This is a genomic window from Pseudobdellovibrionaceae bacterium (assembly GCA_019637875.1).
GTDB lineage: Bacteria > Bdellovibrionota > Bdellovibrionia > Bdellovibrionales > Bdellovibrionaceae > JAHBUW01.
Window position 1 is genome coordinate 114147 of sequence record JAHBUW010000009.1, and the last position, 56401, is coordinate 170547.

Sequence of the window (56401 nt, forward strand, 5' to 3'; positions counted from 1 at the left end):
CGGCGGCGTCGACAAAGAGGGCGATCATCTGCTCGCCTGGCAGAAACTTGGCGCGGGCTTCGTGGAAGTCGGTACCGTCACGCCCGTTCCGCAAGAGCCGAACCCCGGGAAAATCATGGACCGGGATTGGGAGCGCGGAAATCTGTGGAATAAGATGGGCTTTCCCAGCGCCGGCATGAAAGACGTCGCCGCGAATCTCGCGACGAAAAGAAATGATCTGAAAATTCCCGTTTTCGTGAACTTGGGCAAAAACCGCGCGACACCCGCCGAAGCGGCGAAAGAGGACTATTTGCGCGTGCAGAAGGAGTTCCTCCATCTGGCCGACGGTTTCGTCGTGAACGTGAGCAGTCCCAACACCCAAGGTCTGCGCGGACTGCAAAGCGCCGCTTATCTGAAACCTCTCGTCGAACCCGTGGTGCAAGCCGCGCGCGGAAAACCCGTGTGGGTCAAGCTGAGTCCCGATCAAACTCCGCAAGAGTTCCAAGAGTCGCTGACGGCTTCGGCCGAAGCGGGCGCTTCGGGCTTTGTGCTGACGAATACGACACTTCATCGGCCCGAGGGCTGCCCTTTCCCGCCGGAGGGCGGACTTTCGGGACGCGATCTCAAACCCCTCTCCGAAGCGCGTTTGCAAGACGCCGTGCGGATTCTCGGCTCATCGCGCCGGGATTTCGTCATCGTCTCGGTGGGCGGCATTGAATCGATGGACGATGTGAAGCGACGTTTGGATCTGGGCGCGGATCTGCTCGAGGTCTACTCCAGCCTCGTTTTCGAGGGGCCACGCTTCTTCCAGCGACTGGAAAAATCCTGGCGTTCGTAACGCTTCCAGCAAAATGTGGAAAGAGTGTTCGCCCCCGGGTCCCAACGGGGCTAAACTGTAACTTGTGAACGAATCCGATACGCTGGCGCGCGCACCCGCGCCGAAACGCACGAAGAAGCCTCTCTGGATCCCCGTCGTCGCGGGATTTCTGCGCAAAGGCAGCCAGGTCCTCGTAGGCCAACGCCCCGAGAACCACTCGCTCGCCGGCCTGTGGGAATTTCCCGGCGGCAAAATCGAACCGGGTGAGTCGCCCGAGATCGCGCTGAAACGTGAACTCAACGAAGAACTCGGCATCGAAGCCGAGGTCGGCACGCTTTTGCTCGCGGCCTCGCACTCTTACGGCGACGTGAATATCCTGATCCTGTTTTTCGATATCCGTTACTGGAAGGGCGAGCCCAAACCGAAGCATCACCTGATGCTCGAGTGGATCGAACCGCAGGACTTGGCCGCCAAAGCCATTCCCGAAGCGAACCGCAAGATGATGAACCGGTTGCTCGAGGCGCTGAGGTAACCGCCCATGAAGATCCTGATCGTCACTGAAGAACTCAATTCCGTGGTCTGGACCTTCGCGAAATCGCTGCAACAGCAAAAACAAGACGTCATGATCCTGACCACCCGCGGGCAAGAGTTCGAAACGCCCCCGAACATGACGGTCCTGACCCCTTTCCGCAAATGGTCGTTGATCGAAGGCGCACGTCTGGTCCCGCGCTTGATCCAGTGGAATCCCGACGTCTTTCACTTCTTCTACGCGCACGAGGAGCATCATCCGCGGGCCGCGCAGTGGGTGATCGCGACCTTCGTGGCGGGACTGCCGCAAAAAACTTTGGCGGCGAGTTTCTTCTCGGAAGGTAACGTCCGCACTTACCGCGATCGCGCTTTCCTGAAACTTTTCGACGTGAACACCTTCGGGACGCGCACGCAGCTCATGCGGCTGAAACGCAAAGGTCTTTTGCCCGGCGACGCGATCGCCGAAGTCTTGCCGCCCATCGAGGCCCCGGATTTGGCGGAGCACGCGCGCGTGCGGCCCGAGGTCGTGAAGCTCACCGAAACCTTGGGCCGTTTCATCCTCGTGCCCGAGCGCGCGCCGAAAAGCCTGGATCCCGAGTTCTTCCGCGAACGCGGACTGGAAGTTTTGGCGCTGAGTGAACGCTTCCGTCCGCGCTCTTGGCACTACTCGACGGGACCGCTCAACGCGGCGGAATTCAACTTCGTTTTCGGCAAGGCCCGTGCCCTGCTGACCGCGGACAGCGATCTGTCCGTGCTGGAACTTCGCCGCTACAAAGAGCTCTGCGAACGCAACGAATTGCCGATCGTCGTGACGACCTACCAGAACGAACTTTTGCCGGGACTGTGTTGGAACGGTCAATCGGGCTGGGTTCTGGACCAAGGACTGGCGGGACTGGGAGCGATTCTCGATGAATTTCCCGACTTCACGCTTCGCCGCGACTATGGCGGATTTTCGGGCCTGGAGCTCGTCGACAACACGATGAACGAGCTGCTGCGATTGTATCAAAGAGCCTTTCGCCTGCGCTGGACTTGACCCCGGTCCCTCTGGCCCCAATCCTGAAAGGGATGAAGACGTCCCGATTCGCAGTCACCCTCTCGTTGATGTTGAGCGGCGCTCCCTTCGCGAACGCGGACGAATCCCTTTACCTCGTGAATCAGAAATCCGGCGAAAGTCGCGTGAGCGCGGAACTTTCGATCGGCGACTCGCAGTACGCGGGCGGACGCAGTCGCCTGCAGGCACTGGGCGTTGAGTACCGACGCGCGCTCGACGAGCGACAAAGCGTTTGGGGCCGCACGCAGATGATGGGGCGCCAATTCACCACGAGCGGCCAAGGTCATACCGGCGGCACGGGTTTGTCGGACATCGAACTCGGATACAAAAACGGACGTATCTACGACGTCGTGACTTTGGTGTACGGCGGGACCTTGAATCTGAGTCCCGGCGCGACTCAAGATCCGCGCTTGGGGCGCGTCGACAGCAGCAATAGTTTCTCGGGTACGCAATCGGCCGCGGGGTATTTGGGTTTTGAATCCTATTCGGAAGCACTCGCCGTCGGTGGCCAAGCGGAAGTGCGTATGTACTCGGACATCCGCGCCCTGGACGGAACCGAAGTGATCACCGTGACCAATCGCAACCGCCTGGTGCCGCGTTTTTCCGGCTTCGTCGAGATCCCCGTGTCCCGTGACTTCGACCTCGGTTTCGAAGGCGCCCTCGCCCGCTCCGACCTGTCGGTGGACAAATACTTGCTCGGTGGCGCGGGCAATCAGTACGAGGCCGCCTTCTACGGCAACTACGATCTGGACCGCGACACGCGCGCGGTGGTCCGCATTTCCGCCAAAAGCCAAAAGTACCCGCTGGCCGAAGAAAGCTTCGACATCGGCGTCGGCCTTCAGCGCGGATTGTAATTCACCCAGGGCCGGGCTAGGATGGTCGCGATGGCTCGCGCGCAAGTTCCCGAAAAACTGAATATCTGCTTGGTCGGTCAGCGCTTCCCGGTGATGGGACGCGCGAGCGACGAAGGTTTTTTGTGGCCGATGACTCGCGGTCTGATCGAGAAGGGCCATCAGGTCACCGTCATCTCGACCCGCTCGCCCACGGGAAAACCCGAACTTCTGCGCGACGGCGTTCGGCTTTTGTACCTGCACGAAGGTTACCCGAACAAAGCCGGCATCCCGTTTCCGGAAGCCGCGCTCGAAAAGTTCACGGAACTTCACAAGGAAAAACCCTTCGACCTCGTGCACTCGTTCGACCGCTCCGGTTATTTGATCGGGCGCAAACGTCGACGTTTGAACTTCGCGATGACCTACGACGTCGAGGCGACGCAGATGTCGCAGCTCTTCTCAATTCTGGGCATGGCGCAGGACCGGGTCAGCTCGCTGCTCGCGACGGGCATCGCGCTGACTTACAAGTTTCTGACGACCTACTTCGGCGGCGATCGCGACCTTTTGGTCACGGCGGACGGCGTTTTCGTGACGAGCCCCCAGCAGCGCGTGTTCCTGGAGCGCTACTACATGTATCCCGACTTCAACATCTTCAGCGTTCCTTACGGCGTCGAGCTTTCGCAGTTCAAACCGCCGATGGGCGAAGAGAGTCCCCTCCGCGCGCGCTTCAAACTTCCCGAGAACACGCACGTCGTTCTGACCGTGACCGACATGACCGTACCGGAAGAAATCGTGACGCTCTTGCAGGCTTTCGAACGGGTCGCCGTGAAGAAACCGAACGCCTACATGGTGATCCTGGGTTCGGGTCCCGAGTGGAAACGCATCGAATACGAAATGCTGAACCTTGCGCTGGGTTCGCGGGTCATCATGCCCGGTGCGCTCAAAGAAGAAGAAGTCAGCGAGTGGATCCAGATCGCCGACGTCTTCGTGAATATGAGTTCACGCACGACCGGTTTTGAGCCCACGATGATCGAAGCGATGGCGCAAAAGAAAGTGATCATCGGCTCGGAGCTTTCCCCGATGGCGAATATCGTCGAAGATGGCCAGGACGGCTTCCTGCTTCGTCCCGCCGATACGGACTCGCTCGCGCAGCTTTTGGTGGAACTTTTCTCAGGAACCATGCCTTCTTTCGAAATCGGGCAAAAGGCGCGCGACAAGGTCACCAATCTCTTCGATCCACGTAAAATGGTAGAGGCCCTGCACGGCGCCTACCGTCAGGTGCTCAGCCACCGCAACTAAGGCGGCGTGACGCGCCCTCCATTAATTCTTGCAACGCGTCAATCGCGTAAGCACTGGATTTGATTGAAGGCTTGAGTCATCCTTGGAACTGAATTTCACCTCTTGAGGGAGCCATGACCAAAGCCGATCTCATCAACTTGATTGCGGAAAAAGCGGGTATCACTCGTGTCAAAGCCGAGACCGTGGTCAACACCATCTTCGACTCGATGATCGAAGCGCTGATGCGCGACGACCGCATCGAGATCCGCGGCTTCGGCTCGTTCGTGAACCGTCAGTACGGCTCGTACAAAGGCCGCAATCCCCGCACCGGCGAAGTCATCAACGTCGACGAGAAAAAACTCCCGTTCTTCAAAGTCGGCAAAGAACTCAAAGAAGAAATCAACGGCAAGGACTAAGTCCGCGCCACTTCCGAATCGGAAACGAAAAAAGCCGCGAAGTTCGCGGCTTTTTTTATTTCGTTTACCCCGAGAAACCAAGAGGGCCTTTTCGGCCCTCGACCAAACTAAGGTTGCGCGGGCTTGAAATAGACTTGTACGGTTGTGCCGTCGGGCTGCTCGGTCCACTGGATGCGACGTCCGAGGACGATCGCGTTGTCGGTCGCATCGTAGCTCCAGCCGGTGTCGGGATGGGGCTCGATCAGCTGCGCTCCGTAAGTGACCTCGACCGTATCGATGATCGGGCGACGATCCAGCAGGACGCGGCGACCGATGCGCTCCACCAAGTCCGAACCGATGCGGGCGAGCTTCGTTCCGTAATCGGGATCGCACAGACCGTAGAATTGTCCCTTGGTCAGACTGAAGAAGTCCTCGATCCGGCGCGGAGGCGCGTTGTATTCGTCACGCGAGCAGCCGGTCGAATCGTTCGTCGGGATGATGACCCCGTAGCTCAGGATCTTCGACGAATCGCCCTTTTTCATGTTCAACAGGAACTGGTGGATCTGATTCGCGTCGAACTTGTCGCTTTGATCCTCGGCGTCCGTGATGATCACGATCGCGAGGTAAGCCGAAGGCCGGTAGAAGCCGACATTCCGTCCCGACAGGTTCGGTTCGGTCAAAGCCAGATTGAGCGGATCGAAGACGCGCTCCCAGCCCGAACCCGAAGTTCCGACCATGATGTTCTGTTTCAGGATGTCCATGCCGTTCACGGTCGAACGATCGATGAACTTCGTCCGTCCCGACAAAACGCCGCCACCGTTGTTCAAGTGCGCGCTGTAGTTGTCCGAGGTCGTGATCACGCCGATGTGGTAGTCGACGAACTTGTTCGTCGCGATCCCGTTCGTGAACAGATCGACGTTGTCCTGCATGTTCTTCTGGTGCGTGTACATCGAACCCGAATCGTCGATGACGAAAAGGATGTCGACGGACGGATTGAAGGTCTGCAGCTCGGTGCCTTCGGACTTCCGCGTTTCACGCGGAGGTTCGCCGACCAACTTCGGGCTGGGGTTTTCGCAGGCCGCGAGTCCCAGAAGGACGGGCGCGGCGAGCAGAGCTTTCGCGAAAGATTTGAACATCATCCGGGCTCCTTATTGTTTGGTGCTGCGACCTTCGCAGCCACCTTTGACGTTCACGTTGTAGTGGGCGAGTTCGTCGAACCAGAGCTCTTTTTCGACCGGGAATTTCAACTGGAACTTCTCGGGCGTGTCTTTCGCGCCGGTCAGTGCCGTCTTCTTCTCGGGACGGGCCGCCGAAACCCGGTCCGCCAGCATCGACTGCTGCAGGACTTCGGCTTCCACGACGTGGAGCTTCGACAGGATCTCTTGGGTCTCTTTCACTTCCACGGCCGCCAGGGCCTGGACGCGCTTGAAGACCTGAACTTCCGCCGAACGGCGACGGGCTTCGATGTCGTTCTTCATTTCTTCCAGCGGGGCCGCGAAGCCCACGCGATCGGTCGCGCTGCTCAAAGAGCGAGCGTAGAGCTCTCCGGCTCTGCGTGCTTCGTTCTGAAGTGAACGCTCGAAAACGATCAAAGAACCCAACATCGAGTCGCGAGGCGCCCAGCGCGGGATCGACTTCATGGTCGCGCCCATCTCGACGAACTTGATTTTGCCGGCCGCGCGTTTCGCGACGAGGTCGCGCACCGCGGGCGTATCCGCGTTGTCCGCCAGCTTCACGAGTTCGCCCGTGCGCTCACGGAAATCTTTACGGAACTGCAAAAGCGACGCGTGCACGCCGGTGTAGTCGCAGACTTTCAGCTGCGCGAGCGTGCGCAAGAACGAAGCCTCGGGACCAACCATCACCGCGAAGTACGGCTGGGTCAGCGTGCGGGTCACCGCGAGCGTGTCTTGGGGTTGTCCTTTACGGATGAATGCCCAACCCGCCTCTTCCTGAGCTTCGAAGAAGTAGTCCGAAGATTTCGGGATCTTCTGGTAATACTTGATCGCCGCGTCCAGGTAGCCGTTCTGGTAGAGCATCCGCGCCGCGGTCATCTCCATCAAGTCGACGCCGACGGGATTCATCGGTTGCTTGATCAGATGCGCGAGCGCTTGCGCCGCTTGACCGCGGTCCTGTCCCACCAAAGCGAGCACCAGCTGCCATTGCAGCATCGCGCGCTCTTTGGTTCCGGGCTTCGATTTCACCATCAAGTCTTTGACCAGATCCATTTGGTCGAAGCCGTTGATCTGACGGCTGCGAACTTGAATCTCGGCGCCGACGCCGAAGATTTCGGTCCACTGGGGATTCCATTTTTCGATCCACACTTGAGTCCAAGCGGGGTGGGTTTCACCCGCCACTTGGCGCCACAGCTGGATCAGATCTTTGTCCACGCCTTTCGCGTCCTGGATCATCAACAGATTTTCCAGACCCGAAACGGGCATTTGGTTTTGGAACAAAAGGTAAGCTTTCAGCGCCTGACCGTTCGGCGTGCGGATGAACGAGGTCTTCTCGAAAGCCGGAGCCCACTGGAAGAGCGCCTTTTCCCAGTCATTCTTTTCGATGAACTGGAAGAAGATGTTCTGTTCCGCCGTCATGTTCGGCGTGAGTTTACGGAGCGGAGTTTTCGCCAGGGCCTGGACCACGCCCGCGCCCGAATTCGACTGACCGTCGAGAATCCGCAGCAGGTCGTCGTCTCCGGCGCTGTCTTGCGCGAAGGCCACCGGCGACACCAGCAGGGCCGTCGCCGCCAGAAGTCCCAGTTTCTTATTCAATGCCATCATAGCAGGTATCCCATCTGGAGGCTCGCGACGGTCAGGTCGATTTTCGACGTTCCGTTCGAGCGCTCGCTGTCATAGGTCTGGTAACGCATTTCGAAACGTGTGGTCAGATGCTGCGAAATCCAGAAACCGACGCCACCACCCGCGGTCAGGGTCTGCTTCGATCCCGACTTCAAGTTGATGGTTCCGCCGCCCGCGAGTGCGTAGACGTCGAAGTGCGCGATCCCTTTGTTGAAGATATTGAGCTTCCCGTAGATCGGATAGAACGCGACGGTCGCCAGCACTTGATCTTTCGGGTAGTCGAGCTCGGGCACGATGTTTTTGCCCAACAGACCGCTGTCGTTGATCAAGTTGTTACCTTCGGGGCTCAGATCCGAGCGCATGGTGTTGTACTTCACGCCCACCGACCAGTGCGGATTGATGTGGAAGTTCCCGTTCACGCCGAAGTTGCGCGTGTTCAGGTAGGAATCGCCACCCAGAACGCTCGCGAACTCGGGCGCGACTTCGAAACGACGGTGACGGTTGACCACGCGGTCTTGAACGACGGTGATCTGCGTGTCGGGCTCGAGCGCCTTCGCCTTTTCCATCAGGACGTCGTTACCGCCCAGTTTGTCGAAATCTTCCATGATGTCCGCGCGCGCGGCCGTCGCCGACAGAACGAGTCCAAAGATCAAAAGAGATTTCATCATTGTGCCACCACCTTAAATTTCAGAGCGAAGTCACGATTGACCGAGTAACGGTCCAAAGACACGGGGCTCGAGTTCGTCGCGCGGATGCGGACGGTGGACTCGGTTCCGATGGGCGTCGCGGGCATTTCGATCGGCGCCGCCGCCAGCTTCCAGGAAGCCCGGCAAACGTTCATCCAACGACGACCGGATTGCTGGACGCAGTTCAAAGTGAAGCCGTTCGGCAGTTCCGAAGGATTCAGAATCTCGACGGTCACGATGCCCTCTTGGCGGGGGTCCATCACGATCACGTCTTGATTCATATCGACGCCGACTTTCGCTTCGAACGAGTCCGAAGACAGGATCGGGTGCTGCACGTCGGTGTTGATCGCCACGCGGTATTCTTTGGTGGGCGACATTTTTCCGAAGCGGGTCACCGCGGTCACGCGGAAGTAGAAATCGCCGCTGTTCTTGGTCACGTCGACGTCCTGCAGGTTCACGTTGATCGTGAACTTCCACATGGTCGGATCCGAGAAGTCGCGATCGGGGTTATCCTCGCTCGCCACGCGGATGTAGGGAGTCAGGTCGCCCACGCGGGGCTCGTTGGTCGGTGATTGGATGAAGATGCGGGGTTTCTGACCGGCTTGGTTCACGCCGTCTTCGTCTTTCACCCAGATCGTCAAACGCAGAGTCTCGCCTTCACGCGCGGCACTTGCCGGGAAGCCGGTTTCTTTCACGATGGTCGGCTGGCGCTCCAGGCGCGAGATCGTCATTGGGAAATCTTCGGTGCGGGTCGCGGTGATGTTCGTTTGCGTCTGACGGCCGTTCAAACGGACACGCAGGAAGGTCGTGCGCGTCGATTCGCTACCGCTGACGTAACCGCGGGGCGGAACCCAGCTGAAGATGCCGGTCGCGGGATCGAAGGTCGCGCCATCGAAGTCCGCCAAGTTATCCACCATCAGATCGGTTTCGTAGTTATCAAGCAGGATACGTCCCGTGATCGACACTTGGCCTTCGACGTTTTCCGTGAAGAAAAAGTGCGACGCGTTCGAAGAGATGATCATGTTCTCTTTCGAGGCGACGGGCGGCGCCGGCTTTTGGAAACCGGGAGTCGCGTTCTTGATGTAGTCAGGCTGACCCGCGAGCGGATCTTGATTCCCGCAACCCGAAAACGCCAGGGCGCCGAGAGCGATCAAAGTCAGTTGGGTATATTGCTTCATCATATTTCCCCTCTCCTCAACCTTGTCCGGCGCGACGGAGCACGAACGGATAAGAGACCTTCACATCCACTCCGTTTTGCGGGAGCGGGAACTTCCAACTTTTCAGACGGAGGACGATGCAGTCCTCAACGATTTTCGAACCGAGCGACGTATTCGCGACGCTTGCGGTTTTAACCATGCCGTTGCCGCCGATGGTGAAATCGACCGCCACGCGGCCCGCCAGCGACGGCGTACCTTGCAGACCTTGCTCGTAACAGAAACGAACCTGACCGAGATTGCGATTGATCACGGCCGCGATCGCGTCACGATCCAAGCCGCCGTCGATTGTCGCTTCCGAGACCAGCGCCATCGAAGTTCCGCCCGTCGCGCCGAGGAGCGACGTCGTGCCGTAACCGGCCTGACCGCCGCCTTTACCCTTGGTGCCGTAGCCGCCCGCGCCTTTGATGTTGCCGCCGGCGCCCAAAGGAGCCGCGACCAAACCTTTGGCGTAGATGTTCGTCTGCACGCCGCCGGAACCTTCGGTGCCGCCCAGACCGGGACCCGCGGTCGTTTGCGCCGCGCCCAGATTCAATCCGCCCTGCTGGCGGCTGTTTTTCATGGAACCCAGAACGCCCAATGCGCCCATCCGTTTCACCGCACCGGTTTTCACGGGCTTCGCGGTTTCGCGCACTTGCGCATCGGGATTCGCGACCGTCGCGTCCATCTTCGGCTGCACCGGCTTGGGTTGCAGTCTTTGGATGATCTGGACGACCTCTTGTTTCAACTCTTCTTGGATCTCGGGCGTCTGGATCGTGAGGTTGCTCATGAACACCATCGAGGTGAAGAAGAACAGCGCCATGATGAAGAGGGCTCCCCACCACAGACGGTCGCTTTCTTCTTCCATCTCGGGATCGACCGCAACTTTCGCATCGACCGCGGCCGACTTGATCCGGCCGATGCCGGGAACGTCGAACTCGAAGTCCTCGGTGAACTGGATTTTGCCCAGCTCGCTGAACTTCACCCGTTTGTTTACCAGATCTTCCAGATTCGGTACGAGCTCCAGACGACGGGTGTCTTTACGTTGAATGACATGCGCTTCGTTCCCGCGAAGGACGAAGGTGCGGATCACTTCCCCGTTGTCTCTTTCCAGAACCAGTTTCTTAGCTGTTTCCATGTCTATCCCTGACCCCTCTTAAAAATTACTGGCGCGAAACGGATTGCTTGATGCGATCTTGGAAGTCCTTGCGAACGCCCAACAAAGAATCCAGAACTTTGTCCTCTTCCACCGTGGTCACCGCTTCATCCGAGAAGTGGTATTTACCTTGGACGAGAACATCTTCGAAGCTGACTTCGGTTGTTTTCTTCGCGCCCTTGGGCGCGGCTTGTCCTTCGCCTTTCGCCGCGGGAGCGGCCGGCGCGGGTGCGGCCGACGCCTGGTTCATCCACAGGAACGTGAGCACGCTGACGAAAGAAATCAGGAAGCCCAGTACGGGTCCCAGAGGGCTGCGCTTTTGACGTTTTGACTTTGCCATGATTCGCGACTCCTTAGTTCTTGCTCGAAGTTTCGGACTTGCCATCACCCAAACCGCTGCTGAGCGACTCGATACGGCCCTTCAGGTAGCTGACCATCGCGGGACGTCCCCACTTTTGTTCCAGCTCCAGCAGGTTGTTCAACGATTGACGGTTCATCGGATCCGCGCGGACGGCCGCTTTCGCGCCTTCCAAGACTTGCACCGAGGGTTTCTCGGCGACGATCGCGGTGGGCTTGTTCGCAACGGCCGCGAGTTGCGCTTTTTTGTCTTCGGGCGCGAGGCCCGACAGCAGCTCGATTTCGGATTTGATCAAGGGGCGAACTTCCGCCGCCGCCAGATCCAACGACTTCTCGAGCTGCGGAATCGCGTCCGCTTGGCCCCAGAATTCCGCGAGCTTCGCCTTCAGATCGTTCGCCTTGGTTTGGTGAGGTGCCGACTGCTGCGAAAGCGCCTGCATGTACTCGTTTTCTTCCTCGGGCGACAGGCCCTGGGGAAGCGGCAGTCCCATGATCTCTTGGTAGAAGCGCTCGTTCTCGTTCGCGAGCAACGTGAAGACCGCGACTTGCGAAGTCCAATCGCCGGCCGCGATGACTTGGTTCGCCAGCTTGTCGCCTTCGTTGAGCGTAGCGACGCGAGCTTTCAGGCCCGCCGCCATCTTTTTCATATTCGAAGCATCGATGCTTTGCGCGGCGATATTCTTTTTCAGAACCTCGTAGCGAGCCAAGAAATCTTGGCGCTGCAAAAGCGCACCCGATTTCGACTTCACCACCGCCGGGGTCGCGAGCGCCTTCTTCAAGATGCCGGCGTCACGCGTTTGTCCGAAGAGCTCCAGGTAGAGCTGTCCCAGAACCTCGGGGTTTTCCGCCAAGACCGCGCGCTGAACTTCGATCTCTTTCAAAGGAGTGCCCGACGACTTCACCAGCTGCGAAGCGATCGCCACGCGGCTCGCGGAATCCTTCGAGACTTTCAAATATTGAGTATAGAACGAACGCGCGTCTTTCGACGCCAGATCCGCGTACATCGCCAGCTTCAACAGTCGCTGGTCCGGGGGCAGATCGTTCGCTTTCATCTTCTGGGTCGCGGTCAAAGCACCGTCGAAATCCAGCACCAGTTCCGACAACCAAGCCTTACGCGACAGCGCGTACTGTTGGTCTTCGGCGTTCAAGTTCGGTTGCGCCAGAAGTTCATCCGAGATCAGACGCGCTTGGGGGTAGTGCCCGAGCTTCTCCGCCAGCACCAGCTTGTTCTTCAAGAGCAGAACGCGATCTTCCGCAGGAGCGTTGGCGAAGTTCTCTTTTTCCAACAAGGCCCAAGCGGCGGCCAGGTCTTTTTGCTCGGACAGCTTCGCCGATTGATTCAACAGTGCTTTGCGGGCGACCTGGCGTTTTTCGCCAGCGTGGGAAGGCATCGCCGACGCGAACTCTTCCGCCCAGCCGCGAATGCGGACGTCGTCTTTCAGGATCGCGAGGGCATCCAGCGACAAGTTCGCCGCTTGGTCGCGCAGCTTTTGGTCTTTCACGTTGTGATCGAGGGCGAACTCACGCAGCTGCGTGGCGCCGGTCTCGAGATCGCCGTTGTCGTAGTTCCACTTCGCCAGTTGGTAACGGACTTCGGTCAGGCGCTCTTTCTTCTTCGAGTGCTGAATATAGGTCTCGTACGCGGTCTTCAAGCGCAGCGCGTTTGCGGACGGCTGAGTCTCAGTGGGCGCCGCTTTTTCGGCCGTTGCCGCCGGTTTGGGGTCCGCCGCAACCGCCAGCTCGGCGGTCTCGATGGCCGCGATCAAAGCGGGTTCACTTTCCTCGACGCCCGAACGGCCCACGGCCATGTAGGTATTCAGCGCCAGGTTGTAGTCTTTGCGTTCACGCGCGACCTGCGCCAGGTACATGCGCATCGCCGTGTCTTCGGGGAAGGTCTGCGTGAAGGCTTGGTACGCCTTCACGAGCTGCTCCGAGGGATTTTTCTTTTCGACGCGGTTCCAGTCGACGAGCGTATTCTTCACGCGCGTGCGCAGCTCTTTACAGCCTTCGTCCACGCAGCCACCGAGGGTTTGCCACAGTTGCAGCGCGTTTTCGTAGGAGGTCAGCGCCTGATCGCCACCGCCACCCGCGATTTGCAGACCCGCGATGTGGATCAAGCTTTCCAAACGCTCACGGGGTTCGCTTTGCTTCGAATGAACGAATTGCCACAGTTGCAGCGCTTCGTTCGTCTGCCCCAAGCGCTCGGCTTCGCCCGCCAGGTACATCAGGTTCGCGACCTTGGTGGACGCGGGACTGACTTCGAACAATGTATTCAGATCGTCTTTTTGCACGCGGCGTTTCGCCATGAAAGTGGCGAGATCCCGCGAGACTTCCTCTTGGAATTGCTGATCCGCGCCCGCACCGGCGGTCGCCGAGCGACGCGACAGTTCGGGAGTGCGCAGGATCTTCACCAAAGCCTGGATCCCCGGCTCGATGCGGCCGGTGTTGAAATCCACCCAGGCCATCCGGTACGCGGCAAAGCCACGGCTCGGGGATTTTTCGTTATTGATCACCTCGCCGTAGTTTTTCGCGGCGGCGGGAAAGTTGCGTTGTTTAAAGAAAACTTCCGCCATCGACAGATGGGCGTCGGCTTTCTGCTCGGGCGTCGAAGGCAGCGCCAAGACCTGTTCGTAAGCTTTCAACGCGCCCGAAGAATCACTGCTCATCTCGTGCAAGTGACCCATCTGGATCCAGATGCGCGCCTGGGTTTCCTCAGGAGTGCCTTTGACCGCTTCGCGGTAGTATTTCAAAGCGAGGGCGCGGTCTTTTTCACCCGCGGCGAGATCTTCAACCGACAACTTGCGGGCGCGCTCGGCATGCAGATCCGCAAGGCGCAAAGTCACGCCGTTCTTCGCCTGATCCGTCGGCGCGAGCCGCAGGTAGACCATCGTGAACTTGTCGATAAGGGCGTTCTCTGATTGCGCGTACACCTGGGCCGAGCCCAAGAGAGCCGCCGTCAGAAGCATTCCATTGCGGAGCTGGCCCAGTTTCGGCCGAAATGTAAAATCCATTTTTCCCCCTCGAGAACAAAACTGAAACCCGGAACTCCGCCCGGGTTTCAAATCGTGATTACTGCTTCATTGCCGCAGCAAACTTCATGTCGGCGAATCCGGCCTGGCTGGCCGCGACGACGACCTGATTCAAGACTTCATATTTCACGCGGCGGTCGGCCTGAACGGTCAACGTGCCGGCGTATTCTTCGCCCGGATGCATTTCTTGCCAGCTCTTACGAAGCTCCAACAGACCGGCGGTCAAATCGCGACCTTCGATCAGCTTGTCTTCGAGATAGAGTTTTCCATCGTCGACTTTCACGACGGGGAAACGCTCGATGAGCGTGGTGTTCGCCGCTTTCGGCAGCTCGGTGCCCTTCGGGATGAAAAGGATTTCGCCGGTCGACGAAAAACTCATCAAAAGGAAGATCACGAGAATCGAAAATGCGTCGATCAGTGCGGTCAGCAGCAAGTCCCCCAAAGGGGCTTTCTTGGCGCGATGACCTTCCGGGTTCAGAAGCGACTGGGAACCGATCACGGAAGTGATCGCTTTTCCCTTCAATGTGCTCTGAGCTAACATTTAAATTCCCCCAAATAAAATTAGAGCGGAGAAACACCCAAGCTAACGACGCCGACGCCACGGAACTTGTCCATCAGGTCGATGATTTCTTCGTACACGGTTCCAGACACAGGCTGGATCAGTGCGGTCGTCAGTTGCGGGTCTGTGGTCCGCGCATCTTTCATCATGGCTTCGAACTTCGTCCAATCGGGACGACCTTCGACTCCGTCGAGTTTCACTTTGCCGTATTTTTTAGAGGCGCCCGAGTCGCGAATCTCAAGATTCAAGACCCCTTTGTCCGCCAGGCTGACCCAGATTGTGGGTTTCTTTTCAGCCTCGGCGACCGGCTGTCCACCGACCGCTTGCTTTGCGTCGACCGTGCCGACCTGAGTCCACACGGCCGTCATCAGAAGGAAGCAGATACAAGTCGACAACAAGTCGATGAAGGGGATCAGGTTCAACTCGAAATCGAGGTGCCTTTTCCGCCGTCCGCCACTCATAAATTGATCTCGCGACCTTCGTTGTTCTTACCGTTGGCGTTCATTTTCACCGAGTTACGGAGCGAAACGGGATCGAACGCGAAGCTCAGCCAGTTGAAAACTTTCAGCGCGTTTTGGTTCAGATCTTCAGCAAGGACCGTCGCGCGGTTCGACAAGATCGCGTAAGCGATCAGTGCGGGAATCGCGGTGATCAGACCGTAAGCTGTGGCGTTCATCGCTTCCGCGATACCGGCTGCGAGCAGCGCCGCTTTTTCAGCAGGGTTCGCGAACGAGACCGCCGCGAAGGACTTGATCATACCGGTGATGGTTCCGAGCAGACCGACGAGAGTGGCAACGTTACCCAGCATCGCGAGGAAGCCGATACGACGTTCCATACTCGCGTTGTGGTGAAGAAGGACCTCATCCATTTTGCCTTGGATCTCATCTTTGCCACCGAAGTTCGCCGCCGCTTGCGCACCCGCAACCGCCACCTGCGCGATCGGGTACTTTTCGCTCTCGGCGCGTGCTTTATTCAATACGACTTCGATTTCACCACGGCGGATCGGATCTTCAACCTGACGGATGAAATCCAGCTGATTGGCTTTGCGTTTAAAGAACAGCGCGTACACACGCTCGGCCATGATTGCCAGCGAAACGATCTGCACCAGCATGATCGCGTACATCCAGAAACCACCTTCATTGAAGGCATGCGCAATTTTTGCGAAAAACTCCATGGAACCCCCTCCTTGAGCCTTTATTCTAATTTTTAAATCACTGCTAAGACGTGGACAAAATGTAGAGCACCCGTTGACAACTGCTTGAAAACTGGTGCTACGCGAAAATCCAACTCGGCGACGTGCCTCATGTCCAATAGATTTTAGAAATTCCTTCAATCATTTTCAGGGAGTTAACTCGAATGCTGCTTAATTTTCGGGCGTATTCGGGCAAAATTCCCGCAAAAGAAACCTCATTCCGTAACTTTGCATTATTTAAGGTGAAGACAGTTTTCTGTTATTTCCCGTGAAAATGACGTGCGTGCTTCCTTCACGCGAGCTCCTGACAGGAGCTTCGCTTGACCCACCGCGCTTTCCGCAGGAGATCCGCGACAGTTCGTGCGCCAAATCGGCCAAGGAGAATTCATGAAAGCGTTGATTCTGACTCTTGTGACTTTGTCGTCGTCCCTCGTCTTCGCACAAATTCCGGCGGACGTGGAAAAGGTCGGCTTCATCGCTGGCGAAGTCGTGTCGGTCAGCCCCCTCTGCCCTCCGGGTGCCCGCTGCATCACCGATGGCACTTCACTGAAGATCCGCTTCACCATGGGCTGTTTGGATCAGTTCGGCGAATACGATTACCGCCGCACCGAAGACGGCATCGTCGTCGGCATGATCGGCATGACCAGCGCCAAATCAAAAGTGGTTCGTTGCGTGCGTGCGAACACGAAAGACGTGACCCTCACTTTGGTCAACGCCTTCCCGCCCTTCGAAGTTCAGTTCATGGGTCAGAACAATAGCGTACAAGTTTCCGGCTTCAATCGCGAATAATCTGGTACGGCGACAAGTCGCCGATGTCCTTCACGCCCCGGGCGGCCATGAAAAGCCGCTCGGCGCCCAGCGCGATGCCCGCCGACGGCGGCATTCCCGACTCCAAGGCTTCTAGAAATCCTTCGTCCAATTTCAGCTCCTGACGCCCGAGCGCGACTCGTTTGCGCAAGTCCTCTTCGCTGCGGCGACGCTGCTCGACCGGATCATTCAACTCAAAATAGGCATTCGCGATCTCGTAACCGCGCCAATACAGCTCGAAGCGATCGGCCCAGCCGCGCTCGTTCACACGCGCCAGCGCCGCCTGCGACGGCGGGTAGTCCACGACGAAGAGCGGCTGCGCGCTGGGCAAAAAGGGCTCGATGCGATCCACGAAGATCAGATAGAAAAGATCGTCCCACAACTCATAGTGGTCGGCCTGAAGGCCCAGCCGACGACACCAGGTTTTCAATTCGTCAGCCGAAGTTTGCGGCGTCAAATCGATTTCGAGTTGCGAGAAGAGCTCACGAATCGAAATCTCGGTGAACTGCAGATCGTTCAAACCGGTCACATGGCGCACCAGATCTCGGCAGTCGCTCTTGAGGTCATCAAGGTTCGCGAACGCGCGATACCACTCGAGCATCCAAAACTCGGGCCGGTGCTTTTCGGTGATTTCGCCGTTCCGGAAACAGGGGCGCAATTCAAAGATACGTTCGCCCCCCAAAGCGAGGGCCTTTTTCAAATGTAATTCCGGACTCGTCGGCAAATAGAAGTCCCGACGGCGCGCGGTCCCCGGCGCGAACTCCGTTTTAAAGACATCGAGGAAAACTTCGGTCCCCGGGCAATCGACCAGCGTGGGGGTCGCGATCTCTTCGAATCCACGTCCGCGAAAAAAGGCGCGCAGATCGGCGCGGTAATCACTGAACGCGCGCGTCGTCGCGGTCAACGCGTTCGCGAAGGTCGGCTCGCACAGTCGTGGCGCAAGAAGAGAGACGGCGGCCTTTTCCTCGGCGGGTGGCCGATACGCCACCCAATCCCCCGAACGAAGCGCACCCCAGAACGCGGCCACGACCACCGGCGCGCGGAGCGCTTGAATCTCGACCTCGTCGGGAAGGGGGAATTTTTCTTCCCCGTCGTACCGCTTCAGCACGAACTCGCGGCCCTGCCGTTCGAAGCGACCGAAACGCCAAGCGCCGCCCCTCGGGGCCGCGGGATAAGCTTGCCAAATGTCCTTCAGAAATTGCTCGCGATTCATGTGCTGGTGTCTGCTAACATGGGGGCCCTTGGCTTGACAATCCTCACGCCCAGACCCAAAGATCCTCCATGTCGCAAATTCCCTTCTCTGTCGCCACCGACTTCGAAGCCGATCTTCCCGAACTTTCCGCCATTCGCAGTGAACTCGCCGCCAGCCGCGATCATGTGCAGCTGCGGTTTCACCGTGAATTGCAGCAGACGCGGGCCATGCGCAACGACCGCTTGGAGGCCCCAAAGCTCAACCGCCAACAGGGCGTGATGGCCGAGGTCTTTAAAGACGGCGTGCTCAGCTATGCGGGCACGGCGGACGTCTCGCTGAACGGCGTGCGCCGCGCGATCGCCGAGGCCCGGGCGACGGCCGAACGACTGGCGCCCCACGCGCTGGTGCGATTTTCGAAGGATGTGCGACCGGCAACGAAAGGGCATTACGAATCCCCCGGACTCGCCTCGCTGAAATCGATGACCATCCAGCAGATCGACGATGTCCTCGCGGGCGCGAACCAAGCGTTGAAGGGCGGGGCCGAAATCAGCCAGCGCCACGCGCAGATCGAGCTCGTCGAATCCGAATCGTGGACCCTCTCGAACGCCGGTGACGACCGTCGCCAGCAGTTTGCTTTGTGGGTCGTCGATGCGTCCGCCACCGCTGAACGCGCCGGGGAATTTCAAACCCGGTCACTGAACGGTGCGCACTCGCATTGCCATCAGGGCGGCGCGGACACGCTGAACGTGGCGTCGCTCACCACCGGCTGCGAACGCGCGGCCCAAGAGGCCGTGGAACTTCTGTCCGCCGAGAACTGCCCCGAAGGCGACTTCGACCTGATCCTGGCTCCGGATCAAATGCTTTTGCAAATTCACGAGTCCATCGGACATCCGCTGGAGCTCGACCGCATTCTGGGCGACGAACGCAACTACGCGGGCTGGAGTTTCGTGAAGCTCGCGGACTTCGGTCATCTGCAGTACGGCTCGCCGCTGTTGAACGTCAGCTTCGATCCGACCCTACGTCATGAGTACGCGAGCTACGGCTTCGACGACTGCGGTGCCCCCGCCACGCGCGAACTCTTGATCGAAAAGGGCGTCTTGAAGCGCGGACTGGGAAGTTTGGAAAGCCAGGAGCGTGCGGGCGTTCCCGGCGTCGCGAACTTCCGCTCTGCCTCGTGGAATCGCGCGCCCATCGACCGCATGGCGAACCTGAATGTCGAACCCGGCGCGACGTCGCTGCAAGACATGATCGGCATGATCGACGACGGCTTGATGATGTCAGCGAACCGCTCGTGGTCCATCGACGACTACCGCGACAAATTTCAGTTCGGCTGCGAAATCGGCTGGCGCATCAAGGGCGGAAAAATCGTGGGCTTGGTGAAAAATCCGAACTACCGCGGTCGCACTTTAAATTTCTGGCGCTCGCTGAAGGCCGTCGGCAACCGCGAAAACTTCGAGGTTTACGGCAGTCCCTTCTGCGGCAAAGGCGAACCCAGCCAGATCATCCGCGTGGGTCACGCCTCGCCGTCATGTTTGTTCGAAAAGATGTCGTGTTTCGGAAGGGGAACGTGATGCGCGAAATTCAAAAGCACTTCCGCGACTATGCCGATCGCTTGTTCGCGGGTCTCGGCGTCGACGAAAATCTGATCTTGCAACTGAAGGGCGAGGACAGCCTGTTTTTGCGCTGGAACCGCGCGAAGGTGCGCCAAAGCACGCAGGTCCGCCAATTCGAAGTGAACTGGACTTATCAATGGGACGGACGCCAGCTCGAACTTTCCGAGCAGCTGACTCTCGATCTGGAGCAAGATGCGAAACGGGGTCTGGCGCAGCTCGCGCGCTTGAAAATGCAAGCCGCAGGCCTTGAGAAATCCCATCAGCTCGCCCCGCTTTCGCCGGCGGAAACCTCGGTGCGCGTCGGTGAACTGCCCGCGCGCGATCCCGCAAAAATCGCGCGACAAATTGAACAGGCGTCCCAAGATCTGGACCTGATCGGCTTTTGGTGTTCGGGGCCCATGGTTCGCGGGGTCGCGCATTCGAAGGGACTTTTTCTATTCGAGGCGCGCGACGCCTTCTTTTTCGACTACTCGATCTTCACCGTCAGCGACGCGGGCGAAAACAAAGCCGTGAAGGGCTTCTTCAGCGAAGCCCAGTGGGACGAGGACGGCTGGGCCACCCGTTGGGGTCAGCAGATCCTTCGGCAAAAGGAAGACCTCGCGCTACTGCGTCGCCCGAGCCGCAAGCTCGCGTCCGGAAAGTACCGCGTCTACCTCGCGCCGAGCGCGATGTCCTCGATGATGGAAACCATGAAAAGCGAGAGCTTCAGCTTCCTGGCCTACAAACACGGCCGCTCGCTGCTCAAAGACTTCGTGGATGGGATGCGCCGGTTCTCGCCCCGCTTCAGCGTGACCGAAGACTTCGAACTCGGCTTCGCGCCGCGCTTCAACCGCTTGGGTGAAATCGCGCCCGCGCAGATCCCGCTCATCAGCGAAGGTCATTACCGGAACTCGCTCGTGTCGGGAAAGACCGCGCGCGAATATGGCGTCGCCTCAAACGGCGGCGAAGACTCGGGTTGGGAAACCGAAGCGCCGCGCAGTTACCAGATCGCCGCGGGCGAACTGCCCAGCGACCAAGCACTGGCCGAGCTCGGCACCGGCGTCTGGATCAACGAAACTCACTACACAAACTTTAGTGATCTTAAGACCGCCCGGATCACGGGCATGACTCGCTACGCCTGTTTTTGGGTCGAGAACGGCCGCATCGTCGAGCCGATCCAGGACATGCGCTTCGACGTCAGTCTTTTTGACCTCTTCGGTGAAGATCTGGTGGCGCTGACGAAAGAGCGCAAAGATTTTCTAGACGTGGGGACCTACCACTTGCGTGTGTGGGCCGGCAGTCGTTTGCCCGGGGTTTTGGCGCAGAACTTCAACTTCACTCTGTAGCGTGAAAGCCGCACGGCGTGCGGCTCGAGTCGAAGCTCCAACCAGTCCCGTCAATTGGCTTTTGAACTAGTCACGCGAGCGTGAGTCTGGTATTCGGGGCCCATCTGCCGGAGGTTATCCATGGCTTACCACTTGAATCTCAACAAACTGATCAAAGACCTGCGTGGACCCAAGGGTCTCGCCGCGCTGACCGAAGAGGTCGGCAAAATGAAAAACGAAGTCGAGCGCCTCGCGAACAGCGTGCAGCCGACCGCGCAAAAACGCCTGAAAGAAATTCAGGTGCGTTTGAACGGCCTGAAATCCAACTGGGACAAACGCCAAGCGACCTTCAACAAAGAGGTCGAAAAGACCCTGACCCAACTGAAAAAGGCCGCCAAAGACGCGGAGTCGCGTCTCGAAGCCGCCGTGGGCCGCAAACCGGCGAAGAAAAAGGCCAAAAAAACCACCAAGAAGGCCGCCACTTCGAAGAAGAAGGCCACTCGCTCGGTGAAGAAAGCCTAGTCCAACCGACTTCCTTATCCAGAATCTCTGGCTCAGGACGCCATGAAGCCCCCCAATTGAGGGGGCTTTTTTTTTGTGCTAAGGTCCCGGGCCAAATACACCGCCGTCCTCTCAGGAGAGTCCATGGACATTTTTTCCACTGAAACGGAATTCACGTCTCGTCATATCGGTCCCTCGGATTTCGAAGCTCAAGAAATGCTGAAGCAGCTGGGTTTCGGAACGCTCGACGAGATGAGCACGAAGGTCATCCCCAAAGCGATCCGCACCGAACACAAATACCCCGTGCTGGGCGCGGGCCTTTCGGAAGCGGAAACGCTGAAACTCTTGAAGGGCATGATGTCGAAGAACCAGGTGTACCGCACCTACATCGGCATGGGCTTCCACGACACGCTCACCCCTTCGCCGATTTTGCGTAACGTTTTGGAGTCCCCCGCTTGGTACACGGCCTATACGCCCTACCAACCCGAAATTTCGCAAGGCCGTCTGGAAGCGCTTTTGAACTTCCAAACCCTGATCATGGACATGACCGGCATGGAGATCGCGAACGCGTCGCTCTTGGATGAGGGCAGCGCTGCCGCCGAAGCCATGGCGATGACCCACGCTCTTTGCAAAAACAAAGCGGTCGACTTCATCGTGTCGCCCGGACTTCATCCCCACGTCATCGAAGTCTTGAAAACTCGCGCCGAACCCCTCGGTTTGAAAATGCACGTCGTTGAACCCGAAGATTTCAAAGGCACGCAACCCCTGTTCGCGACCTTCGTGTCTTATCCGACGACCGACGGCGTGATCCGCGATTACAAAAAACTGGCAGACTCGGTCCACGCGGGTGGCGGACTGCTGGTCGCGGATGTGGATCTGATGTCGCTTGCGCTGCTGACCCCTCCGGGTGAATGGGGCGCAGACATCGTCATCGGCAACTCGCAGCGTTTCGGCGTACCGCTCGGAAACGGCGGTCCCCACGCGGCCTTCATGGGAACGAAGGACGCTTACAAACGTCTTTTGCCCGGCCGTCTGGTCGGCGTCTCGGTGGACGCTCAAGGTAAACGCGCGCTGCGCCTGACTTTGCAGACCCGCGAACAACACATCCGTCGCGAAAAGGCGACGTCGAACATCTGCACCGCGCAGGTCCTGCTGGCGAATATGGCGAGCTTCTACGCCGTTTACCACGGTCCCGAAGGCGTGAAGCGCATCGCGACCCGCATCCACGGACTGACGCAAGTTCTGGCGGCGGGACTGACGAAGCTGGGCTTCACCGCGCCGAAGGGCGATTACTTCGACACTTTGAAAATCGAAACGGCGAAGGCCGATCAGATCTTCCAAGCGGCGGCGGCACTGAAAATCAACTTCCGCCGGATGGGCTCGGAAGGTGTCGGCGTTTCGCTGAACGAAGCGACGACCCTGGGCGACCTGGACGACATCTTCAAGGCTTTCAACGGAGGTCAAACCGCGGGCTTCACCGCGGCCGAGCTTTCGAATTCGGTGAAGGGCCTGGCCATCGGCGCGGGCTTCCAACGTCAGTCGAAGTATCTGACGCATCCGTCGTTCAACACCTACCACTCGGAAGCGGAACTCACTCGCTACATCTACGAACTGCAGGCGAAGGATCTTTCGCTGGTGCACTCGATGATTCCGCTGGGTTCTTGCACCATGAAGCTGAACGCGGTGACGGAGCTGATGCCCGTGTCGTGGCCCGAAGTCTCGAAGATCCACCCCTTCGCGCCCGTGGCGCAGATGCAGGGTTACCTCGAAATGATCCACGATCTGGAACGCAAACTCGTCGACATCACCGGCTTCAGCGCGGTGTCCTTGCAACCCAACTCGGGCGCGCAGGGCGAGTACGCGGGTCTGCTCGTGATCCGCGCGTACCATATCTCGCGCGGTGAAGAGCACCGGAACATCTGCTTGATCCCGTCCTCGGCACACGGAACCAATCCCGCCTCAGCGGTGATGGCCGGTATGGACGTCGTGGTCGTCGCCTGCGACGATCAGGGGAACGTCCGCGTCGACGATCTGAAAGCCAAAGCCGAGCAGCACAAAGAGAGACTCTCGTGCCTGATGATCACCTACCCTTCGACCCACGGCGTGTTCGAAGAGTCGATCATCGACATCTGCAAAATCGTGCACGCGAACGGCGGTCAGGTGTACATGGACGGCGCGAACTTGAACGCGCTGGTGGGACTGTGCCGTCCCGGCGACTTCGGTCCCGACGTAGCCCACATGAATTTGCACAAGACCTTCGCGATCCCCCACGGTGGTGGCGGACCCGGCGTGGGACCCATCGGCGTGGGCGCGCATCTGGCGCCCTTCCTGCCCCGGCAGACGATGATGCCCGAAAGCCTCAGCCGGCCGCACGGTCCCGCCACCGGCATCACCGCGACGACCTCGGCGCCTTGGGGTTCGGCTTCGATCCTGCCGATCTCTTGGAGCTACATCACCATGATGGGCGCGCCCGGTCTGAAGAAAGCGACTTTGACCGCGATCCTGTCCGCGAACTACATCGCCAAGCGCCTCGAGAAATCCTACCCGATCCTGTACAAGGGCCGCGAAGGTATGGTCGCGCATGAATGCATCCTGGATCTGCGTCCGCTGAAAAAAACCAGCGGCGTGGACGTGAACGACGTCGCGAAGCGTTTGATGGATTTCGGTTTCCACGCGCCCACGATGTCGTGGCCCGTGGCGGGCACCTTGATGGTGGAACCCACCGAGTCCGAGTCAAAGGCCGAACTGGATCGCTTCATCGAATCCATGCTGCAAATTCACGAAGAGGCGCTCTTGATCGAGAACAAAAAAATCGATCCCGAGAACAACCCCCTCAAAAACGCGCCCCATACGGCGCAAATGTTGATGAAAACCGAGTGGACGATGCCGTACACGCGCGAAGTGGCCGCTTATCCGCTGCCGTGGGTGCGTCGCTCAAAATACTGGCCGCCCGTGGGTCGGGTCGACAACGCGTTCGGTGATCGCAACATCGTCTGCTCGTGCCCCCCCATGGATGAGTACCAGTAATGACCGATCGGTCCCCGAAGATTCTTGCCATTCGTTTGGATAAGATCGGGGACCTCGTCTCGACTTTGCCCGCGGACGCCGCTTTTCCCGAAGGCGCGCGGGTCGTCTGGGTGATCGCGAAGGGTTTGGGATTTCTTCCCGAACACAGCGAACCCCGCCGCGAGTTCCACGAAATTTCGCTCGATACCGCGGGCCGCACGCGTTTGCGCGAGATCCTGCATGAGGAAAAGCCGGATATGACCGTGCTTTTCTACGGTCCATGGTGGGCCGCTTACGAAGCGTACCGCGCGGGCGTTCCCGCGCGGGTGGGTCGTCGCTCGCAGTGGTGGAGTTATCTGTTCTTGAATCGCGGGCTTCGTCAGTCGCGAAGCGCATCCGAAAAACACGAAGCCCAGTACAACTTCGAGCTCGCGGCCTTCGCGGGTCCGGGGATCGAGGGCGTCGCGCCTTCACTCAAATTGAAAGCGCCTTTGCTGCGTCAGATCTTCGAGAAGTTCGGGCTTCGCCGCGGCTCTTACGTCGTCGTTCATCCCGGAATGGCCGGCAGCGCGCTCAACTGGCCGACCAATCATTATGTTGAGCTGATTCGCGGACTGCTCGTGCGTGAGCCGAAGACGCAAGTTCTCGTAACCGGAACGAAGATGGACCGCGCCTGGACGGAACCCGTGCTGGCCGCCTTCAAAGGCGAAAGCCGGGTCGTCAACGCCGTCGACGCCGCGAATTTGCGCGAACTTTTGTTCCTGCTCGAAAACGCCCGCGCGGTGGTGGTGCCCTCGACCGGCGTCGCCCACTTGGCGGCCAGCCTCGGGACGCCGACGCGCGCGATTTATTCGCCCGTCCGCGCGCACGCTTCGAAACGTTGGGGGCCTCGCGGCGCGGATGTTCGCGTTTTCGAACCCGCGACGGTCGGCGAAGATCCCGCCCTGATGGCGACCATTCCCGTCGCCGAGGTCTTGGCCTCGATCCCGTCGGGAACGGACGCATGATGAACTCGGCCGAATTTTACGCGCGCATCGCGGACGTCCTCCGCGAGGACTTCGGCGTCGATCTGAATCGGGAAGCCGATCAGCGCGCGCTGGCCTCGGACATCCTGAAGATGTCGGACTTCTACGCGAACGAACCCGAGGGCATGACCCCGTGGTTCGAACCTTGGTGCCAAAGGGCGCAGCTCGCCTACTTTCTTCCCTTGAACGTCTTGCGCCTTCGCCGCGTGATCCGCGAAGGCCTGCGCGTGGGCTTTTTCAACGGCATCCGCTCGAGCGTCGATTTCGGTGCGGGGTTGGGCGCGCTGGATTTCGCCGGGCAATTGGAAAATCCACTGCAAAATCCGTCTTGGCGACGTCCCCACGAAATCGAAATCTCACCGGTCGCGCAGAAAATCCGCGCGCGCCTTGCGCCCGCCTACGAGACCTCCATCGAAGGCCCCGAACGCGAGATGGACCTGTTCATGTCGTCCTACGCGTTGACGGAGCTGATCGAGCTCGATGCCGCCGAGTTTTTGGAGCGCTCCCCAAATCTTCTGATCATCGAGCCCTCCACCCGCGATGACGGCCGCCGCCTCTCCGAATTTCGCGATCGGCTGATCGAGGCCGGCGCGCACGCTTGGGCGCCCTGCACCCACCAGGGGCGCTGCCCACTCATTTTGAACAGCGCGACCGACTGGTGCCATGACCGAGTTTTAATCGAAGGCCCCGAAGACGTGCCCTGGCGCGAAGCTTTGGAGCGCTACATGCCCATCAAAAACCGCACGCTCACGATGTCCTACCTCTATATCTCTCTGCGCAAACCGCCGGAACTCACGGGCTATGCCCGCCTGACCGGGGACGCCCTCGTGGAAAAGGGGAAAACCCGTCAGCTTTTCTGTCGGGGCGAAGCTCGTGAATTCCTGGCGTGGATGCACCGTCATGGGGAGCCGGAGCTCCATCCCCGCGGCGAACTCGTGCGCATCCCCCCGGGAGAACAAAAATCGAACGAGCTGCGAATCCAGGGGAACCTCCAAATTTTTCAAAAGGGGTGACGGGGATCGTCACTTCAACCTATTGAAACCACTGACGTTTTTCGTCATGCCTTTCCACGCTTTCGCTCAAATCTCAGTCACACCCTTTCCTTCTTTTAGGGTCACCTCACGGACCCCCTCGTAAATTCGTTCTCAACCTCCAAAACACTCGGCGCGGAACTTGGACATGTTCCCGATCGAACGGCGTCGTCGTTGGGACGGTGACCACAATTTTGAACGACATTTTTGGAGGACAGAATGAAAACGACTTTCTCGATGCTGGGCCGCCTGGGAGCCGCTCTCGCACTTGTGACCACGATGGTTGTCTCGGCCGCACACGCCAACGACAATAACGACTTCAGCCACTTGGACCCGAAGGGACTCGTTCCCAATCGCGCGCTCAGCCAAGCGGTCGCCTACTTGAAGAAGAACCGCAACGACTTTTCGAACCAACGTTATATGACGATCATCGACTTCACGAAGCCGGCGATGTCGAAACGTTTGTTCCTGATCGACTTGAACTCCGGTTCGGTCGAAGCACGGAATACGACTCATGGTTCGGGTTCGGATCCGAAACGTACCGGTTACGCGCGCATCTTCAGCAATAAGAATGGATCGAATGCGTCCTCGCTCGGTTTCTACCGCACCCTCGAAACTTACCATTCGACGAAATTCAAAGGGACCGCACTGCGCCTGCAGGGTCTGTCTTCGACGAATTCGAACGCGCACGCGCGGGCGATCGTCATGCACCCCGCTTGGTACGTGACGGAAGGTTCGAACGTCGGTCGCAGCCAAGGCTGCCCCGCGCTGGATCCCCGCTTCTCGGCGGCGGTCATCGGCAAAATCAAAAACGGTTCGCTGCTTTACATTTGGAATGGTCAATAAGGTTTGATGGTCAATAGTCTCCTGATTTTTTGGCAGGGCTTCCCCCTGACTTGAAAAGGCTATGGGTTCTTGGGGTTTTCGTTCGACCCCGTCGCGTGACCAGGCGGCGGGGTCTTTTTCGTTCAATGCACGTCACGGCTTCGCCGTCGACGCACCCTTACCGGAGTTTGGATTCTCAGTTTGATCCATTCATAAGTCCGGTTTTCCAGTCTTAGGTTACGCGTTTGTCGAGCGATGCGGGCCCTCTCCGAAACGCCCTTCGGAGGAACTCCCATGGCATTTCTACGCAAGGTCCTGCTCGCCGTTTTCGTCTTCGGCTTCGCTTTCTCGGTGGCCAACGCGAAAGACTATTCGCACCTCGATCCGGGCAAAGTCGTTCCCGCACGGGCGCTCAGCCAGGCCGTCGCTTACCTGAAAAAGTACGGCTCGGGTTTCAACAACGACGATTACATGGTCGTCATCGACTACCGCCAGCACTCCTCGAAAAAACGTTTCTACCTGGTCAACCTGCGCACCGGCGGCGTCGAACGTTACGTGACCGCCCACGGTTCGGGTTCGGATCGCAACAACGACGGCTACGCCGACAAGTTCTCGAACGCGAGCGGCTCGAACGCGACTTCGGTGGGATTTTTCCGCACGATGGGAACTTATTCGGGGAAGTGGGGCTACTCACTGCGCCTGCAGGGACTGTCGTCGACGAACTCGAACGCTTACTCACGCGCGATCGTGATTCATGGCGCGAGCTACGTTTCGCAAAATGGACACGCCGGTCGCAGCTGGGGTTGCCCGGCGCTGGATCTGAACGTCAGCGCCAGCGTGATCACCCGGATCAAGAACGGCGCGCTGATTTATGCTTGGTCGGGGCAGTAGCTCCGAACACATGACGGGGCAATAGCCCCGACTTGCCCCCCCTATTTGACTTTGGAGCGCAGGATCGCGTCCGCCGACCAGCGGCCGGGACCGGCCAGCAAGAAGAACACCGCCGCGGCGAGATACACTCCCGCGAGCTCCCAGCCCCCGACGAAACCGTCCCCCTTCTGCACGTGCACGTAAACCGCGACCGCCATGGTGATCGCCATCCCCAGCATCGAAAGCGGAATCAGCAGACCGATCACCAACGCCAAGCCTCCGCCGAACTCCGAAAGCGCCGCGAGCGCTTGGAAAATCTCGGGAACCGCGGCGTCCGGCCCCATCCAGCCGAAGGGGTTCATGATCTTCTTGTAGCCATGAGCCATCATCGCGACGCCGACGAACACCCGCAGCAGCAGAAAGGCGAGCGAGACTTTGCGGGACTCCCCGGCATTCGTGGCACTGAACAGAACTTTCAACATTGAGATCCTCCAAGTGAAAATGTCGACCCGCGAGAAGCCCCGCCAGGCCCTCTCACGATAACCGCAAGCCCCCGTCCCGCCAAGCAAACCCGGCGAGATTGACATTCAACACGCGCCCATGTTGAACAAGACATCCCCTGAATTCCGGAGGTCCCTATGACATCTGCTCAACCTCAACGCACTCCTTTGGCCCAAGCCCACGAGAAACTCGGCGGACGCATGGTCGATTTCGCCGGTTGGTGGATGCCCGTGCAGTACAAGGGCCTGAAAGAAGAGCACGCGAACGTCCGCCAGAACGTCGGCCTGTTCGACGTTTCGCATATGGGCGAAGTCCGCTTCAAAGGCCCCAATGCCCTCCCCACTTTGGAGTGGCTGACGACCAATCACGTGGCGAAGCTGCAAAAGGGCCAAGCCCAGTACTCGCTGCTGCCGAACTTCGAAGGCGGTTTGGTCGACGACATCATCATTTACTGCCTGGAGCCGAACGCCGACTACCTCGTCTGCGTGAACGCCGCGAACAAAGACAAAGACTTCCAGTGGATGACGAAAAACAACAAGGGCGCCGAAATCACCGACGAGTCCGCACAGTGGGGACAGATCGCGGTCCAAGGCCCGAAAGCGATGGAGCTTCTGAAGCGCGTTCTGGGCGCGGACGTGGACGCACTGAAATCCTTCGAGGTGAAACCCTACGAAAAGTGGGGCGGCCAGCTGCTTTTCGCGCGCACGGGCTACACCGGTGAACAGGGCGGCGAGATCTTCGTACCCGCGGCACTCACCGAAAAGCTCTGGTTCGAGCTTTTGGAAAAAGGCGCCGACCTGGGCGTGCAACCCATCGGTCTGGGCGCGCGCGATACTCTGCGCACCGAAATGAAGTACAGCCTGTACGGTCATGAAATCGACGATACGACCAATCCTTTCGAGGCGGGCCTCGGCTGGGTCGTGAAACCCGCGGCGAAAGACTTCATCGGCAAGGCGCCGATGGTCGCCGTGAAAGAAAAGGGTCTGAAACGCCAGCTCATCGGCTTTGAGCTGACCGACAAAGGGATTCCCCGCCAGGGCTACAAGATCTTGAGCCCCGATGGTCAAGAAATTGGCGTTGTGACCAGCGGAACCCTGTCCCCGAGCACCGACAAGGCCATCGGCATCGCTTATGTCGCGGCGCCTTACGCTCCCCTGGGAAGCCCCCTTCTGGTAGACATCAGGGGTCGTTCGGCCACGGCCAAGGTTTGCGAGACTCCGTTCTACAAGGCGTGAGTCGCGGACCTAGTTATTTGATTTGAATTCAAGGAGAGCCACATGGCATTTCACGTTCCCGAAGATTACTACTACACCAAAGATCACGAGTGGGCACAGGTCGACGAAAACATCGTCACCGTCGGCATCACCGAATTCGCACAAGACTCGCTGGGTGAAGTGGTCTACGTCGAGCTCCCCGAAGAGGGGCAAAAAGTAACGCAGAACGAACCCTTCGGCGTCATCGAAAGCGTGAAAGCCGTCAGTGACCTCTACGCTCCCGTCTCGGGCACCGTCATCGAAGTCAACTCGGCCCTGACCGACGATCCGTCGGTCTTGAACGACAACCCGATGAACGACGGCTGGCTCATCCGCATCGAAATGGACAGCGAAAAAGAACTAGCGAACCTGATGCGCGCGGGCGACTACAAAAAACTCATCGCCGAAGCCAACAAGTGATTTGAGGGCAACCCCTCCGAGGAATGTCCCGGGAGTTTCAGGCTTCTGGGGCGGTTCTCCGCATGCAATTCATTGCCCGAGTGGTGGAATTGGTAGACACGCTAGACTTAGGATCTAGTGCCGTAAGGTGTGCAGGTTCAAGTCCTGTCTCGGGTACCACAATAGAACCAGATGAGTTCGAATTTCAAAGATAAGATCCTGTGTTTTGACAGCGCCCCGTTCTGGGCGTAACTCCGTTCGTGAAGTCGAAAGACTTCAACGCCGATTTGAGTGCAGCTTGCGGGCGTAAAACAGCTAAAGCGTAGAATCCCGAGTCCCGTCTTCGCGGCTCCCTATTCCACCCTTCCGTGTTTTACCCCTGCGCTCCCGTCGGCCCCTGCGATGGAGTCGAAGTGTTTGAGTTAAAGAAGATCTCGAAATCGTTCCGCGGCCCCGACGGCAAAAGCCTGCCGGTCCTGCGCCAGCTCTCGCTCGAAGTGAAAACTGGCGAAATTCACGGACTGATCGGGCTTTCCGGCGCGGGAAAGTCGACCGCGCTGCGAATCTTCAACCTGCTCGAAAAACCCGAAGACGGAGACGTTGTGATCGAGGGCCGCGCGCTTGCGCCGCTCAAGCCCCGCGAACTGCGGGAGGTGCGGCAAAAAATCGGGATGATCTTCCAGCAGTTCAATTTGCTCTCGAACAAAAGTGTCGCGGAAAACGTGGCGCTCCCTTTGAAAATCGCGGGCTGGCCCAAAGAAGAAATCCGCGCGCGGGTGGAAGAATGCCTGAAGCTCGTCGGACTTCTTGAAAAAATCGAAAGCTATCCCCACCAGCTTTCCGGAGGACAAAAACAAAGGGTCGCCATCGCGCGCGGGATCGCGAATCACCCGCAGCTGCTGCTGGCGGACGAGCCGACCAGCGCGCTGGACCCGATCACCAAACGCGACGTCCTGGAATGCCTGCAACACATCAATCGCACGCTGGGCCTGACGATCATCATCACGACGCACGAAATGAACGTCATCCGCAAGATCTGCCACCGCGTTTCGATTCTGGACGCGGGCACGGTCGGCGAGGTGCTTGAGGTCCAAGATCACGCGATTCATCCGACCTCCCCCATCGGCAAAATGCTTTTGGAGATCGCATGAGTTTCGAATTCGGACCCGAACTTTACCAAGCGAGTCTCGAGACTTTGCAGATGCTTTCGATCGGCCTGAGCGCCGCCCTCGTCTTCGGCGGCGCCCTCGGCATCTTGCTTTATCTCTGGCGACCGGACGGACTGCGCCCAAATCGTTTTCTGGCGTTCACGGTGGGGGGACTCATCAATGTGATCCGTTCCTTCCCCTTCGTGATTCTGCTGATTTCCATAGGTCCGCTGACCCGCGCGATCACGGGGACCACCATCGGTCCCGTCGCGGCGTCGGTCCCGCTCGCGATCGCGGCGATCGCCTATTTCGCGCGGCTGGTGGAGCTCGCTTTGAACGAAGTCCCGCGCGGGATCATCGAAGCCGCGGTGGGGATGGGGGCTTCGACCCCTCGGATCGTCTTTAGCGTCCTCATCGTCGAGGCGAAGTCCGCCTTGATTTTGGGGTTCACCACCTTGGCCGTGAGTTTCGTTTCGTACTCGGCCGCTGCGGGAATCGTGGGCGGCGGCGGGATCGGCGACCTGGCCATCCGCTACGGATATTACCGTTTTCAAACCGACGTCATGGTCGTGACCGTCGCGGGTTTGATCTTGATCGTCCAACTGATTCAATTCACCGGGAACCGCGTGGCGGCCCGCTACAATCGTAAATAGGAGTCCTCATGAAAATCCTGCTCCAACTCGCGCTGGCCATCCTCATCGGTGCGCCCGCGCTCGCGGCGAAGACTTTGACCATCGGCACGACGGCGGGTGACTTCGCCAACCTCGCCAAGGACGGTCTGAAGCCGATCCTCGAGAAGAAGGGCTACCAAGTCCGCGTGATCGAGTTCACCGACTACGTGACGCCGAACATCGCCCTGGCCGAGGGCCGCATCGATGCCAACATCTTTCAACACAAACCCTATCTCGAAACCTTCGCGAAAGAAAAAGGGCTGGCGCTGAAGCCGCTCGCGCAGGTGCCGACGGCCCCGCTGGGTCTCTATGCGGGAAAACGTAAGGCCCTCGCGGACGTTTCGCCCGGCGCGACGATCGCCGTTCCGAACGATCCCACGAATCTGGCGCGCGCGCTGCGGATTCTGGCGGATCAGGGTTGGATCGAGCTCGCCCCCAACGCGAATCCGCTGCTCGTCGGCACGAAGGACATTGCGAAGAACCCGAAGAACCTGAAAGTCCTGCCGCTCGAGGCGGCACAAATCCCGCGCGCGACGCAGGACGTAGATTTCGCGGTCATCAACGGCAACTACGCGACGAACGCGGGCATCGCGCTCGACTCGGCATTGACGCGGGAGAAGTCCGACGACTTCATCAACTGGGCCGTCGTCGCCGAGAAGAACCTGCAAGCCGAGTTCGCCCAAGATCTGCGGACCGCCTTGAACTCGGATGAATTCAAAGCCTACGCGGATCGTCGATTCAAAGGCTACAAACGCCCTTCGGCATGGACCAAGTGATGAGCCGAGGCGCGGACTACGAAAAGAGCTGGGCCCCCGCGTATCAGGAGATCGCCACGAAACTCGAGCCCCGGTTGCGCGAGCTTCTGCAGGACGCCGACTTGAATTTGCACTCATTGAACGGTCGGATCAAAACCCGCGCCAGTTTGGAAAAGAAACTCGCGCGACCCGACCGGGACTACGCGAGCCTCGGCGAAGTGACGGATCTGCTCGCCTTCCGGATCGTGACCTACTCGGAAGACACGATCCCGCGGGTCGCGCATCTGATCGAGTCCGCTTTCGACGTCGACTACTCGAATTCGGTCAATCGTCTGCAAAGCGACGACTCACGGAAGTTCGGTTACCGGTCGTTGCATTACGTCTGCGCCATTCCGGCGGAGTGGCGCGCGCTTCTTCCCGCCCACATCGAAACGCCCCGCTTCGAATTGCAAATCCGCACGATCCTGCAGCACGCGTGGGCCGAGATCGAACACGACTTGGGTTACAAATCCGATGCGGAGTTACCCGGTGACTTGCGCCGCCGCTTCAGTCAGATCGCGAGCCTTCTCGAGATCGCCGACCGCGAGTTCGTCGCCATCCGGGATTCGCTCAAGGATTATGAAACGCGACTGCGGCAGACGGATTTTCAAAACCAAGTCGAGCTGGATCTGCTGTCCCTGAACTCCGTTTTGGAACGGGCCGAGATCCGCGAGATCGACCGCGAGGTCGCCGCATATCTGGATCTGCCGCTGGTGGAGGAAACGTTTTATCCCGAATACCTGCTGCGGGTCGTGCGGGCCGCGGACCTCGCGCGGGTGGAAGAGCTCTTGGCCGCTCTCGTGCAAGAGCGCGGCGGCCTCGCGCCGTTCTTGAAAGCGTATTTCGAGTTCGCGCACAAGGAGTGGAATCTCGAGCTCAGGCACGTGCAACGTGGCTACGGCCTTCTTTTCATCGCCCACCTCCGGCTTCTGCGCGTGGAGGATCTGAACATCGACAAGGTCTCGCGGCTGACGCGGTTTTATCTCGAGATCGACGCGCCGGACGATCCCGAGCGGGCGCGACGCGCGGCCCGCGCCCTCGTCGCTCAACTGCCGTTGGCGTCTCGGGCCGAGACGCCGAAGATCTAAACGGATCGGTCAACCTCGACATCCTTCCGGGCTCCTTTCCCCGCGACAATCGTGCGCGGGGTTGGCCCCGCATTTTGCATTATCGAAAAGTGGGGTAGGAAAAAGGGGGATCATCTTGGGACGTCGTCGTATCTCTACCGCACTTTCGCTCGCGCTCGCCACCGGCCTTCTCATCACCGCTTTCCAGAACTGCGGCCAAGGCTTCGCTTCGGATCCTGAAGTTCAAGCGTCACTCAATACCGAACCTGAAGGTCGCGATCCCGGATTGGTCGATCCCGTCCTTCCCGGATCTTCGGGCTTCAAAGCCGGCGACACCTTCAACGCGAAGTTGATTCCTTATGCGCCCAAAGGTCGCCTTATTGACGACTTGAAAAAGTACGCCGCGCTCACCACGCTGAAAGCGATCGCCGTCGCGCCTTCGGGCGTCGGTCTCGCCGTCGGCAATTCACGTTTCGAAAGTCAGGACGAAGCGAACCAGATCGTTCTTGAGTGGTGCCAACTGCTGGCGCACGACGAGCCTTGCGGACTCTTGGCCGAAGGCAACAAGTTCAAGTTCGACGAAGCGGCGTTCTTGACCCAGCAGATCTCGATGATCGATTCGGGCATGCGCGACGTGGACGTCGCGCGTATTCCCGGATTTCTGAAGTACTGGGAAGCTCTGTTCAAAGACCAATGGGAAAACTCGAAGGAAGATTACAACGCCATCGCCTTCGGCCTTTACGGGAAGGTCCTGCGCGGTTGGGGGAAATCCCAGGTCGAAGCGAATCGCCGCGCGCTGGAAATATGCGAAGCGCTCGACGAAAACCACTGTACGCTGTACGCCGAAGGCAACACCGTGCACTTCAACGTTTCGTCCTTCAACTTCAACACGACCGTGCGTCATTTGAAGTTCGCGCCGTTGTCTTTTTCGGCGGCGTCGATTCCATTCATCTCGGACGCGCAACGCGCGGCCTCGTACATCACCGGCATCCGCAAACTCGCGAATGACGGAGAAAAACCCGTCCTCGCGATCTCGCGCTACGGTCACTTGTGGGTTCAGTACGACAAAAACAAAACCATCGAGCAAAACGCCGCGGTCGCGTTAGCAAAATGTAACGAAGATCTGCACAAAGGCGGTAACGCCCAGCTCGGTTGCGTGGTGTACTCGCAAAACGACCAGGTCGTTTTGACCCGCGCCGCAATGACCGCCGCGAAGTTCTAAGCGGCCGCTCTAAAAGTCCTCGGCGCTTGCCCCCACGGGCCGGCGCCGTTAAGCTGACCTCATGAAAACAACGATCGCACTTCTGATCTTGATGCTGACCGCGGGCTGCACCAGCCCCTCCGCGCCGAAAGCCACCGGGGACTTCAAAGACTTCCGCTCCGAGTTCGCGCTCGCGAACCGCAAGCTCCACGAATCATTGAAGTTCACCACCGGTTTTAGCTTCATGTCGTTCGGTGAAAGTGCCTACCGCGAAAAGATGCGCGAACAAAATCCCGAGCTCTACCGTGAGCTCGAAACTTTCGATGAGCTGAAAGTGGGAAGCAGCCCGTCCTCATTCGTCGTCTGCGTGAAATCCGTCAAAGAGAACATCGCGATCTGCGACAACTCGGGAACCTCCGTCGTCGACCGCGTGAAGGTGACCACCCCGCTGCCGGACCTGCAAACGTTGATGGACGAGGTCCGCGGCCCCTGAGTCCCGGATCGAGACGACCGGGTTGATCATGTCAGCCACGCCCCCGCGCCGATCGGCGAAACTGGATTCACAGGGGGCAAGATGAACACCAAATCCTTCCAAGTCGGCGCATTGATCCTGATGGCGATTCTGATGAGTGCCTGCAGCCCGGTTCGTGAATCCGGCTTGATCACCGCGAATAGCTCTGCGGGACTGGCTCAAGATAACCTGCCCCAAGAGGGAATCACCTTCCTGGATTTGACCAGCACGAACGCGAGCCGCAACGTCTTCCGCGCACGCTGCGCTTCTTGCCACAACGAAAACACACCCACCGCCGGATTGAACGTCATGGATTTCAATGCCGCGAAAGCCAAGTCCGCACGGATCCTCGCGCGGATGCGCTCGAGCAGCAACCCGATGCCGCCGAATCGCCAACTGGCCGACGCCGAGATCCGCCAAGTCGAGGCCTGGGTGCAGGAAGGGCTGCGGTAACGTCTCGGAAAAAGACGGCATCACGACTGCTTCTTCATACCGTCATGAAAAGAAATACCGGATGCGCCGGCTTGGGACCGGCGTGCGTTTTTTCACCCACCCCACCCGTTTTGCGAGAGACTGATCGGGTTGCGTTGAGTAGCGCATACGGAGGAGACTTAATGTCGAATGTGATCCGGAGTCTGAAAACCAACGGCTATAATCTTGAGGAAGCTTACTTCCACAAAAAGGACCGCGAGCTGATCGAACAGATGCGCGAAGAAGCCAAAAAAGAGGAAGGCGCGAAGGTCATCGACATGGCCAAGTGGAAAAACGCGAAGTCTCCTCCCACGACGACGGAAGAAGCCCTGCCCACCGGGGGCAAGAAAGCCTCTTAAATTCGTTCCCGCACCTCGGGAACCACCTGGAGCGCCCCCCGCGGGCGCTCTTTTCATTGGCGGTCCTGTAAAAGCTCCCCGGGGGCTTTCAAATCCACCGCGAAGCTGCGACTCTCGGCCCATGATGTTTTGGAAGACCTTCGCCGTCGTCTTGAGTCTGACCCCTTCCGCATTCGCGAGCTCTTACATCATGGCCGCGCAAGCGCCCAAAGCCGAACGCACGCGACACCAAAACGCCATCGACTCCACGATCCCCGTCCACTTCCCGAAACAAAAATGCACCGGCGTTTTCGTCGGCCGCACGGGCGAGCTGCTGACCAACCTGCACTGCGTGGAGCCCTGCCTGCAGGAAACGCCCGCAACGCTCCAGACCGAAAAGCTCACGGACAGCGAGGTTCGCCTCATGCGTCCCACGAAGGAAGCGATCGGGCACCGCTGCCCGCTTCGTTTTGGCAAAAAGCTCGCTGACGGCAATGCCGAGATCCTGGCGATCTTCGGCCCCGGCTGGATCGAGCCGCGCGAAGCGCTGACCTTGATGGCCCTGTTCGCGCCCGAACAGGTCACGGAATTGATGTCGAACGGTTTCGAAGGGCGCGGCGATCTCGTGCTGGTGCGCCTGCGGACCGCCGCCACCGCCGCCGCGAACCAGGACGCGCGGATGACGTCCCCGGCATGCGCGGAGCTTTCCGAGGACCAACGCGATCCCGTCCCGAACGTCCTGGGACTGGCGTACCCGCTGCTCGCGCGCAAGACGGACAATCCTTTCGCGCCGCTTTTGACTTTGGGCACGACGCTGATGTGGACCCGCGGTGAGATGACCGCCGACGCAAACACTTACGATAAAAACGCCGAGATCGGCGAAGCGAAAGACGCGCTCAAGTGGATGTTCCCCGGCGGAACTCTGATGAGTTCCATCGACGGGGAAAAGGGCGCGAGCGGCTCCCCGGTTTTCGACGAGCTCGACCGGGTCGTGGCCATCGTGCGCTCCACCTGGAAAGCCGAAGGCACGAACTACATTCCCTGGCGGACCCAAGCCGTGGATCTGCGGGTGCATCGTTCCGCGATCACCCAAGCCTTGGGCGCGAACGCCTGCCGCTAAACAGACGCGGCCAGTAGAATCCAGATCGCGTAGCTCACGAACATCAAGGCCGCAAAGCGGTGGATCCACTTCATCGGAATCACGCGCGTGACACGCTCACCGAAAATGACGGCCAACCCGTCCGCGACGAGCATCCCGGCCGTGGTGCCGATCGTGACCCAGAACCAGCTTTGGGTTTGCGCCGCAAGGGCGACCGTGGAGAGTTGGGTTTTGTCACCCATCTCGGCCAAAAAGAAAACCACGAGGGTCGTCAGAAATGCGCCGTACTTGGCCGAAACTTCGCCATCGTCCTCTTTGTCGGGAATCAGCACCCAAATCGCGAACCCCAAAAAGGCGGCGGCCAGAACCCACGCCATCGTCTGTGGCGAAATCTGATTGCTGATCCACACGCCGACGCTTGCGGCCAGCAAGTGGTTCAGAATCGTCGCGACCAGAATGCCCATCATGACGGGAACCGGGCGCTTGAATCGCGTCGCCAAGACGAATGCCAAGAGCTGGGTTTTGTCGCCCATCTCGGTGATCAGAATCGTGATAAAACCTTGAAGTAAAATTTCGAGTGCGCCCACGGACTTTCTCTTTCGCTAAAGCTCGGATCGGACGCTTCGATTTTGAAGGAAGGGCGGGAGCCCGAATTCAAACGCGAAACGACACGGTCCAAACAAATTGAACTCATGTCAGTCTCGCGGAGGTTCCGTTGGAACCTTGTGGCGGCCGGGGGTTATGCCCAGTATGTCGACCGTCACTCCGTGGATTCAGGGACCCACGATTCGCTACTCCCTAACAATTCCAGGTGTAAACCAGTTGAGAGACCCCCGTCAAGGGATCGGTTGGTGATTGGACCACGGCGGAAAGTCGCCCAGATCGTATTCCGGGTTACGCCCCAAATCCAAAACGCGATTCCACTCTTCGATCATGAAGAAGTTCTCGTCCATGATCGCGCGACGGGCTTGGCTGCCCGCTTTGTAATCGCAGAGTGAATCGGGATCGTAGCTATGCGACGAACAAATCGAAACGTCCACCGCGCTGTCCATTTGGCGAACCCACTCCGCGACGGGCAAGGGTTTGTACTGATCCATCGACGGATCGAGGACGAAAACGTCGTTCCCCACGCGCACGACCGGGGCCACGTGATACCACCACGTCACCAGCCCATCGGGGTGGAAGTCCGTGCGCACTTGCAGATTTCCGAAGACGAAAATCTTGCCCGGTTTGGTGAGGCCCAGATTTCCGGCCTCCTCGTTCATCAACTCCGCACGCGCGAAACAGCCGTTGTCGGGGAACAGCCAGGTCAGGCGACGCGCGCGGCCCTTACCGTCTTTCAAGATTCTTTTATCGCGCACGTTTTGGAAAAGCTTCGCCAGGTCCGCTTCGGAAATTTCCGGAACGCGGGTCCAATCGGTGTTGCGATAAGATTGACGGACGTTGTACACGCTCGCGTTCGCGTGTCCCGTGTATTGGCTGAAGACTTCGTGATGAAGCGCCATCTCTTGAAAGCTGGTCGCCTTCGGGCGCACGGGTGAAAGCCCGCTGGGACCGACGAGCGCATCTTCGATGCGCAACGCGTGGGTCGTGAAACTCAAACTGGATGCAATCAGGAAAGCGACGAAACGACCCATTTTTCCCCCTCGAAAAAAGTGGTCTCTTTGCGAAGGGAGTTAAACCGAAGGGCGGATTCAGCGTCAAAACCGAAGTGGTTCGTTTTCGGTTTTGACTAAGGGCGACATCGCGCTTCCTTATGGAGCTCATTGCGGGCGCAAAGCACACGGGTCATTTGGGGGAGTTGCAGACGGCCCGCCAACGTCCAGGCGCTGATTCCGGCGGCATCGGCCACGCGCGGATCGGCGCCCGCCTTCATCAAGATCTCCGCGACCGGTGTATTCATGTCCTCCACGGCGAGATAGAGGGGCGTCCGGCCCGCTTTATCGCGGAGGTCCACCCGCGCGCCCGCCGCCGCAAGCGCCGCCACGAGGCGCGGCTCACCTTTACTGGCCGCGAAATGCAGAGCGGTCCAACCGTTCGCGTCCACGAAGTCGACCTGCGCCTTCGCGTCCAGCAACATCGTCAGCGGACCGGTCCGGGTCTTCTGCGCGGCGATCATCAAAGGCGTTACCCCTGCGGCATCCACGGGATCCATCGAGCCACCCGCCGCATACAATTTCGAAATCGCGCGTAAGGCGTCCCCGGTCACCGCCATGTGCAGCGCCGTTTGCCCATCACGGTCCTGGGCCCCGACACTCGCGCCGTTTTGCAAAAGCCATTCGACGACTTCGGCGCGATCGCGGAAGCTCGCGGTCATCAGCGCGGTCAATCCATCGTCGTTGCGCGAGTCGACCGGCGTCCCGCGCGCGACGGCCTCACGGACGGCCTCGACATCCCCCGCCGCCGCCGCAAGAAGAAGTTCCGCCTCCGGTTTCGGTGCGAGGGTCGCGCATCCCCCCAAAAAAAGAACGAGCCAGACGAATTTTCGCATGGTGGAATTCTGCGCCATCTTGGGGGATGTGGCTACCAATCTTGACGTTGCCGCGAACCGACGCGAGAGTCGCAAGAGGGGGTAAGCGCATGCAACGCCGAACCAAAATTTCAACAGCCGCGGCGAACGGAGAGTTTCTTTGGGTCGACGTCGTTTCGCCCACCGTCGAAGAAGTCACCGCGCTGGCGGAGGAGTTCCGCTTGCACCCCACGTCCGTACAGGACTGTTTGGACCCGGAGCACTTACCCAAGTACGAGAAGATCGGCGAGATCAATTTCCTGATCGTGCGGACTTTCGACGAACATTGCGGCGAAGAGTGCGACGAGGTTCAGGAGCTCACGCGGAAGATCGCCGTTTTCTACACTCCGCATTTTCTTTTGACCGTGCACCGCACGGATCAGGGCTTCGTCGAAAATATGCGCGAAAAGTGGGGCGCGGTCGGCGCCCGCAGCGAAGGTGAGGTTTTACCCGCGCTGCTTTACGAAATTCTGCTCGGGACGCTTGTTTCTTACGAGGCGCCCATCGACGCCGCGCTGAACGATCTCGAAAAGTTAGAGATGAGCGTTTTCGGCACGCGCGGCAGTCAGCCCTTCCACATCGAGAACGGCTACTATCTGCGCCGACGGGCGGCCGCGTTCAAACGCATCATCCGCATGACTTTCGACGTTCTGCCGAAGGTCGCGGCGACCATGGACAAGGTCCCCACCAAATACCAAGACCTGAAAGATGAAGTCGATTCGTTGATTTTTTACGCGGATGAGCTTCTCGATAACGTGAACACGCTTTTGAATCTGCACATCTCGCTGGCGTCCCAAAAACTCAACGAAGCGACCTACAGCACGGGTGAGGTCGTTCGCGTCCTGACCGTCTTCTCGGTCTTCGTTTTGCCTTTGAACTTGGTCACGGGAATTTACGGGATGAACTTCAAACATATTCCCGAGCTCGAGTGGGTCGCCGGTTATCCGATGGCGCTGGGGTTGATGGCCGTGATCGTGATCGCGATTTATGTCTACTTCAACCGGAAGGGTTGGCTGCGGCGCTAGGCGAAGCCGACGAAGAAGCCGGACCGGCCAAAGCGCTCCGAGAGCAGGAGGAACATCTTCGGTCGATCCGGCGGGAAAGGGCGAAGTTCAAATCAGACTGCTCTCTGAACTGATCTCGGAATCGGGGGAACCCCGAAAGGTCCCCCGATGAAAAGACTCAGAAGAAATAACCGCCGGCCAGGTAGAAGCCGCCACCGCCCGCATTGCCCGCGACGATGTTCTGCAAACCCAAACCGAGGTTGAATCCACCTTTGCTTTGGTAGTCGAAGCCCGCGTTCGCGACGAGCAGAGTTCCCGATGCGCCGACGCCGTTCACGCTCAATCCCCCCTCGGGTCCCGAGTAGGTGTTCTGCGAGATCGAAAGTCCCGCCGTGGGGCGCATCGCCCAATCGGTGAAGAAGTATTCCGCGCCCAGACCGATGGTCGTCAGTTTCGCTTCGCTGACGGTCAGATTCTGTCCGTCGAAACCGAAACCGGTCGCCACCGACATTTCACCGTGACCGACGTTCACGCGGATCCGGTCATTCACGTTGTAAGCGACGTTGAAACCCAAAAGTTGCGGGAAAGGACGACCGATTGCGACGTAAGCTCCCATTTTGTTGTCTTCACGAGCCGACATCACGCTTTCACCCGAGACCGCCGCTTCGCTGATCGAAACCATTGCCGTCAGGGCCATAAATGCCATTACCATTTGCTTTTTCATTGCTGCTCTCCTCTTAAGTTTGTTTCTGAAGATCCTGTTCTTCAGCGAAGAAGACCTCTTCTTCTGAACTCAAGATACCGAGTGGCTTCCACTTGAAATATAAATTCGAATTGCAATTTCGGGGAAAGAACTATACCTGCGGTATAAGAAGCGAGGGATTATGGCGCAAACGACTCCGGTTTTCTACGCCCACACCTGTTATAAGGCCGCGCTCAAAGAGACGGTCAAAGACCTCAAGAAGAAACGGCCCACGCTGACGCTCGCGAAGATCGCCGAACGCCTGCCCGTACAGGCGACCTTTCTGTCCAAAGCGCTGAACGACGAAAAGGCGCACCTGAACGAAGACCATCTCTTCAAGATGGGCCAGATGCTGGAGCTTCTGCCGGAAGAAATCGACTACCTTTTCCTGCTGCGCTCACAAGCGGTGGCCACCAGCCCCGAGCGGCGCGAGTTCCTGCAGAAGCGCATCGAGAAAACGCGCAAAGAAAAAATCCTGAGCGTCGACAGCGAAAACCAAAGTAACGCCCGGCTCGCCGAAGAAATGTCCTATCTGCTGAACCCCTACTGCATGCTCGTTCACGTCGCGCTTTTCATCGAGGCTTACGAGAAAAATCCGCGCAAATTGATGACCCCGCTCGGCCTGACCGAAGCGAAACTCAAAGAGTATCTGCTGACGCTCGAAAAGAACGAATTCCTCGTGCTGGGCAAAGACCCGTTCCAGATCAAAGAGGTGAAAACCCGCTATCCGCACTACGGCCCGGACCATCCTTTGATGCGGCTCCATCAGCAGGTGGTGAAGACGCATCTGATCCAGCGCCTGGGCTCGACGAACGAGGCCGACAAGGAAAGCTTCTTCGTGACCTTCACGGGGGACGACGACACATTCCAGAAAGTCAAAAAAAGATTCCGCGAGTTCATGCAGGACGTGCAGAAGCTGAGCTTTGACGGGGACTCGCGGCACGTCTTCCAGATGAGTTTCGACTTCGCGAAGTATTTCTAGAACAAGGCGGCGCGGCGGCGATTGATTCGGGCGCCGCCCTTCAGGAGAACGGGGGCGTTCACTTTTCACCCACCGGAGGTCCTCCGTGATCCGCACTCTCGTCGCCGCATTGGCCTTGCCTCTTTTGCTCCTCGGTTGTTCGAATTCCGGCTCCTCGGGCCCCGCGCGTCCCGCGGCCAGCCCCGAAATGACCAAACAAGCCACGCACGCGCTCAGCTCCGTACAAAAGCTGTTCGAGATCAAGTCTTCGTCGTCGAAGACCTCGCCCCGCCCTTCCCCCCGCCACATCGCGTGGATGGCGCTGGATCCGATCTTCCCGCCCGGCACCGGCAACGACACGACTCCCGGCTCGACTCCCGGGACTTCCAAGCCGGCGAGCCCCGACAAAATCCGTTTGAACGCGGACAACTCGGCCCGCAACATCGAAAAAGTTTTGAGCCCGAACGATTGCGTCTTCGACCTGCCGATCGACAAAGACCCGGGCACCAGCGCTCCCCCGGCAAACGGCGCCCCCAGCATGGACGTCGACATCAAAGATATGCGCGCCTCGATCAGCGGACCGAACTGCCCGCTCGAAGCTTTGATCGAAATCAAAGGCGGCAAGGTCGGCAACAACATCCAGGCCACGATTCTGATGAACCTGACCGCGAAGACCCCCGCGATGCAACAAGAGCTGCGCGCGAAGACGATCAGTCTGCGCGGCACTATCTCGGGCACCATCGTCCAAGGAAATGACCAATCGGTCGCGGCCGATGTTCGCGGGACTCTGGGCGGACAAGGTGAACTGCTGACCGGCGAGGTCTTCAGCACCGCCATCAACTACGGCATGAAGATGAATATGACCATGCCCGACGAAAACTCGATGCCCACGCCCCCGAACAACGGCGGCACCGGCTTCGGTCCTTTGCCGCTCGATTTCTTCAACATGGAGATGTCGCAATCGCAGCGCTACGACTTCGGCGACTCGGCGACGACGCTCGCGATGTCGGCTTCGATGAAAGGCTTCTCGGAGTTCAAAGAAAGCTACTCGATCAACGGCCGCAACGCGACCCGCGCCGAATTCGAAGAGTACGCCTCGCAAATCGCCCTGCCCGGAATGCAAGAGCCCGGTCCCGGTCAAGATTCGACCCCCATCGGCCCCGGTCCCGGCGGCGATCGCCCCGTGATGTGCACACTGACCGCTTACGATGCGCGCGAGACCTCGCTCCGCTCGCTGGAGGACGCGATCCACAGCGGCACCGCGATCCGTGGCTTCCCGCTGCAAACCCTGCGCAGCTGTAAAGACAACGTCACCACCGAATTCAAAGATCCCACGATCGGCCAAGTGCGCATGTCCGTGCAACATTCGTTCGATTACGTCATCGGCGCCGTCAGCGTGAACGGACGTCCCCACGACCTATACCTTCCCCGCGACTACGAATCGAAAATCGCGGGCGAGAACGCCGGCGTGACCATGCTCTTCCAGTGCCAACCGGTGGTGCAATGCGGTCCTTGATCGCGCTGCTTTTCCTTTTCGCCTTTATCCCCGCGCAAGCGATCGAAATCATCGATCCGCGTGGGGAGCTGGAGCGGCTGAATGACCGCTTAGGACGCCCGACCTGGGAGTCCGCCATTCGCTGCGGGGAGCGCGTCGGTTTTTCCCGCAGCGTCCTTCGCTGTGAAGCCAAGTGCTCGGCCCATATGTGCGTGGACACTTGCACGGACGCGCCGCCCGAGGCGCGCGTCTTCGACCTTGCCGTCGAGGACTGCACCGAGGACTCCGCGGCGATTTACGGCACCAATAACTTCGCCGCCGAATTCACCCGCGCGGATTTCGAACGCTCGGGCAGCTGGCTCGTTCCGCTGCTGCAAAATTTCGAACACTTTCGTCGTCCCGTCACCAGCATCGAAATCCAGTCGGTTTTTCACCGCACGGTTTCGCTGATCGAAAACGGTCAGCTGCGCCAAGAGTCCGGCGTGTCCGTCAATATCGACGTCCGCACGAGCGCAAGCTCCATGGGACAACTGTACCAGATCGTCTTTCTTCGCCGCCCCACGCTTCTGGAAAGCCTTGTCTACGTCGGCGACATGCACACGGATTTTTACCTGAAGAAAAAAGGAGTCGCCGGTGTTCGCTAGGGTTTTACTTGTCCTGATGCTGGTTTGGACGTTCATCGCTGGCGCCGCCCCCGGCAAACGTGGGGGCTGGGTTTCTTCGGGTGGCGAAGTCTTTTTGTTCGATCGCAATCCGTGGTTCGTGAAGAACGTGAATCAAATCCGCTACTGTTTCGTCGTCGATACGACGAGCGTGACCACCACCCGCGACGAAGCCCACGCCCGCTTCACGGCGGCGCTCGATTTCTGGCGCGATGAAATGAAAGTCGCGCGGATGCAGGCCACCCCCGGGATCGTAGAACTCGCGACCCAACCTTGGATCGAAGAGGCCTGCAGCGACGATGTCGATTTAAAAATCAAAGTGGGCTACGGCACGCTCGATCAAGAAGAAATCGACTACCTGACCCGCACCGAAAGCGCCACGGGCGATATCGTCAAGCGTGTCGAAACCTATATCGGCGTCAGCATCCGCAAAAGCTACGACCTGGAAAAGATGCGCGGCCAAGGCACGATCTTTATCGCCTCCGATCGCGGTGCCCATGCCTACGAGAACAAAGGTCAGCTGATCTCGCAAGCCTGGCAGAACCCCAAACTTCTGCAGTACGCCTTCATGCACGAACTCGGTCACGTCTTTGGCGTTCCCCATACCGGCACGGGTCTGATGTCCGAGGTTTTCCTGGAGCAGGCGCTCAGCACTCGCTTGAGCTCGTTCTATCTGAAAAACCCGATCCAACCCTTCCTGGCGCCGCCACTCGATTTCGAGATCTGCACGTTCTCGGGAACTTTCAATCCGAAATTCTTCCGTCTGCAAGAGGATCACGCCTGCTTGGTCTTCCAGAAAGATCCGGCGCCCAGCGCGGGTCCCCGCTGGAAGGTCTTCGCGAAAAAATACGCGACCTCGACCCCGGTGGAAATCGGCGACGTGAATTTAGAAGTTTCGACCGCGAAAACGCTGGGTGCTAAACCTTCGGTCACCATCCAACTGCCGGAACAGCAGCAGGTGTTCTCGGTTGCGGATCGTGGATTCGCGTCGTTTTTGATCGGTGGGATTTCGAAAGAGATGGATTACGAAGGGGCTTTCCGCGCCACGGGATCTTTGAAACCTTATCCCTTGTTCGCGAGCCTGAAAACGGATTCGGTGACGTTCACCGCGGTCGTCGACGGGAAACCGCTTCCGGTTTTGGTGTACGTCCCGCCGACGCTCATGAAAATTCTGATCGGGCTCTAACTCACTTCCAGCCGATCACTTCATAGTCTTTACGTTTCAGACAGTTTTCGACGTAACGATTTTTGAGGTGATCTTCTTTCGAGACGCCGACCATTTTGTTGTCGACGTACGCACCCGACGCGCCGACGCCGGCGCCTAAAGCCGCTCCGCCGACCGCATTGCCCAGACCTTTGCCCGAGAACGCGCCGATGAGTCCACCGACCACGGCGCCGGTCGCGGCGCCCTTCACGACTTCTTTTTTCTGAATGTCGGCTTTGTGACGAGCCAGATATTTATCCGCGCGCGCCAGACATTCGTCGATATCCTGTTCCGCGCGGGCTTCACCCACACGGGCCATTTTCGCGTTATCGTCCAGGATGGGACGACCGGAAGCGCAACCCGCTAAAGCGAGTCCTAAGAGAGATAAAGCGATGACCGAAATGAACTTCTGGGGTGTCTGCATAGGGGGACCTCTTGGCCCTCTCTAAGGCAAGGCCGAGTCCCCAACGGCCCCTTGATATTTAAGGGCTTTTCCGTCCTTGCCGATAAAGCCCCTGTCAAATTGCTCGACAGCCCGTTGGGTTGTCGACAAGCTGTAGGAATGTCCCGGGAGCGAATGACGTGAAACTGAAATGGACCTTGATCGCCTTACAGGCCCTGCTTTTGGGAGGTTTCGCCTTCCATCACTGGCGCACGGGACATCAGGTGGACGCTTACGTCCAAGCCATCACGGCGTTCGAACAAGAACAGAAGCGCAATCCCGCCGAGGCCCCAACGGCTTGGCTCCGCAGTCCCCTGCTCGTGCAGATCCAGGATTTCGTGAAGGCCAATGGGCCGACCCACGAACAGGAAAATACCGCGCGCTTGCGGGAAAACCCCTGCTTCGAAAAACTCGTGGCCCGCTTTTACGCCCAGGTCCGTTTGCAGGATGTGAAATCCGCGCTGAACGAGCGCCTCCTCATGGCGAAAGCCGCGCAAACTCAAACGCTCGGTCCTAAAACCGATCCGCCGGAAGGTTGGCTGTGGAAGCTCGCGGTCGATCACGCCCGCGGCGATCACAATTTGGCGTTCGGCTTGATCGGTGTCTGCTCGCTTCCCGGCTCAAATATCTCTTGGACCGAAGAAGAGGGGCTTCTCCGCACCGAACGGGATGAAGTTCTCAAACAAGTGCAAGCCCTGTCCCGCGAAGTGGCCTCGAACGCGTCGGAAGCCGAAGAGATCGAGTTCATCGTGAAGTCGCATCTGGAAAAGCCCGTCTGCCCGGCCGCGAGTTCGAAAATGTACTGGCCGCGCAGCCTGGGTCCGAACTACGCGATCTCGGCGGCGGCGCTTTCGAAAGAAGAAGACCGCGACGCGCACTATGAAAATGTCGTCCACTCCGCTTTCAGCAGCTGCCTGCTTTACCAAAAAGGTATGCCCGGTCCCGTGATCGAAGAGCTGCAAGAGCGTCTGCGCGGACTGCAACGCGCGGAACGGATGTGCCACTTGCTGCAAACCGCGCACGTGCAAGCCGACACGCTGAAGATGGAAGATTTCGATTGGACGGGCGGATCCGTGCAATCGCTCTTGAAAACCCTCGTCAGCGATCCCCGGATGTGTGAGGGGGGCGCCACCGATTTTTCCCCCGAACTGCAACCGCTGGCTGACCGCCTTTGCCCCGTGATCCGCAACCAAGCGCCGACCACCAAAAATACGCGCGAGCTCCTGATCGCCTCGCAGCAAGCCTTCATCGACCTGGATACGGCGCTCTTCGTGCGGATGCACCCGCAATGGCGCCTGACTCCGAGCTGCGATACGGCCGACGGCCGCGGCCGTTTGGCGGGTCTACTAAATTCGGCGATGAACGTGCGTTGCCCCGGCGGCTGGAGCCCCGCGCGCTGCGTGCGGGTCATGAAAAATCTGGAGAGCTGGATGCGTGACGATCTTTACCAAGCGGATCAAGTCCGTGCGGGCCTCACCTTCAGCCGTCTGCACTGCGCGGGCATGGGCCCGGGCGTCTCGCCGCTCGCGAACGCCTGCAAAGTGGTCGAGAATCCTTAATTTCTTTTAGGCGCAACGGGTGCGGGCTTCGTCGTCGGCGGAAGCGCCTTCGCGGAGGGAACTCCCGCTTTCCGCGCGGCGGGATGGGGCGCTGCCGGACGGACCGGCGCCCCCATATTCAATCTTACGTCAAAGCCACTGGTTCCACGCTGCTGAAAATTCGAAGGCAACTTCGCGTTCACCCGGGCTTCGAAGTCCGGGCCGAAAATGCACTGCGCGGCCAGCTTCCGGCAACGCCTCACTTGCATATCGCTGAACAGGAACACCCGGCGCTCGTGACCGTTTTCGAGGATCAGAACCCCCGGATCGCCGATCGACACTTCGTAATTCCCGTCATCCCATGCCCGGCGTGAGGCCGCGGCGTCGCGCTCCGAAACCCGCTCTGGCAATTTCGGCTCTTCGACGGCCCGCGCGGATTCTTTTGCCCGCGGCGTGACGAATTCCGTTCCATCCGGCGAGACGTTCCGCATCGCCTCGTGAGGTGGACGGTCACGCTGAATATGGCGGTAAAGGATCGCGCCGATCACGACCACTCCGGCCAAAAGAATCAACTGCCAACCACGATCCGAGGTCATAGCGGCACCAGAAACGTCATCTCGGACGCGAAATAGTCTTGCGACGCCTTATTCTGCAGGCGGCTGGAAATGAAGCTCGGGACCACCATCGAAGCCGCCAACTGTTGGGGAGTCTCGAAGGGAATGAAGGTCCCGCCGGGAATGACCGACGCGCTTCCGCGCACGAGTCGGAGCGACTGGGTCGGCAACTTCAACTCGTGACTTACGGTGAACGGAGTGTCCGCGGACTTACGGTTCATCCGGCCCAGAACCACGCGCGAAGGCTCGTCCTTCACCAGCTCGACCCCGATGAAAACGACTTCCACGCGGCTCATCGTCCCGCCTTTATAGAAAACCACGAAGGGGCCTTCTTTCTTCAGCGGATCGTCCGGGCGAAAAGTTCCGAACGAGTCGAAGTCCAAAGTGATCTTACGATCTTCGATTTTCTTGACGAGCGCAAATCCCGCGCCCGCCACCGAGCTGAGGGCGACGACGTCCCCCACCTTGATGTGTTCGGGCTCGCGATCCACGTACACGTAAGGCTCGTCCTTATTCAGGCGGTACAAACCGGGATTACCTTTGAAATCCGGTGTACCCGAAAGATCGTCCCCGATCGTCAGCGATTCCCCGGCCATTTCACGAATGAAAATGAACGTGACGTCGTAAGCCTCGGGGTTGTCCGCGGGTTTGACGAAGGCGCCCTCGGAAATCACGTGTTCGCTGAAGGCAAGGCCCCCGCCGTAAGATCCGGCGTAAGGCAGAATATCGGTCGAATCCGATCGTTGAATGTTGAATTCGGCTAGAATCTCGTTGGAAAGATAGACTTCCGACGAAAACGCCGCCGAGGCCCAAGTGGCCACCTGCGCCCGCAAAACCTTACGGTCTTCATCGAACGATGTGATCGTCTGCACCGAAAAGTACCGATCCAAAACGATCAGGGTTCCATGAACGAACAAGAGCACGAAGAAGGCCCCCATGACCGTCACGACCAACTGCTCAACGATACCGAATCCGGATTCACGCGATTTCATGGGCGAAAGACCCTCCGGAAAAGGAAGACTTGTACGTCTTTGATTTCGCCGCCTTCTTTCTTCTTCAGAAAGACCGTGGCCGTCACTTCGATGTAGGAAACGTTCATCAGACGATGGCCAGTTTCGATGGGCACGAACTGCCACAGATCGGTCCCCGGCTTCATCATATTGAACTCGAACTGAATTTCCGACTGGTCGGCCGCGATCTCCGCGATACTTTGCGCTTTACGCAGTTCATTCGTAGGGGCGCGCCGATCGAAACCGAAGATTTTTTTGAATCCCTCATCGTTGAAACAGGAATTGTTGATTTTGGGATTGAACTCAACCTCCAAGGTCGACTCCGAGCAGTTCGTGCGCAAGAATTCGAGCAGTCCCCCCTCACGCACGATGATCTGATTGACGTGCCCGAGCGTGATCCCTTCGAAACCTTCCGCATCGAGCTGGCGGCGGTATTCACCCAAGTTATCTTGGATGTTCGCGATCCCGCCTAGAATCATGAACAGCGTGAAAAGAAAAGCCGCCGCGACGGCCACCAACTGGATCATTCTTTTTCCGCCCCGCACATGGCGATGACGTCGGCAGAATTTTCGGTCAACTCACTCATCCCGATATCCGACTGCATGATGTCTTCGCCGTAACGGTAGCGCGGGTCCCACGCCACGACGATACCTGTCTCGTGTTTGCCGCCGTAGTAAGTGCGGAACGCCTTCGTCGGATCGGCGTCGTAGTTCGGACGGTAGGGCCCGATCTTACTGACGAGCTGTCCGAAGAAATCGCGGCCCGAAATCCCGCCGTTGATTTGCACGGTCCGGTCATGGACCGTTTCCGCGACGTGCGCGATGAACTGATTCGAGAACAGATAACCGTCGACTTCCTTCACGCGGTTTTTCAAGAAGGCCTCGCGATCCAATCCTCCCGCATTCACTTTCCCTTCGAGGAATCGGGAATCGACGTAAATCCAGGGCTGACCGCCATCGTCGGAAGAAAATCCGATATGCAGATCCGCACCTTCGAAGTTGTACTTTTCCCGCGGCATTCCAGCGGGCGCGTTGTTCAGGAAATACATAAACTTGTTCGGCACTGGGCTACAGCCACTCGCCGCGCTCCGGTACGGAACCCGTATCAGCTGGCGAATACAGGTCCTCTCCATACTCGGCCAGGTCGTCACGTCCGGAAGCAAATCGCACTGGGTGACCGTCTCGACCCCCGGGATACTGGCCGGTCCTTCCCAGGCGTCAAGATCCGTACTGACGGCGAACTCGCCGGGGTTGCCGCCCGTGCACGAGGACGTCTCTCCCGCCACGTAGACGCCGATGTTGCAGCGGAAATGCAGGTAAGCTTCGGGGTGAGTGCCGCTATGGGGGGGTGTCAAAGGACTGAAGCGTAGCCCTTGGCTCTTCAGACGTTCGTCTCCGGCGGTCCCGAACAGCGCGGGCTCCGTATAATCGCCCCATCCCTTGTAGGAAGAGCGGGTGAAGAAGTTGTTTGCCCCGGCATCGTACACGATGCCCGTGGCGTCCCCGCCGTAGCAGACCGCGTCCGCGGGATTGATGTCCGCGGCCGTGATGTTGTTGGTCAGCGTGGAAATGTCATTGTAAGTCGGCAGAGGATTATGCGGAATGGGGCCTTTGGGGTCGCCCGGCTTCGCGCTGGCTTCATTCACGAAAGGCGCCTTCGCGCGCTGGATGCACAGATCCAGACTGCGTTTGATCATCTCACGGACCGTGGGCTTGTCGGCCGTAGCGATGGTCCCCGGATCGAGGGTGGCGGAGTTCGGATCATCGATGATGCGAAGTTCGTCATAGACGGCTTTGTTATCGCCGAAGGCCGTCAGAAATCCGGTCGCTTTGTCGATATCGCTCAACATTTGGTCCGAATTCATCTCCGAGACGAAGCCGCGGCTGAAATCCGACATACTTTTCAACGTCGCCGGATTCCGGTAAGGGATCCGCGTGTTCAAGAGGACATTGCGGCGCCCGCAGGCGTCGGGCTGGACGTATTTCGCGTAGTCCGCGGCATTGAACGTCACCGCCGCGAATTGGGTTTCGGTGATCCAAGGCTTCGTTTCCCCGGTTTTGCGATCGATCACGTTCAGCGGCAAGAACAGTTTCCAATACGCTTCCGGAATGAGGTAGTTCATCCAGATCCGGTAAGCCTCGTATTTGTCCTCGACGGTCATCAACCACTCTCGCGTGGGCACTTCGATCTGCACGAAGCGTTCGTTCGATACGAAATTGTCGCTCCCGTCTTTCTGCCGGCAGGCGACCTCGACGTTCTCCCAGGGCAAAGTGAAGCAGATCTTCGTGCCGATCCGGTGCGCCTGCGACATCACGCCCGTCGCGCGGTGGACGTAGAGCTCTTCCCAATATTTCGCGATGTTTTGGGCGTCGGAGATGATCGAACTTTCGTTCCCGATCGAAGGGTCGATGAATGTCTTGCCGGCGACGTCCACGTACTTTCCCTCGAAGGGGAAAGGGTTCCCCATGATCAGATTGTTCGTGGCCAGCAGCAAGAGCTGATCCTTCGACCAAATTTCTTCGGCGATTTCACGTTCGACCGTGGGGTTCGTGATCTGCGCCAAACGTTCGACGTTCGCAAGGTTCGTCCGGTCGAAGATGTCGGCACGGTCGCTCGCGACTAGATTATCCGCGATGTAAATGTTCCGACCCGCGATCAATGCCGAAGGGCAAGGTTCGTCTTTGTCGTTCTTCGAACGGTATTTCCCCATGACGACGATATCGCCCGTCACGAAGACACGACCGCAAATCCGGAAAGGTTGGTCCCGCCCGTCGATGACCATGTTCCCGTCGATGACCGTCAAGCCCGTATCCTTGTTCGGTCCGAGTTCGTTGATCGTCTCGGGCCCCTCGGTCCACGTTTTCCCGTAGGGAATCCACTTGATCGCGCCGACCTTTTCGGTGACCAGAGTTCCGCGGGCCAAAAGCCGCGCCATCTCGGGATTGAATTTCGGCAGCGACCGCGAACGGGTGTTCGGATTCCAGGGAATCTCGGGACCGTCGTAATGGCTGGCCGTTCCCTCCAGGGCAAAGCCCCACCAGCGGAAAGTCGGCCACGGCACCCAACGGGTCAGGTTGATCGTTCCCGTGTCGAAAGCCTGGGGCTTGAAGAACGAGTCCGTCATCATCTCGGACATCGGCATCGTGCGGAACTCCCTCTGGGGGCCCGTGTTTTGGGTGCCCCATCGGCCCACGTCGAAACCGTCCAGCTCCGTCCCGTCGTCCTTTCCGTAGGGCCAACCACTTTCCGTGATGACGGGCTGGTTCACCTCTTTGGCGCTGAGCCAGTTGCCGTAGATCCGGCTCCCCATCCACTGGTTGCTCCAATCGCGCTGGCCGAACTCCGCGACGTTCCCGTAGACCTCACCCGGCATGAGAACGTTATAAAGTTTGTTGCCCGTGATCGCGTTCAAGAAGCCCGCTTTCACGCTGAGGCGCACACGGACCCGTTTCGGCAAACGCGTATCGACTTCTTCCATCCCCGGCTGTTTCACGGGGCAGACCGCAAGGTCCACGTAGCCGGTCGGATCCCGCGGCAGGGAAGACGAAAAGGCCTTCACCCGGTATTCATGTTCCCCCACGAAGAGCTTGCGGAATTCGGTCAATTGTTTCGCCGCATTCGCCGCCGCGATCGAGGGCTTGAAGATCACCGATTTTTGATCCGCTTCGGGGTTCGAAGGATTTTTGGCGTTCACGATCGACGAGACGCCCTTTTCCAGATCGATCGCGGTGATCGATTCACGGCGCATCAGCTCCTGCACCTGCACGGCCAGAAGTTGCTCGAGGAAAATTTCTTGATTCACGTTCTTCGACGAACGCGAAAGCAGGACCTGCGCCGCGACGGATTTCTGCGCGCGATCGGCGACACCGAAGAAATAAATTTGCAAGCCGCCCAAGAGGCCAATAATGACCAACACAAAAGGCATGCAGCAACCCCCCGCCCACGAAGTTTTGAAAAACCCGTGAACAGGATTAGCTTATCGAAACGACTGGAAGTTTGACAGATCTTCCCATTTCCGTACGGACCGGAGTCTCGATCAGAGACAAAGGGTGGCGATCTTAGGTTACGACGACCACTTGAGCGCCGAGACGAGCTCTTTCAACTGGCCTAGGTTACCGACGTAGTCCGTCTCGTCCTGGCGAAGCACCAAGAAGATGTTCGCAAACTTGTTCTGGGTGTGGAAAGCGGCCAAGTTCAGCGCGATCCCCGCCCGCGAAATCTTCGCTTCGCGGAAGTTCCACTGCTGCTTCGGTCCCACGTTTTGCTGCTCGCTCAGGACGTAAGACTTCGGCGCCTGCATTCCCTGCGGGACGAAGGTCAGGTCGACCCAACGCCAGGTGCTGGCGGGAAGGCGAGCGGCCCCGCGTTTCAAGGGCATCATCGTCACGTAAATGGAAATGACCCGGTTCTCGGATAACTTGCGTTCCAGTAAACCTTTGACCTCGAAGGGCAGGTTCTCGAAACGACGTTCGACTTCGGGGATCTCGCGGTAAGTCCAACCGTCCGGCACTTTACCGAGCGGAAACTTCGCGGAGTCATCCGACGCGAAAACCGCGGCGGTAAATCCCGTGATCAGAAAAAGGATGGCGAAAAATCGCGACATCAATTCACACCGTTCGTGGCGTTGGGCAGCTCCGCGAACTGCAAGGGAGCGTGACGGTTATGCGAGTCTTGTTGCGAAGAGAACGAATGGCTACCGATGCTCAAGCCGTTGTTACCGCGAGGGGTGATCGCGCCGTAACCCGGAAGCGACCACACGCCGCCCGAGCAGCAGAGGTTGCCGTACTTCTTCGCACCGTTCACGATCACGAAAAACGGACCCGAACCGGGATCGCGAAACTCGACCTTGTAGCCGAAGGGTCCGTACCACGTCTTGTTCCGCAGACGACTGACTTGCGAGCGCAGCGCCGAGGGCGAACAACGCCCGCCCGCTTCGGGATGGCTTTCGAGATCTTTATAGCTCGAGGCACATTGCCCGCCGCCAGGCGAGTTCGAACGCGCATAAGAGGTCGACATATAACTTGCGACGACCAGCCCCGCGACGATCAGGAGTTTTTGTCCCGTAGTCCGTGCTTTCATCGCTTTTTCACCAACTTGCGTCTTCATGCGTACCTCGCTCAGATGTGATTTCAAATTGCACATCGGAGGCCACGCCGAATTTCGCTGAACGCGCGTATAACCCCTGTCCAGTGTCCCATGGGGTCGACGGGCGTGATACGCCGTCAAGCGCCGTGCAGGCACCCATCAAAATCTTAGACAGGGCGAGAGTCGTACCGTTTCGGGAATAAAAAAAGCCCAGTGACAAGGAGGGGGCCGAGTCACTGAGCCATGCCCATTATTGAAGACTCAAGCTTGGGCGCACCTGAGACCGAATTTTGAAACCTAACCTAGCGCCGTTCGTTCGGCGTGCCGAACTCCATCCCGAAGCACTCTTTGGTTCCGATCCATTCGAGGATCGTGACCTTGAAGCGCACGCCGGGAGCTTCGCGATCCGTCGCCAAGAAACCGCGGGGCGGTTCGGCGGCCATACGGACTTTGAAGCGACGTTCGCCGTTCGAAGCCAACCGGAAGGTCAGCTCCATCACGGGAGCGCCTTGAGGTTCGTTGATCTGGGCGCCCGCTCCGACGACACGCATGGCGTGAACGACCAGAGTGTCGCCGCGCAGATAATCCGACAGCTGCGGGCACTCGACCCGAATCGATTCCTCGATCGCCTCGCGCATTTCAGGACGAAGCAGTCCGGCCACATCGTCCCACTCGATCATGGTCGAGCCGCGTTCGACTCCGTTCCCGGCGAAGCTCGTCGCTCCGATCACCAGAAACAAAACGCCGAAGCAGAGGGGAAGGAAGAACGACTTCATCATGCGCATGCCGCCGACTTAATCAAGCCGTTGGTCCAGCACAACTCTCATGTTTAGCGACACTCGCCCGATAAGAGACTTATGGATTTCGCGCACACCTTACGACTGCTACGTAAGCGCGCCGGGCACGACAAGGCCCGGGGTTTTCATTCGTATTTGAGCGAGCAAGGTGTCGAGATCAACTACGCCTACTACATGAAGATGGAATCGGGCCAAGTGTTGCCTTCCCACAAGGTGGTTGAACAAATTTCAAAGAGCCTGCCGGACGAAGACGGCGCGGCCCTCGTGCTCGCTTACTGCCGGTCGCAGTTTCCGTCGTCGCGACATTTGTTCCCCGCTCCCGAGAATGCCCCGCAACTCAAAGAGGCGAAACGCGAAGCCGCCAGCGTGGTCGCGGGCCCGGATCGCGGACGTGAGCTGAACCGGCGTCAAGTCCACATGCTCGCGCGTTCGAAGACTCACTACCATTTGTTCCTGACCGCGACCCTCGCGCGCAAGCCGCTCGCCGTGGAGGAACTCAAACGGGTTTTCAACTGGAAGCATCTGCAACCCGCCATTCAAGAGCTCGAAGCGGCCAAGGTCGTGCGTCTTCTTCCCGAAGGGCTCAAAACCTATTCGACCGAGCATCAGTTCCCTTCCGCCACGGATTTTCCGGAACTGAAGCCCCTCTACCGTCAGTTCGACGAGTGGGATGAAAGCTTCGCCGAAGATTTCGAATTCGATTCGCGTCTGGATAAGATGCTCATTCGTCGTATTTCTCCGCGCTACTTGAACGTGATCGAAAAATCCCTCGACACGGTGTTGAGCCTGGTGCGCGCCTCCGATGAGCTCGAAGACAAACACAACGAGGATCTGATCCAGATCCGTCTGTCGCTGAAGTCCGGGCG

57 protein-coding genes and 1 tRNA gene (2 of these 58 only partly in view) are annotated in these 56401 nt (G+C 58.8%); 34 read left to right on the forward strand and 24 right to left on the reverse strand.

The window, feature by feature from the left end; all coding sequences use genetic code 11:
• The 6 genes from KF767_12400 to KF767_12425 all read left to right on the forward strand — a co-directional run.
• A protein-coding gene (locus KF767_12400; GenBank protein MBX3018685.1) for a quinone-dependent dihydroorotate dehydrogenase crosses the window boundary here: on the forward strand, positions 1 to 817 show its 3' portion. It extends 161 nt beyond the left edge of the window; 817 of the gene's 978 nt are visible here — the last part of the coding sequence; its start codon lies beyond the left edge, outside the window; its stop codon occupies positions 815 to 817.
• A gap of 64 nt (positions 818 to 881) precedes the next feature.
• A complete protein-coding gene (mutT, locus tag KF767_12405; protein ID MBX3018686.1) occupies positions 882 to 1328 on the forward strand; it encodes an 8-oxo-dGTP diphosphatase MutT in 447 nt (148 codons plus the stop codon).
• Between the two features lie 6 nt (positions 1329 to 1334).
• Positions 1335 to 2357, forward strand: a complete 1023-nt coding sequence (locus KF767_12410) for a hypothetical protein (protein MBX3018687.1) — start codon at positions 1335 to 1337, stop codon at positions 2355 to 2357.
• 32 nt (positions 2358 to 2389) lie between these two features.
• Entirely contained in the window at positions 2390 to 3229 is an 840-nt protein-coding gene (locus KF767_12415; protein ID MBX3018688.1) for a hypothetical protein, read from the forward strand.
• A 30-nt stretch (positions 3230 to 3259) separates the two neighbouring features.
• Entirely contained in the window at positions 3260 to 4504 is a 1245-nt protein-coding gene (locus KF767_12420; protein ID MBX3018689.1) for a glycosyltransferase family 4 protein, read from the forward strand.
• A 113-nt stretch (positions 4505 to 4617) separates the two neighbouring features.
• Complete coding sequence (locus tag KF767_12425; protein ID MBX3018690.1) at positions 4618 to 4899, forward strand: integration host factor subunit beta; 282 nt, start codon at positions 4618 to 4620, stop codon at positions 4897 to 4899.
• Positions 4900 to 5006: 107 nt separating this feature from the next.
• Here the strand turns inward: KF767_12425 and KF767_12430 are convergent, their stop codons facing one another.
• From KF767_12430 to KF767_12475, 10 genes are read right to left on the reverse strand one after another with little or no spacing between them, the layout of a single operon-like run.
• Positions 5007 to 6017 (reverse strand): hypothetical protein, encoded by a 1011-nt coding sequence (locus tag KF767_12430; GenBank protein MBX3018691.1) that lies wholly within the window; start codon positions 6015 to 6017, stop codon positions 5007 to 5009.
• 9 nt (positions 6018 to 6026) lie between these two features.
• Positions 6027 to 7655: a hypothetical protein gene (locus KF767_12435; GenBank protein MBX3018692.1), complete on the reverse strand. Its 1629-nt coding sequence runs from the start codon at positions 7653 to 7655 to the stop codon at positions 6027 to 6029.
• Complete coding sequence (locus KF767_12440; protein MBX3018693.1) at positions 7652 to 8341, reverse strand: outer membrane beta-barrel domain-containing protein; 690 nt, start codon at positions 8339 to 8341, stop codon at positions 7652 to 7654. Before KF767_12440 ends, KF767_12435 begins: the two co-directional genes overlap by 4 nt.
• Positions 8338 to 9540, reverse strand: a complete 1203-nt coding sequence (locus KF767_12445; protein MBX3018694.1) for a hypothetical protein — start codon at positions 9538 to 9540, stop codon at positions 8338 to 8340. Before KF767_12445 ends, KF767_12440 begins: the two co-directional genes overlap by 4 nt.
• 13 nt (positions 9541 to 9553) lie before the next feature.
• Positions 9554 to 10690: an AgmX/PglI C-terminal domain-containing protein gene (locus KF767_12450; protein MBX3018695.1), complete on the reverse strand. Its 1137-nt coding sequence runs from the start codon at positions 10688 to 10690 to the stop codon at positions 9554 to 9556.
• A gap of 25 nt (positions 10691 to 10715) precedes the next feature.
• On the reverse strand, positions 10716 to 11048 hold the full coding sequence (locus KF767_12455; GenBank protein MBX3018696.1) for a hypothetical protein: 333 nt from the start codon (positions 11046 to 11048) through the stop codon (positions 10716 to 10718).
• A 13-nt stretch (positions 11049 to 11061) separates the two neighbouring features.
• Complete coding sequence (locus KF767_12460; protein MBX3018697.1) at positions 11062 to 14076, reverse strand: hypothetical protein; 3015 nt, start codon at positions 14074 to 14076, stop codon at positions 11062 to 11064.
• Positions 14077 to 14134: 58 nt separating this feature from the next.
• Positions 14135 to 14635, reverse strand: a complete 501-nt coding sequence (locus KF767_12465) for a biopolymer transporter ExbD (GenBank protein MBX3018698.1) — start codon at positions 14633 to 14635, stop codon at positions 14135 to 14137.
• A gap of 20 nt (positions 14636 to 14655) precedes the next feature.
• Positions 14656 to 15114, reverse strand: a complete 459-nt coding sequence (locus tag KF767_12470) for a biopolymer transporter ExbD (GenBank protein ID MBX3018699.1) — start codon at positions 15112 to 15114, stop codon at positions 14656 to 14658.
• Positions 15111 to 15827, reverse strand: a complete 717-nt coding sequence (locus tag KF767_12475; GenBank protein ID MBX3018700.1) for a MotA/TolQ/ExbB proton channel family protein — start codon at positions 15825 to 15827, stop codon at positions 15111 to 15113. Before KF767_12475 ends, KF767_12470 begins: the two co-directional genes overlap by 4 nt.
• A gap of 405 nt (positions 15828 to 16232) precedes the next feature.
• On the opposite strand from KF767_12475, the gene KF767_12480 reads away from it, so the two are divergent.
• The gene (locus KF767_12480) at positions 16233 to 16634 is read left to right on the forward strand and encodes a hypothetical protein (protein ID MBX3018701.1); all 402 of its coding nucleotides are present in this window, start codon (positions 16233 to 16235) and stop codon (positions 16632 to 16634) included.
• Here the strand turns inward: KF767_12480 and genX are convergent.
• Positions 16621 to 17865 (reverse strand): EF-P lysine aminoacylase GenX, encoded by a 1245-nt coding sequence (gene genX / locus KF767_12485; GenBank protein ID MBX3018702.1) that lies wholly within the window; start codon positions 17863 to 17865, stop codon positions 16621 to 16623. The genes KF767_12480 and genX overlap by 14 nt on opposite strands.
• Positions 17866 to 17933: 68 nt before the next feature.
• Between genX and KF767_12490 the strand changes: the two genes are divergently transcribed.
• From KF767_12490 to KF767_12525, 8 genes are all read left to right on the forward strand, one after another.
• On the forward strand, positions 17934 to 19415 hold the full coding sequence (locus KF767_12490; GenBank protein MBX3018703.1) for a TldD/PmbA family protein: 1482 nt from the start codon (positions 17934 to 17936) through the stop codon (positions 19413 to 19415).
• On the forward strand, positions 19415 to 20782 hold the full coding sequence (locus tag KF767_12495) for a hypothetical protein (GenBank protein MBX3018704.1): 1368 nt from the start codon (positions 19415 to 19417) through the stop codon (positions 20780 to 20782). The genes KF767_12490 and KF767_12495 overlap by 1 nt, the downstream gene beginning before the upstream one ends.
• Positions 20783 to 20902: 120 nt before the next feature.
• Positions 20903 to 21283: a hypothetical protein gene (locus KF767_12500; protein ID MBX3018705.1), complete on the forward strand. Its 381-nt coding sequence runs from the start codon at positions 20903 to 20905 to the stop codon at positions 21281 to 21283.
• 123 nt (positions 21284 to 21406) lie between these two features.
• On the forward strand, positions 21407 to 24289 hold the full coding sequence (gcvP, locus tag KF767_12505) for an aminomethyl-transferring glycine dehydrogenase (protein ID MBX3018706.1): 2883 nt from the start codon (positions 21407 to 21409) through the stop codon (positions 24287 to 24289).
• Positions 24289 to 25275: a glycosyltransferase family 9 protein gene (locus tag KF767_12510; protein MBX3018707.1), complete on the forward strand. Its 987-nt coding sequence runs from the start codon at positions 24289 to 24291 to the stop codon at positions 25273 to 25275. The genes gcvP and KF767_12510 overlap by 1 nt, the downstream gene beginning before the upstream one ends.
• On the forward strand, positions 25272 to 26306 hold the full coding sequence (locus KF767_12515) for a hypothetical protein (GenBank protein MBX3018708.1): 1035 nt from the start codon (positions 25272 to 25274) through the stop codon (positions 26304 to 26306). The genes KF767_12510 and KF767_12515 overlap by 4 nt, the downstream gene beginning before the upstream one ends.
• Before the next feature lie 237 nt (positions 26307 to 26543).
• Complete coding sequence (locus KF767_12520) at positions 26544 to 27170, forward strand: murein L,D-transpeptidase catalytic domain family protein (protein MBX3018709.1); 627 nt, start codon at positions 26544 to 26546, stop codon at positions 27168 to 27170.
• 273 nt (positions 27171 to 27443) lie between these two features.
• Positions 27444 to 28040, forward strand: coding sequence for a murein L,D-transpeptidase catalytic domain family protein (locus tag KF767_12525; GenBank protein MBX3018710.1), 597 nt, complete (start codon positions 27444 to 27446; stop codon positions 28038 to 28040).
• A gap of 41 nt (positions 28041 to 28081) precedes the next feature.
• Here KF767_12525 and KF767_12530 read toward each other — a convergent pair whose 3' ends face one another.
• Positions 28082 to 28501: a DoxX family protein gene (locus tag KF767_12530; protein MBX3018711.1), complete on the reverse strand. Its 420-nt coding sequence runs from the start codon at positions 28499 to 28501 to the stop codon at positions 28082 to 28084.
• A gap of 156 nt (positions 28502 to 28657) precedes the next feature.
• On the opposite strand from KF767_12530, the gene gcvT reads away from it, so the two are divergent.
• The 12 genes from gcvT (at position 28658) to KF767_12590 (ending at position 37493) form a co-directional block, all read left to right on the forward strand.
• Entirely contained in the window at positions 28658 to 29755 is a 1098-nt protein-coding gene (gcvT, locus tag KF767_12535; GenBank protein ID MBX3018712.1) for a glycine cleavage system aminomethyltransferase GcvT, read from the forward strand.
• Between the two features lie 42 nt (positions 29756 to 29797).
• Positions 29798 to 30193 carry a glycine cleavage system protein GcvH gene (gcvH, locus tag KF767_12540; GenBank protein ID MBX3018713.1) on the forward strand — a complete coding sequence of 132 codons (396 nt, stop codon included), beginning with the start codon at positions 29798 to 29800 and terminating at the stop codon, positions 30191 to 30193.
• A gap of 74 nt (positions 30194 to 30267) precedes the next feature.
• Positions 30268 to 30352 (forward strand) — tRNA-Leu (locus KF767_12545).
• A gap of 233 nt (positions 30353 to 30585) precedes the next feature.
• The gene (locus tag KF767_12550; GenBank protein ID MBX3018714.1) at positions 30586 to 31323 is read left to right on the forward strand and encodes an ATP-binding cassette domain-containing protein; all 738 of its coding nucleotides are present in this window, start codon (positions 30586 to 30588) and stop codon (positions 31321 to 31323) included.
• On the forward strand, positions 31320 to 31973 hold the full coding sequence (locus KF767_12555; GenBank protein MBX3018715.1) for an ABC transporter permease: 654 nt from the start codon (positions 31320 to 31322) through the stop codon (positions 31971 to 31973). The genes KF767_12550 and KF767_12555 overlap by 4 nt, the downstream gene beginning before the upstream one ends.
• Positions 31974 to 31981: 8 nt before the next feature.
• A complete protein-coding gene (locus tag KF767_12560) occupies positions 31982 to 32767 on the forward strand; it encodes a hypothetical protein (protein ID MBX3018716.1) in 786 nt (261 codons plus the stop codon).
• Positions 32767 to 33873, forward strand: a complete 1107-nt coding sequence (locus tag KF767_12565) for a hypothetical protein (protein ID MBX3018717.1) — start codon at positions 32767 to 32769, stop codon at positions 33871 to 33873. Before KF767_12560 ends, KF767_12565 begins: the two co-directional genes overlap by 1 nt.
• Positions 33874 to 33988: 115 nt before the next feature.
• On the forward strand, positions 33989 to 35074 hold the full coding sequence (locus tag KF767_12570) for a hypothetical protein (GenBank protein MBX3018718.1): 1086 nt from the start codon (positions 33989 to 33991) through the stop codon (positions 35072 to 35074).
• A gap of 61 nt (positions 35075 to 35135) precedes the next feature.
• Positions 35136 to 35546: a hypothetical protein gene (locus tag KF767_12575; GenBank protein ID MBX3018719.1), complete on the forward strand. Its 411-nt coding sequence runs from the start codon at positions 35136 to 35138 to the stop codon at positions 35544 to 35546.
• Positions 35547 to 35627: 81 nt separating this feature from the next.
• Complete coding sequence (locus KF767_12580) at positions 35628 to 36017, forward strand: hypothetical protein (GenBank protein ID MBX3018720.1); 390 nt, start codon at positions 35628 to 35630, stop codon at positions 36015 to 36017.
• A gap of 161 nt (positions 36018 to 36178) precedes the next feature.
• Positions 36179 to 36394: a hypothetical protein gene (locus KF767_12585; GenBank protein MBX3018721.1), complete on the forward strand. Its 216-nt coding sequence runs from the start codon at positions 36179 to 36181 to the stop codon at positions 36392 to 36394.
• 121 nt (positions 36395 to 36515) lie between these two features.
• Positions 36516 to 37493: a trypsin-like peptidase domain-containing protein gene (locus KF767_12590; protein ID MBX3018722.1), complete on the forward strand. Its 978-nt coding sequence runs from the start codon at positions 36516 to 36518 to the stop codon at positions 37491 to 37493.
• On the opposite strand, the gene KF767_12595 is transcribed toward KF767_12590, so the two are convergent.
• The 3 genes from KF767_12595 to KF767_12605 all read right to left on the reverse strand — a co-directional run bounded on the left by KF767_12595 (position 37490) and on the right by KF767_12605 (position 39963).
• Positions 37490 to 38005 carry a TMEM165/GDT1 family protein gene (locus KF767_12595; protein ID MBX3018723.1) on the reverse strand — a complete coding sequence of 172 codons (516 nt, stop codon included), beginning with the start codon at positions 38003 to 38005 and terminating at the stop codon, positions 37490 to 37492. The genes KF767_12590 and KF767_12595 overlap by 4 nt on opposite strands.
• Before the next feature lie 303 nt (positions 38006 to 38308).
• Positions 38309 to 39109, reverse strand: coding sequence for a hypothetical protein (locus tag KF767_12600; protein MBX3018724.1), 801 nt, complete (start codon positions 39107 to 39109; stop codon positions 38309 to 38311).
• 95 nt (positions 39110 to 39204) lie between these two features.
• Positions 39205 to 39963 carry an ankyrin repeat domain-containing protein gene (locus KF767_12605; protein ID MBX3018725.1) on the reverse strand — a complete coding sequence of 253 codons (759 nt, stop codon included), beginning with the start codon at positions 39961 to 39963 and terminating at the stop codon, positions 39205 to 39207.
• An 89-nt stretch (positions 39964 to 40052) separates the two neighbouring features.
• Here KF767_12605 and KF767_12610 point away from each other — a divergent pair, with 89 nt between their 5' ends.
• Positions 40053 to 41006: a hypothetical protein gene (locus KF767_12610; protein MBX3018726.1), complete on the forward strand. Its 954-nt coding sequence runs from the start codon at positions 40053 to 40055 to the stop codon at positions 41004 to 41006.
• Between the two features lie 157 nt (positions 41007 to 41163).
• Here KF767_12610 and KF767_12615 read toward each other — a convergent pair whose 3' ends face one another.
• Entirely contained in the window at positions 41164 to 41709 is a 546-nt protein-coding gene (locus KF767_12615) for a hypothetical protein (GenBank protein MBX3018727.1), read from the reverse strand.
• Between the two features lie 160 nt (positions 41710 to 41869).
• Here KF767_12615 and KF767_12620 point away from each other — a divergent pair, with 160 nt between their 5' ends.
• The 4 genes from KF767_12620 (at position 41870) to KF767_12635 (ending at position 46031) form a co-directional block, all read left to right on the forward strand.
• On the forward strand, positions 41870 to 42709 hold the full coding sequence (locus KF767_12620) for a DUF4423 domain-containing protein (protein ID MBX3018728.1): 840 nt from the start codon (positions 41870 to 41872) through the stop codon (positions 42707 to 42709).
• An 85-nt stretch (positions 42710 to 42794) separates the two neighbouring features.
• Complete coding sequence (locus KF767_12625; protein ID MBX3018729.1) at positions 42795 to 44204, forward strand: hypothetical protein; 1410 nt, start codon at positions 42795 to 42797, stop codon at positions 44202 to 44204.
• Positions 44192 to 44827 (forward strand): hypothetical protein, encoded by a 636-nt coding sequence (locus tag KF767_12630; GenBank protein MBX3018730.1) that lies wholly within the window; start codon positions 44192 to 44194, stop codon positions 44825 to 44827. Before KF767_12625 ends, KF767_12630 begins: the two co-directional genes overlap by 13 nt.
• Positions 44828 to 44843: 16 nt before the next feature.
• Positions 44844 to 46031, forward strand: a complete 1188-nt coding sequence (locus tag KF767_12635) for a hypothetical protein (GenBank protein ID MBX3018731.1) — start codon at positions 44844 to 44846, stop codon at positions 46029 to 46031.
• Position 46032: 1 nt separating this feature from the next.
• On the opposite strand, the gene KF767_12640 is transcribed toward KF767_12635, so the two are convergent.
• The gene (locus KF767_12640) at positions 46033 to 46473 is read right to left on the reverse strand and encodes a hypothetical protein (protein ID MBX3018732.1); all 441 of its coding nucleotides are present in this window, start codon (positions 46471 to 46473) and stop codon (positions 46033 to 46035) included.
• Positions 46474 to 46631: 158 nt separating this feature from the next.
• Between KF767_12640 and KF767_12645 the strand changes: the two genes are divergently transcribed.
• Positions 46632 to 48050, forward strand: a complete 1419-nt coding sequence (locus KF767_12645) for a hypothetical protein (GenBank protein MBX3018733.1) — start codon at positions 46632 to 46634, stop codon at positions 48048 to 48050.
• Here KF767_12645 and KF767_12650 read toward each other — a convergent pair.
• From KF767_12650 to KF767_12680, 7 genes are all read right to left on the reverse strand, one after another.
• The gene (locus KF767_12650; GenBank protein MBX3018734.1) at positions 48047 to 48625 is read right to left on the reverse strand and encodes a hypothetical protein; all 579 of its coding nucleotides are present in this window, start codon (positions 48623 to 48625) and stop codon (positions 48047 to 48049) included. The two genes, KF767_12645 and KF767_12650, sit on opposite strands and share 4 nt — an antisense overlap.
• Complete coding sequence (locus tag KF767_12655; protein MBX3018735.1) at positions 48622 to 49635, reverse strand: hypothetical protein; 1014 nt, start codon at positions 49633 to 49635, stop codon at positions 48622 to 48624. Before KF767_12655 ends, KF767_12650 begins: the two co-directional genes overlap by 4 nt.
• Positions 49632 to 50180, reverse strand: coding sequence for a hypothetical protein (locus KF767_12660; protein MBX3018736.1), 549 nt, complete (start codon positions 50178 to 50180; stop codon positions 49632 to 49634). Before KF767_12660 ends, KF767_12655 begins: the two co-directional genes overlap by 4 nt.
• Complete coding sequence (locus KF767_12665; GenBank protein ID MBX3018737.1) at positions 50177 to 53578, reverse strand: hypothetical protein; 3402 nt, start codon at positions 53576 to 53578, stop codon at positions 50177 to 50179. The genes KF767_12660 and KF767_12665 overlap by 4 nt, the downstream gene beginning before the upstream one ends.
• A gap of 138 nt (positions 53579 to 53716) precedes the next feature.
• A complete protein-coding gene (locus tag KF767_12670; GenBank protein ID MBX3018738.1) occupies positions 53717 to 54256 on the reverse strand; it encodes a hypothetical protein in 540 nt (179 codons plus the stop codon).
• Positions 54256 to 54759 (reverse strand): hypothetical protein, encoded by a 504-nt coding sequence (locus tag KF767_12675; protein ID MBX3018739.1) that lies wholly within the window; start codon positions 54757 to 54759, stop codon positions 54256 to 54258. The genes KF767_12670 and KF767_12675 overlap by 1 nt, the downstream gene beginning before the upstream one ends.
• A 281-nt stretch (positions 54760 to 55040) precedes the next feature.
• Positions 55041 to 55523, reverse strand: a complete 483-nt coding sequence (locus tag KF767_12680; GenBank protein MBX3018740.1) for a hypothetical protein — start codon at positions 55521 to 55523, stop codon at positions 55041 to 55043.
• 72 nt (positions 55524 to 55595) lie between these two features.
• On the opposite strand from KF767_12680, the gene KF767_12685 reads away from it, so the two are divergent.
• On the forward strand, positions 55596 to 56401 hold the 5' portion of the coding sequence (locus tag KF767_12685) for a hypothetical protein (GenBank protein MBX3018741.1). It continues 13 nt past the right edge of the window; only the first 806 of its 819 coding nucleotides appear in the window; it begins with the start codon at positions 55596 to 55598; the stop codon falls past the right edge of the window.

Excerpts from the sequence above, each read along its gene's own strand:
- KF767_12410 (MBX3018687.1), top strand. The coding sequence starts at position 1,335 with ATGAAGATCCTGATCGTCACTGAAGAACTCAATTCCGTGGTCTGGACC.
- KF767_12415 (MBX3018688.1), top strand. The coding sequence starts at position 2,390 with ATGAAGACGTCCCGATTCGCAGTCACCCTCTCGTTGATGTTGAGCGGC.
- KF767_12420 (MBX3018689.1), top strand. The coding sequence starts at position 3,260 with ATGGCTCGCGCGCAAGTTCCCGAAAAACTGAATATCTGCTTGGTCGGT.
- KF767_12425 (MBX3018690.1), top strand. The coding sequence starts at position 4,618 with ATGACCAAAGCCGATCTCATCAACTTGATTGCGGAAAAAGCGGGTATC.
- KF767_12430 (MBX3018691.1), bottom strand. The coding sequence starts at position 6,017 with ATGATGTTCAAATCTTTCGCGAAAGCTCTGCTCGCCGCGCCCGTCCTT.
- KF767_12435 (MBX3018692.1), bottom strand. The coding sequence starts at position 7,655 with ATGATGGCATTGAATAAGAAACTGGGACTTCTGGCGGCGACGGCCCTG.
- KF767_12440 (MBX3018693.1), bottom strand. The coding sequence starts at position 8,341 with ATGATGAAATCTCTTTTGATCTTTGGACTCGTTCTGTCGGCGACGGCC.
- KF767_12445 (MBX3018694.1), bottom strand. The coding sequence starts at position 9,540 with ATGATGAAGCAATATACCCAACTGACTTTGATCGCTCTCGGCGCCCTG.
- KF767_12450 (MBX3018695.1), bottom strand. The coding sequence starts at position 10,690 with ATGGAAACAGCTAAGAAACTGGTTCTGGAAAGAGACAACGGGGAAGTG.
- KF767_12455 (MBX3018696.1), bottom strand. The coding sequence starts at position 11,048 with ATGGCAAAGTCAAAACGTCAAAAGCGCAGCCCTCTGGGACCCGTACTG.
- KF767_12460 (MBX3018697.1), bottom strand. The coding sequence starts at position 14,076 with ATGGATTTTACATTTCGGCCGAAACTGGGCCAGCTCCGCAATGGAATG.
- KF767_12465 (MBX3018698.1), bottom strand. The coding sequence starts at position 14,635 with ATGTTAGCTCAGAGCACATTGAAGGGAAAAGCGATCACTTCCGTGATC.
- KF767_12470 (MBX3018699.1), bottom strand. The coding sequence starts at position 15,114 with ATGAGTGGCGGACGGCGGAAAAGGCACCTCGATTTCGAGTTGAACCTG.
- KF767_12475 (MBX3018700.1), bottom strand. The coding sequence starts at position 15,827 with ATGGAGTTTTTCGCAAAAATTGCGCATGCCTTCAATGAAGGTGGTTTC.
- KF767_12480 (MBX3018701.1), top strand. The coding sequence starts at position 16,233 with ATGAAAGCGTTGATTCTGACTCTTGTGACTTTGTCGTCGTCCCTCGTC.
- genX (MBX3018702.1), bottom strand. The coding sequence starts at position 17,865 with ATGAATCGCGAGCAATTTCTGAAGGACATTTGGCAAGCTTATCCCGCG.
- KF767_12490 (MBX3018703.1), top strand. The coding sequence starts at position 17,934 with ATGTCGCAAATTCCCTTCTCTGTCGCCACCGACTTCGAAGCCGATCTT.
- KF767_12495 (MBX3018704.1), top strand. The coding sequence starts at position 19,415 with ATGCGCGAAATTCAAAAGCACTTCCGCGACTATGCCGATCGCTTGTTC.
- KF767_12500 (MBX3018705.1), top strand. The coding sequence starts at position 20,903 with ATGGCTTACCACTTGAATCTCAACAAACTGATCAAAGACCTGCGTGGA.
- gcvP (MBX3018706.1), top strand. The coding sequence starts at position 21,407 with ATGGACATTTTTTCCACTGAAACGGAATTCACGTCTCGTCATATCGGT.
- KF767_12510 (MBX3018707.1), top strand. The coding sequence starts at position 24,289 with ATGACCGATCGGTCCCCGAAGATTCTTGCCATTCGTTTGGATAAGATC.
- KF767_12515 (MBX3018708.1), top strand. The coding sequence starts at position 25,272 with ATGATGAACTCGGCCGAATTTTACGCGCGCATCGCGGACGTCCTCCGC.
- KF767_12520 (MBX3018709.1), top strand. The coding sequence starts at position 26,544 with ATGAAAACGACTTTCTCGATGCTGGGCCGCCTGGGAGCCGCTCTCGCA.
- KF767_12525 (MBX3018710.1), top strand. The coding sequence starts at position 27,444 with ATGGCATTTCTACGCAAGGTCCTGCTCGCCGTTTTCGTCTTCGGCTTC.
- KF767_12530 (MBX3018711.1), bottom strand. The coding sequence starts at position 28,501 with ATGTTGAAAGTTCTGTTCAGTGCCACGAATGCCGGGGAGTCCCGCAAA.
- gcvT (MBX3018712.1), top strand. The coding sequence starts at position 28,658 with ATGACATCTGCTCAACCTCAACGCACTCCTTTGGCCCAAGCCCACGAG.
- gcvH (MBX3018713.1), top strand. The coding sequence starts at position 29,798 with ATGGCATTTCACGTTCCCGAAGATTACTACTACACCAAAGATCACGAG.
- KF767_12555 (MBX3018715.1), top strand. The coding sequence starts at position 31,320 with ATGAGTTTCGAATTCGGACCCGAACTTTACCAAGCGAGTCTCGAGACT.
- KF767_12560 (MBX3018716.1), top strand. The coding sequence starts at position 31,982 with ATGAAAATCCTGCTCCAACTCGCGCTGGCCATCCTCATCGGTGCGCCC.
- KF767_12565 (MBX3018717.1), top strand. The coding sequence starts at position 32,767 with ATGAGCCGAGGCGCGGACTACGAAAAGAGCTGGGCCCCCGCGTATCAG.
- KF767_12575 (MBX3018719.1), top strand. The coding sequence starts at position 35,136 with ATGAAAACAACGATCGCACTTCTGATCTTGATGCTGACCGCGGGCTGC.
- KF767_12580 (MBX3018720.1), top strand. The coding sequence starts at position 35,628 with ATGAACACCAAATCCTTCCAAGTCGGCGCATTGATCCTGATGGCGATT.
- KF767_12585 (MBX3018721.1), top strand. The coding sequence starts at position 36,179 with ATGTCGAATGTGATCCGGAGTCTGAAAACCAACGGCTATAATCTTGAG.
- KF767_12590 (MBX3018722.1), top strand. The coding sequence starts at position 36,516 with ATGATGTTTTGGAAGACCTTCGCCGTCGTCTTGAGTCTGACCCCTTCC.
- KF767_12595 (MBX3018723.1), bottom strand. The coding sequence starts at position 38,005 with ATGGGCGACAAAACCCAGCTCTTGGCATTCGTCTTGGCGACGCGATTC.
- KF767_12600 (MBX3018724.1), bottom strand. The coding sequence starts at position 39,109 with ATGGGTCGTTTCGTCGCTTTCCTGATTGCATCCAGTTTGAGTTTCACG.
- KF767_12605 (MBX3018725.1), bottom strand. The coding sequence starts at position 39,963 with ATGCGAAAATTCGTCTGGCTCGTTCTTTTTTTGGGGGGATGCGCGACC.
- KF767_12610 (MBX3018726.1), top strand. The coding sequence starts at position 40,053 with ATGCAACGCCGAACCAAAATTTCAACAGCCGCGGCGAACGGAGAGTTT.
- KF767_12615 (MBX3018727.1), bottom strand. The coding sequence starts at position 41,709 with ATGAAAAAGCAAATGGTAATGGCATTTATGGCCCTGACGGCAATGGTT.
- KF767_12620 (MBX3018728.1), top strand. The coding sequence starts at position 41,870 with ATGGCGCAAACGACTCCGGTTTTCTACGCCCACACCTGTTATAAGGCC.
- KF767_12630 (MBX3018730.1), top strand. The coding sequence starts at position 44,192 with ATGCGGTCCTTGATCGCGCTGCTTTTCCTTTTCGCCTTTATCCCCGCG.
- KF767_12635 (MBX3018731.1), top strand. The coding sequence starts at position 44,844 with ATGCTGGTTTGGACGTTCATCGCTGGCGCCGCCCCCGGCAAACGTGGG.
- KF767_12640 (MBX3018732.1), bottom strand. The coding sequence starts at position 46,473 with ATGCAGACACCCCAGAAGTTCATTTCGGTCATCGCTTTATCTCTCTTA.
- KF767_12650 (MBX3018734.1), bottom strand. The coding sequence starts at position 48,625 with ATGACCTCGGATCGTGGTTGGCAGTTGATTCTTTTGGCCGGAGTGGTC.
- KF767_12655 (MBX3018735.1), bottom strand. The coding sequence starts at position 49,635 with ATGAAATCGCGTGAATCCGGATTCGGTATCGTTGAGCAGTTGGTCGTG.
- KF767_12660 (MBX3018736.1), bottom strand. The coding sequence starts at position 50,180 with ATGATCCAGTTGGTGGCCGTCGCGGCGGCTTTTCTTTTCACGCTGTTC.
- KF767_12665 (MBX3018737.1), bottom strand. The coding sequence starts at position 53,578 with ATGCCTTTTGTGTTGGTCATTATTGGCCTCTTGGGCGGCTTGCAAATT.
- KF767_12670 (MBX3018738.1), bottom strand. The coding sequence starts at position 54,256 with ATGTCGCGATTTTTCGCCATCCTTTTTCTGATCACGGGATTTACCGCC.
- KF767_12675 (MBX3018739.1), bottom strand. The coding sequence starts at position 54,759 with ATGAAGACGCAAGTTGGTGAAAAAGCGATGAAAGCACGGACTACGGGA.
- KF767_12680 (MBX3018740.1), bottom strand. The coding sequence starts at position 55,523 with ATGCGCATGATGAAGTCGTTCTTCCTTCCCCTCTGCTTCGGCGTTTTG.